Raw genomic sequence first — 45,053 nt, 5'->3', positions numbered from 1 at the left:
GAACGGCTTGTCGAGCGGACGAACCGGCGTCGGGATGTAGGCATCGACCGCAGCCATCAGTTCGCGGATGGCGTCCTCGCCGATCCTCTTGTCGCTGTCTTCAAGGGCGGCAAGCGCCGAACCCTTGACGATCGGAATGTCGTCGCCGGGGAACTCGTTCTTGGTCAGAAGCTCACGCACCTCGAGCTCGACCAGCTCGAGCAGCTCGGCGTCGTCGACCTGGTCGACCTTGTTCAAGAACACCACGATCGAGGGCACGCCGACCTGACGGGCCAAAAGGATGTGCTCGCGGGTCTGCGGCATCGGGCCGTCGGCGGCCGACACCACCAGGATCGCGCCGTCCATCTGCGCGGCACCGGTGATCATGTTCTTCACGTAGTCGGCGTGGCCGGGGCAGTCGACATGGGCATAGTGGCGGTTGGCGGTCTCGTATTCGACGTGCGCCGTCGAAATGGTGATGCCGCGCGCCTTCTCTTCGGGCGCCGCATCGATCTGGTCGTAGCGCTTGTATTCGCCAAAATACTTGGTGATCGCCGCCGTCAGCGACGTCTTGCCATGGTCGACGTGACCAATCGTGCCAATGTTCACATGAGGCTTAGTGCGCTCGAATTTACCTTTTGCCATAGTCTCTTTCCTTGGACGGCCTGGGGACGGCCTGGACCTTCAGTTCAGTCGAATGCGGGGCGATTAGCGACTAAGGCCGAAAAACACAAGTGCCTTGTCGCCGAGCGCGCTCGCCCGCCCGAACGCGTGATCCGGTTTCGGAGAATGTGGCGCGGATATAGGAACGAACAAGGGCAATTGGAATGGTTGTGGCGGCGGCTGACGGCTTTGACGGATTTACAGCCGGATCTGGCCCATTGCCGCCCTGGCGCCGGTCTGATTTCGTGGGCCTATGCATTTCATCCCGACTGCCATACGAGGCCCGCTGTTCATGGTCGTTTCGACCGGGTCCTACATCGTCAACGACACGATGATGAAGCTCGCAACCGCGGGACTGCCGCCCTATGAGGTGCTGTTCCTGCGCGGCGCTGCGGCAACATTGTGGGGCATTCCGCTGCTGTTCATGCTGGGCTACGGCAAGCAGATCCCGCTGATCCTCGACGCCAAGGTTTTGCGCAGGAACCTGCTCGAACTGGGTGCGATCCTTTGCTACGTGGTGGCGCTCGCCAACATGCAGATCGCCGATTCGACCGCGCTTGGGCAGATCACGCCCTTGCTGATGCTGGTCGGCTCCTCGATGCTGTTTGGCGAACGGATCGGCGGGGTACGCCTGGCGCTGATCGGGCTCGGCTTTGTCGGCGCGGTGATGGTGGCACAACCTACAATGCAGGGGATTTCGGTCTATGCCCTGCTGGCGCTAGGCAATGCCGCCCTGTCCGCGGCGCGCGATCTGGCCGGACGCAAGGTCGCCGCCGACGTGCCGGGGATGATCGTCGCTATTTCCGCGGTGATTGTGGTGCTCGCCGGCGCCGGCGTTGCGCATCTGGTTTCCGAGCAGTGGGTGGTGCCTGAAATCCGTCACCTGCTGCTGATGGGCGGCGCCGGACTGTTCCTGATCTTCGGCCACTTCTTCATCTTCATGGCCTATCGCGTCGGGCCGACCAGCGTGGTAGCGCCGTTCTACTATTGCTTTACCGTCTGGGCGGTGATTTCAGGCCTGGTGGTATTCCGGCAGCTCCCGAATGCGCTGGCCGTCTGCGGCATCCTGCTGGTGGTGGCCAGCGGGTTGACCATCGTCTCGCTCGACGAGCGCAAGCGCCGGTTGACCGTCGTCGCTTGAAACTGAAATCGGCCTGCATAATGGGAGGAGCGCGTGGCAACCCCGGATGACAACCAGAATTCACGCAACCGCAGGCTTATCGGAAAGTGCCTGTGCGGCGCCGTTCAGTACACGGTGGCGGACGCGTTCGTCTATGCCGCGAACTGCCACTGCTCGAACTGCCGGCGCACCACCGGCTCGGCCTTCAAGCCATTCGCCGGCATCGAGCGCGACAGGCTGAGCCTGACCGGGGGCGAGGACAATCTCATGATCTTCGGCGACGAAACCGGCCATGACGCGCACTGCAAGACCTGCGGCTCGTTGCTCTATTCGGTGGTCCGCGACGGTGCCTTCGTGCATGTCGCCATGGGAACCCTGGTCGACGAGCCGACCATCCGCCCGACGCAGCACATCTTCGTCGGCTCCAAGGCGAAGTGGTTCACGATCACCGACGATCTGCCGCAATACAGAGAACACGCGGTCGCCGGAGATGCCGGCGAATAGCTGACCGTTAGAAAACGCTCAACCAAATTATCGTTTCGTTTTCGCGTCCGCCGCCAAGGAAACTATACTGTGCTCCGTCACTGAACTTATGTCGCGGGGATTTCTGTGGCATTGCCGCCCGACTGGTTGCCCAATGTTGCGATGAGGCGCGTCATTTGCCACTGGACGGCCGGCTCGCATTCGGCCGGCGATACCGACAGGGATGCGTATCACATACTGGTCGAGGGGAATGGCCGCCTGGTCAGGGGCCGGCCTTCGATCGCGCTCAATTCAGGCCGGGTAAAACCGGGATATGCCGCGCACACGCTCAACTGCAACGGCGGCTCGATCGGGGTTTCGCTCTGCTGCATGGCCGGGGCGGAGGAAAGGCCGTTCGATGCCGGCCGCTATCCGATGACCAGGGCGCAGTGGGGCGCGATGGCCGCCGTCGTCGCCGAACTCTGCAAATACTACCGCATCAAGGTCACGCCCAAAACGGTGCTGTCGCATGCCGAAGTCGAGAGCAATCTCGGCATCGAGCAGCGCGGAAAATGGGATTTCACCCGGCTGCCCTTCGATCCGACGATCAGCGGCGCAAGCGCCTGTGGCGAGCGGCTGCGCCGCGACGTGACGGCGGCAATGGGCGCGATGCCAAATCTGCCGGTGAGGATTGGGCGCGATGCGGTATGGCAGCGATTGCTCGAGGAATTATGGCCGATCATGGGTGAGAGGGCTGGAAGCCGGCCTCAACACGCTGATCCGCGAAATCCTCAAAAGGATGAGATAGGCGGTCGGCATTCACCTGAATGCCGACGCAACTGCCAGACGGCTTCTAGAGTGCCCTCTTGCCGCTGAACTGATGATAGGCCCACAGGACAACCACGGCACCGACCACGGCGACGATCAGGCTATAGATGTTGAGCCCGGTAACGCCCGACGCGCCAAAGGCGCTGAAGATGAGCCCGCCGACGATGGCGCCGACAATCCCGAGCACGATGTCGAGCACCAGGCCTTGCCCGCTTTTATTGACGATCTTGCTGCCTATGAAGCCGGCGATGACGCCGAGAATAATCCAGCTTAATATTGACATTTTTCCTCTCCGTTCCCCGCACCCGATTACTTCCACATTATTAAGCAAAGCTCAAGCCAACTTGAAAATCATGATTACGGAAAGCTCAAACCGGCTTGAAATTCGCCATGGATGCGTCATTGTTGGAGACGGACGGGCAATTTGACATGGAGATCCACAATGGGACTGTTTGACAATGCCGTTCCCGGCGGCAACGTCGCCAAGCCGCTGATGATCGCGCTCGGCGCACTTTTGGTGGGAAAAATGCTGAGCGGTGGAAGTTCCGCCCAGCCGGAGGCGGCGCAGAGCCCTGCCCCCGTCCCGCCTGATACAACCGCATCCGCCGATGGCGGACTGCTCGGCGGTCTAGGCGGACTGCTCGACAAACTGAAGGACGCCGGCCACGGCAACGTTGCCAATTCGTGGGTCGGCACCGGTCAGAACCAGCCGATCAACCCCAGCGATCTGGGCAGTGCCCTCGGCCCGCAGATCATTCAGGAGATCGCGCAAAGGACGGGCCTGAACCAACAGGACCTGCTCAAGCAACTGTCGGCGGCCTTGCCAGGGCTTGTCGACCAGCTGACGCCGAACGGGCAAGTGCCGCAGCAGAACCAACTCGCGTCCATATTCAGCAAATTCGCGAGCTGACGCCTGTCGCCCCACACCGCCTGCGGTTCGGGACAACGATAACACAGATTAAGGTGCGCGTCCGTCTGGACGCGCAACGAATACTTTGAACTATCGGCAAAACGCTTCGCTTGGCGGTGCCTGCTTCGGAATCGTGCGCGAGGTGCGCCGCGGCTTGGGGGAAATCTGGAGCGGGTAGCGGGAATCGAACCCGCATATTCAGCTTGGAAGGCTGCTGCTCTACCACTGAGCTATACCCGCGCCTTTCAGTCAAGCATCGGATCCGCTCCGACGCTCGCTCTGCGTTTCAGGGCTTCCGGGCCGGCAGTGGTGGAGAGGGTTGGATTTGAACCAACGTAGGCATAGCCAACGGATTTACAGTCCGTCCCCTTTAACCACTCGGGCACCTCTCCAGTCTGCCGCCGGAGCCATGCAACGAGGCATCGACGCGTCGCGGCTGCCAAAGCAGCCCTTCCGCGAAGCGCCTTATGGCGGCAGCGCCCAAAACTGTCAACCGCAACCGTCCGGCAAAAAGCGCTGAATCTCACGCCTCGCCCGACAAGCAGCTTATGCAGCTGTATCCATGGCCGGACGACACGGCTATAGAAGCCGGCCATGAGCAACGACAACAAATCCAAGACCCCTAAAGACACCCACTACGCCAAGCTGCGCCGCGCGCATCGCGACGAGAAGAGCGGCGGCGCGCCGGCGTTCAGGCCGCGCCAGCCGGTGCCGCCCGGCGAGAACCCGGCGGATGGGCTGGTGCGGCTCTACGGGCTGCACACGGTGCGGGCCGCACTCGACAATCCGCGCCGCAAAATCAGGAAGATGCTGGTGACGCGCAACGCTGCCGAGCGGCTGGCAATCGCCGACCTTGGCGCTTTGCCCTTCAACGCGGAGTTGGTCGAACCCAGGGACATCGACAAGATCACCGGCTCGGATGCCGTGCACCAGGGCGTGCTGATCGAGGCCGAGCCGCTGAAACCGAAATGCCTCGATGCGCTCGGCGACACCAGGCTGGTGCTGGTGCTCGACCAGATCACCGATCCGCACAATGTCGGTGCGATCCTGCGCTCGGCGGTGGCTTTCGGCGCCGGTGCATTGATCACCACGGCGCGCCACAGCCCGCAGGAATCCGGCGTGCTGGCGAAATCGGCCTCCGGCGCGCTCGAGCATATTGATCAGATCGAGGTGAAGAACCTCGCCGATGCGCTGGAGCAGCTGCACGAGGCCGGATTCCAGACGATCGGGCTGGATTCGGACGGGCCGGCGGAGCTCGAAACGAGCTTTGCCGGAGACAAGATCGCATTGGTGCTGGGCGCCGAGGGCAAAGGCCTGCGCCAGAAGACACGCGAGACGGTGACGACGCTCGCCCGGCTCGACATGCCCGGCGCCATCCGTTCGCTCAACGTGTCGAATGCCGCGGCGGTGGCGCTTTATGCGGCGAGGCGGTGGTTCGCGCGCGGCAAATAGGGCGCAATGCATGTCATTGGATTTTGCCGTTCTCAATCCAGATGGGCATATCGATCGATGCGTATCGGTAGGTCCCTCTGCGCATCATGAAATCGTGTCAATCGCAAACCAAAACGCGTTTGAACTCATACTGAAATTCGAAGATTTCTATGAGGACGTCACTCTTCCGATCGAATCCCTACCTTCCTTGACCAAGCAAGTTGAGGCACTTGTGCGAACTGAAGGAATGTCGGAGGAATCCAAAGATTTTCTGAAACGTTTTGCCGATCTCATACGCTATGCGGTCGAAAGAAGTCGGCCCATCGAAGGTATTGCAGACTAATTCACCTCACTCTCACCCAACCTCGTGGCCAGCCATCCGCTCCAGCGCCCTGACCAGTGCCGAATGGTCTTCCTTTGCTCCACCGTTCGCCACGCAAGAGTTGAACAATTGCTGCGTCATCGAGGTGTTGGGTAGTGCTACGCCCAGCGCCTTTGCCCCTTCCAGCGCCAGGTTAAGATCCTTCTGGTGGAGTTCGATGCGGAAGCCGGGCGCGAAAGTGCGCTTGATCATGCGCTCGCCATGCACTTCCAGGATGCGCGAGTTTGCGAGCCCGCCCAGCAGCGCCTGCCTGACCTTGGCCGGGTTGGCGCCGGCTTTCGATGCAAAAACAAGCGCTTCGGCGACGGCCTCGATGGTCAGCGCAACGACGATCTGGTTGGCAACCTTGGTGATCTGGCCGACGCCGTTGGGTCCGACCAGAGTGATGTTCTTGCCTATCTTCTCGAAGATAGGCCTGGCGCGTTCGTAGGCATTTTTTTCGCCGCCGACCATGATGGTCAGCGATGCCGCTTTGGCCCCGACCTCGCCGCCCGACACCGGCGCATCGAGATAGTCGCAGCCGACATCGTTGATCTTTTTTGCGAATTCCTTGGTCTCGATCGGCGAGATCGAGCTCATGTCGATGACCAGCTTGCCTTTAGTGAGGCCTGACGCGACGCCATTCTCAGCGAACAGCACATCGGCCACCTGCGGCGTATCCGGAACCATGGTGATGACGATGTCGGCCGCGCGGGCAACGGCATCATGGCCGGTGACGGCCTTCAGGCCCTTGGCGACGAGATCGGCCGGCGGCTTCGAGCGGTGGTCGCTGGCGACGACCTGATAACCGGCGTCTAGCAGATGCCCCGCCATCGGCGCGCCCATGATGCCGAGGCCGATGAAGCCGATGGTTTCCATGTCCTTCTCCGTTTCTTGTTAAGGGGGCGCGCAGGAACGCGACGTGCGACACGTTGCGTCTATGCCGCCGCACTCCCCTGCCCGGCCGCGTCCCGAAACCAGCCAAGCCCGGCATCCGTCCCCGCCTTCGGCTTGTACTCCGCCCCCACCCAGCCGGAATAGCCGATGCGGTCGATGTGGTTGTACAGGAAGGGAAAATTGATCTCGCCCGTCCCCGGCTCATGACGGCCGGGATTATCCGCAAGCTGGATATGCGCGATGCGGTTGAGGTTTGCCTCAATGGTACGGGCGAGATCCCCCTCCATGATCTGCATGTGGTAGATGTCGTATTGCAGGAACAGGTTCTTCGAGCCGACGCGGTCGATCAGGGCCAGAGCCTGGTCCGAGTAATTCAGGAAGAAGCCCGGAATGTCGCGGGTGTTGATCGGCTCGATCAGCAGCCTGATGCCGGCCTGCTCCAGCTTTTCGGCCGCGAAAGCCAGATTTTCGGCGAAGACGTCTTCCAGCACGGAGCGGTCGACGCCTTGCGGCACGATGCCGGCGAGGCAGTTGACCTGCTCGCAGCCCAATGCGTGCGCATAGGTGACGACCTTGGCAATGCCTTGCCGGAACTCCGGCACGCGGTCGGGCAGGATCGCGATGCCGCGCTCGCCCTTGGCCCAGTCGCCGGCAGGCAGGTTGAACAGGACCTGCGTCAGCCCGTTCTTCTTCAACCTGGCTGCGACGACATCCGGCGCATGGTCATAGGGGCCGATATACTCGACGCCCTTGAAGCCGGCGCGGGCGGCGGCATCGAAGCGGTCGAGGAAGTCATGCTCGCCAAAGAGCATCGAAAGATTGGCTGAAAACCGTGGCATGGCAGTAGTTCCTCATATGCGGCTTAGTCGAGCATGACGATCGCCGTGGGGGCATCTTCATGGCGTTCGGCAAGCTCCTCGAATTCGGTGATCTTGTCGATTTCCGTGCCCATCGAAACGTTGGTGACGCGCTCGAGGATGAATTCGAGCACCACCGGAACCTGGTGCTCGTCCATCAGGCGCATTGCCTCTTCGAAGGCACCGGCGAATTCCTCCGGCCGGCGCACCCGGACCGCCTTGCAGCCCATCGCCTCGGCAACGGCGACGTGGTCGACGCCGTAGCCCGCCTCAGGCTCGTCTTTCCGGTTGACGTTCTCGAAGGCCAGGCTGACTTCGAAATCCATCGAAAAGCCGCGCTGCGCCTGGCGGATCAGCCCGAGATAGGCGTTGTTCACGACGACATGGATGTAGGGCAATTTGTGCTGTGCGCCGGCCGCCAGTTCCTCGATCATGAACTGGAAATCATAATCGCCGGACAATGCCACAATTGTGCGGTCCGGATCGGCGGCGCGAACACCGAGGGCCGCCGGCAATGTCCAGCCGAGCGGGCCGGCCTGGCCGCAATTGATCCAGTTGCGTGGCTTGTAGACGTGCAGGAACTGCGCCCCGGCGATCTGGGACAGGCCGATCGTGGTGACATAGGTGGTGTCGCGGCCGAACGCCTTGTTCATCTCCTCGTAGACGCGCTGCGGCTTCAGCGGCACCTGGTCGAAATGCGTCTTGCGCTTCATTGTCTTCTTGCGCTGCCGGCATTCGCCGGCCCAGCCCGACCAGTCGCGCAATTTTCCGGCCGTCCTCCACTCCGTGGCGACGTCGAGCAGCATTTTCAGCGCCGCACCGGCGTCCGAGACGACGCCGAGGTCCGGCGCGAAGACGCGGCCGATCTGCGTCGGCTCGATGTCGACGTGGATGAACGTCTTGCCCTTGGTGTAGACGTCGACCGAACCGGTGTGGCGGTTGGCCCAGCGGTTGCCGATGCCGAAAACGAAATCGGCTTCGAGCATCGTGGCATTGCCATAGCGGTGCGAGGTCTGCAGCCCGCACATGCCGGCCATCAGGCGGTGGTCGTCGGGGATCGCACCCCAGCCCATCAGTGTCGGAATGACAGGCACGCCGGTGACCTCGGCGAACTCGATCAGCAGATCGGACGCATCGGCGTTGATGATGCCGCCGCCGGCGACGATGACAGGCTTTTCCGCCGCGTTCAGCATCGTCAACGCCTTCTCGGCCTGCGCGCGCGACATTGCCGGCTTGAACGGCACCAGCGGCTCGTAGGCATCGATGTCGAACTCGATCTCGGTCAGTTGCACATCGACAGGCAAATCGATCAGCACCGGCCCCGGCCGCGACGAGCGCATCAGATGGAACGCTTTCTGCAGCGCCATCGGCACCAGATAGGGTTCCATGACGGTGACCGCCCATTTGGCGACGGGTGCGGCGATCGCCGCAATGTCGACGGCCTGAAAATCCTCCTTGTTGAGACGCGCGCGCGGCGCCTGCCCGGTGATGCAGAGGATGGGAATTGAATCGGCAGCGGCCGAATAGAGGCCGGTGATCATGTCGGTGCCGGCGGGACCCGAAGTGCCGATGCACAGACCAATATTGCCCGATCTGGCGCGGGTAAACCCTTCGGCCATATGCGAGGCCGCCTCGACGTGACGCGCAAGGATGTGGCGGATACTGCCCCTCACCTTCAGTGCCGAATAGAGCGGGTTGATCGCAGCACCCGGCACGCCGAAGGCACAGGAGATGCCTTCCTTTTCGAGAACGAGAACCGCTGCGTCGACTGCGCGCATCCTGGCCATGTCAGCCTCCACGGAATTGTTGATAGCCGATGATGCCAGCGCACCAACGATTTTTCAATTTTTTCAGAATATTTTTCCATTTCTAGAAAACAGCTCTTGTCAATTGAATTGATTGGCCTTTTTGTTTTCCATGAATTCGCTTCGTAAATCACTGGAAAACTTTTTCATTGCCTGTTGGGCGAACAGGGGAAGAATGGCCCGATGGAAACCACCGAAAAACGCCAGCGCGGCCGGCCGCGCGCCTTCAACGGGCCGTCCGAGGCCGCCTCGGTGCAGTCGCTGGACCGGGCGCTGCGCATCCTGGCAATCGTTGCCGATGGCAGCGGCCTGTCGCTGAGCGAGATCGCCGCCAGTTCCGGTCTGCCGGCATCCACCGCCTACCGCATGCTGACGACGCTGGAGAACCACGGCATGGTCGAGTTCGACGGTACCGACCAGCTGTGGTCGATCGGCGTCGAGACCTATCGCATGGGCGCGGCGTTCCTGCGCCGCCGCAAGCTGGTCGACCGCGCCCGTATCGTCATGCAGGAATTGATGGAGAAGACCGGCGAGACCGCCAATCTCGGCGTCGCCGAGGACGATTGCGTCGTCTTTGTCAGCCAGGTCGAGACGCATCAGGCGATCCGCGCCTTTTTCCGGCCGGGCACGCGCAGCTCCTTCCATGCCTCGGGAATCGGCAAGGCGGTGCTGGCGCATCTCGAGCCGGAACGCGTCGCCACCATCCTGCGCCGGGCCGGGCTGGAGCGCTTCACCGAAAACACGCTGTCCGATATCTCGGCGCTCGCCCGCGACCTGGTGACGATCAAGCTGCGCGGCTGGTCGGTAGACGACGAGGAGCGGCATCCGGGCATGCGCTGCGTTGCCGCCGCCATCTTCAATGAGTTCGGCGAGCCGATCGGCGGCGTTTCGGTTTCCGGGCCGACGGTGCGGGTAACGCCGGAACGGTTGGCCGAGATCGGCCCGCTTGTGCACGATGCGGCGGCGGAGGTGACAAGGATGATCGGCGGGCTGCCGACCCCTCCCGGCGTTCGCAGCGAACCGAGCGCATGGCAGCGCTGACCAGCGTCGAATGGTGCGACATCTGCCAGGATGGCCAAAGCTAGGCCCCGGGCACCGCGCTCTTGGTCGATAGGTCATAGAAATCAAGCAGCATCGCCAGCCCAACTCCGCAGGCGGTGAAGATGAGGCCGGCAATGAAGATACGATTGGCGCGTTCATAAACGCGCCGTTGTAGAGACGTTATGTCGAGCAGCAACCGCAGCGCTCGTATCTGCAGGGCAATGCCGATCAAAATCGGCGCGACGGCGGCCAGGTGATAGATTTCCCATGGTATCGGGTTGGCGGCCCAATGCGTGATGAAGCCCAGCGAGAACGCCAGCAGGATGCCGACGGTGGTGATCGTGCCGTTGCGGAAAATTGTCTCGATCGGCTCTTCGTTCGGATCTTGCTCGCCCAAGCGCCCTCTCCCTGTTTCGCTATCGGTGCAGACTAGGCTGTTGGGAAATCGCTGTATACTGCCGGGTTCCTGGTGAAATCAGAGACAAATGATAGCTAAATTGCTTGGAGACTGAAGCTGGCGCTGCCCCTCATTGGCCTACCGGGCATTTCTCCCCGCATAGTGACGGGGAGAAAGAAGCTGACCGGGACCTTGGCGCCCTCTTGCAGCGCTGGAGACTGCCGAAGTCATCGCCGAGAGCGTCCCTTCTCCCCGTCACTATACGGGGAGAAGATGCTGGCAGGCAGATGAGGGGCAGCGCCGACACTGATAGTCAGTCGATTTCGACAAGAAGCCTATCGCCGAACAACAGAAAAAGAGCCAGTGGGGCGCCCTTCTTCCGGTTGCATGAAACGGTCACCTCCTCCCAAGCTGGCATCGTGGCCCTCAAAGCCAGCAGCGATGGCGATAGCCGTCGTAGCCGACATAGGTGTCCGAGTACGGGTCGTAGCTCTGGTAGCGATTGAGGCAGCGCCGGACGTGCCACGAGCCGCCGCCTTCCTCGATATAGACAGTGCGCGGCTGGGCCAGCGCGCTGCCGAGCAGGAAGCCGCCGACACCTGCGGCAATGCCGATGCCGAGGTGCTTGTGCTTGTGATGGGCGGCCGACGGCTGAACGGTGCCGACCAGCATGGCGGCGGCGACAGTGGTGGCGACGAGGCCGGCAACGATGGTGCGCTTGAACATGACGATCTCCTTGTTGTGGGAGGCGATCCAACCGCCTCTTGACCATCAGTCGTCGCAACAAGGAAAAAGGTTCGAAGGTCTTTTTGGATTTTTTCTCGGCGGGAGAAATCGCGGGGTCTGATGCGCGAACACGAACGGTCGCGCCGTCGACAGTTCACCGAAACAGTCGGCAGGCCTCATCCCATGCCGGTGATATGCCGCAGCCAGAAGGCGAGCGCGATGAAACCGATGATGGTGGTGACGCCGGTCCAGTCGATATTGGCGCGCTTCAGGTCCTTGATGAGCTTCACCAGGAGAACCCAGGCCACGACGACGAGCGGGAGAATGATGACAAACCTGATCATGCGACTGCCTCGCTGATGCGATTGCACCTTCGATCAATATAGGAAGCGAATTGGCCGTTTTCAGGACGCCTTGGCGGCAGAACCGGCGCGTTCGCCGGGAACCGAAAAACGGAGTTTTGTCTTTACTGGCGCAGCAGATATGGTAACCGGAGCGCCGTGCCCTTGTAGCTCAGCTGGTAGAGCAGCGGTTTTGTAAACCGAAGGTCGGCGGTTCGATTCCGTCCGGGGGCACCAGTACGGGCTTCTTGAGACCTCCGGGGCGCTTGATATCTGCTCATCCCCGATATCCACAGGCCGGGGCCGTCAGGATCGGTAGCACATCAGCTTCAACGCATATATTCCCTAGCGGAAACCATAGTTCCCTAGCGGAAAACCTAGGAGTCTTCGTTGGAGCAGAAACGCACGACCGCCCCCTTCATCAACGGCATATTTGGCGGATTTATCGTCTTCGCCTTCGCGTTCGGTTTCCGTTTCCTGCTAAGTCCCGATCCCGATCCAACATCAAGAGCAACGACAAGCCTTTCAGTACTGGCCTTTGCCATTTGTTTCGGCGCAGCCTTCCTCCGCGAGCACCGGCGCCAGATTGCCGCCGCCAGAGAATATATAAGCCGCCCAAGATCGTATTAGGGGCGTACGTGTCGGGACCGTCCTCGTCGGGTCACCAGAAACTTCCGTGAAATTGCTGGCACAATCTGTCGCCAGACAACGAGTTAGCATCTCATATCTAGAGACGCTGAGCCCGGGCGTGACTTCGCCGTTGCAGAGCCGTCATTTCGGCCCTCTCTCCCGACCTCGGCCATCTCGTACCATTCGATTAAATTGCTCCTGTGTATATTAGCACTCGCTCAATTAAGCGCGCCGACAATGTCGGTGCGGCGGGCCAAAAACCAAAGGGTGTTGTCATGCGAAGTGATTTCGCCGCGGCGCGCGAGCTTTTGGAGTGCGCACAAAACCGCCTCTGCGGTGCGGATGAAACGAGCCGACGCGTCAACGAGGCCCTCGACGCGCTGATTGAAGAAATAGCCATCGCGGAATTCCGCAAGGCGCCACTGACGGTCGTGCCGTTTCCGCGAGCGCGGCCGCCTAAGCATGTTCGGTAGAGCGCTGATCGCCCGCGTTGACGAAGAGCCGGCAACTGGTGTTTCCGCAATCGCCCGTTGGAGCGTCGTTGAACGACCAAGCCTTTGACGATAGAGTTGCCGGGCATTGGTGCTCTGAAACTCCGGAGCCGATCCATGTCACGCTGTGGAGATGTCTACGAGAACAAGGTGACCGGCGAATATGCGGTCATCCTGCGTGGCACCGAAGACCGCGGCCAGGGACCTGGCATCGCTCATCTGACCGCCCGGCCGGGAGCCGCAGTGGTGGGCGAGCACTTCCACCCGAACCTGACGGAACGGTTTACCGTCCTCCGTGGCCGTCTCGACGCTTGCATCGCCGGGAAGACTTTGTCCCTGGAGCCTGGCCAATCCGCCACGGTCGAAGCAGGCGTCGCACATGATTGGTGGAACAGCAGCAAAACCGAAGAAGCGCATGTCCTGGTCGAAGTCGACCGGGCGCCAGGTGCGGACAATGTCGACCCGAACCGTTTCGAGCTGCTGATCGGCATGCTCTTCGGCCTGGCCAATGCCGGCAAGGTAGACAGAAAAGGTAGACCTTCGCCGCTTCAGGCAGCAGTCATCGCCAGGGAATTTGCCGACGTGATCGTCTTCACGCACCCGCCACCTGCGATTCAGCGAGTGGCGCTGGCGATCCTGGCGCCACTCGGCCATCTGCTCGGCTATCGCGCGATCGACCCGGACTACTGCAAGCCGCACGGGCATGTCACGCCGGCTCCTGAAATCCTTGCTCGAGCAGGCCTAGTAGCCGGATGATCGGGGTCCATATTGGGCGCCCGGCATTTTTGTCGGCAGGATGCTGCCATGTCGCGAACTCTGATCGTCGTTGGTCTCAGCATAGTCGCCATAGGCCTGCTGTGGCCTTGGTTGGCCCGGACCGGCCTTGGCAGGCTGCCCGGCGATATCGTGATCGAGCGTGAGAACTTCAGGCTTTATGTCCCTATCACGACGGGGATACTGGTCAGCATCGTGCTCTCGGCCATTCTATGGCTGATCAACCGGTAGGCGATGCTCCGGCTGCGGCGATTTGTGTTGCAGGCCCAACTCGCCCTTGATCTTCTTACACTCCGATCGCCGCCACCAATATCCTGTTCTGCCTGCGTATCGCCGTGCGCAGTTCGGCAATCCTCGCCTCCTCGCGCTTCACGAATTCGATGAACATCATGTTCATGTTGTTGAAGATGAGTTCGCCGAGTGCCGGCCCGTCGATGTCGCGACGCACCAGGCCGAGCGCCTGCAGGCGGACGATCAGCGCGCGGATCTGCTCGGTCAGGGCGCGGTCCAGCCCCGTATAGGCCTGGCCGAACGGGCTGTCGGGCAGTTGCGTCGAGATCGCCATCGCCTGCCGCCACATCTCCTTGCTGAGATAATGCAGCGAGTGCTCGATATAGATGCCGAGCAGCGTATCGAGAGCGTCGCCGACATTGGCCGGTGGGTTGGCGACGACGCCGCGCCCGGCATTCAGCACCTCGTTGACCTCCATCGAGACGATGGCGCCGAGGATATCACCCTTGTTCTGGTAGTAATTGTAGATGGTACCGACCGAGACTTCGGCCTGCGCCGCGATGGTCTCGATCTTGGCGCCTTCATAACCGGCATCGCGGAAAAGCGCCGCCGCCGCCTCGATGATGCGGCGGTGCCGATCCGCCTTCTGCCTTGCCCGCAATCCGCTCATAACGGCTGTTTGCCACAAAAACAGAATTGACTCAATTTTAGAATTGGTTCAATTTTTCCTACAAGCCAAAAAGGCAAGGGAGAACACTCGATGTCCGTCAATCCAAAGACCCCCAATCCAACCGTCAGGAATCCGCTTTCCGTTCTGAAGAGCCATCTCCAAGGCGCGTGTGCCGCGGCAGCACTGCTGCTGGCGGCGGGCAGCCTCGCTCAGGCGCAGGATCTCAACGCGCTGATCTGGTGCGATCACGCCGATCCGGTGCTGCTGCAGCCGTTCGAGGAAGCGAACGGCGTCAAGGTCAATGTCAAGGAGTTTGAAGGCACGGGCGCCGGCCTGGCCATCGTCGAACAATCGCAGCCCGGCGACTGGGACGTGATGGTGATCGACAGCATCGACATACCGCGCGGCGTCGAAAAAGGCCTGTTCGAGCCGCTGCCGGAAGACAAGCTGCCGCTGGCCGATCTGTTTCCGCAGGTGAAGATGGACAGCTCCACCGTCGTTGACGGCAAGCGTTACGGCATCACCGAAAAGTTCGGCTACAACACGATCGGCTACAACAAGACTAAGGTCGACCCGGCCGACATGCAGACGATGGCGGCGCTGACCGGCGACAAATACAAGGGCAAGATCGCCATCTACGATTATTACCTGCCGGTCATCGGCATGGCCGCACTGGCGATCGGCAAAAAGACCGCCGACCTGACCGAAGCCGACCTTCCCGCCATCAAGGAAGAGTTGCTCAAAATGAAGGCCAACGCCAAGCTGGTCGGCGAAGTGACCGCCAGCCAGACGGCGCTGGCGACCGGCGAGGTCGACATTCTGGTCGGCGGCGGCGAATGGGTGACGGCGGGGCTGGCCAAGGAAAACCCTGCCCTGGACTTCTCTATCCCGAAAGAAGGCGCCGTGCTGTGGTCGCAGTCGCTGGCAATGTTCAAGGATTCCAAGAACAAGGAGCTGGCGCTTAAATTCATCCAGTACATTATGAGCCCCGAAGGCCAGGCGCGGCTCGCCACCTCGTCCTGCTATTGGGGCATGCCGGCCAACAGCAAGGCGGCGTTGAGCGACGAGCAGAAGAAGATCCTGCGCTTTGACGAGCAGCCGGAATTCCTCGCCCGCGCCCAGTCCTATCCTGCGCCGAACGCCGACCTCGACAAGAAGATGCAGGACGTCTGGACCGAAATGCTGCAGGCGCAATGACCGGATGCCGGTCGTGAACGCCGTCAACAGTGGGCGTGCCCTGCCCTGGGCGCTGGTCACGCCGGCGCTCGGCTGGACGCTGCTGTTTTTTGTGCTGCCCTTCGTCGCCATGGCGGTATCCAGCCTGACGGCACATGAAGGCGGCGGCTTCACGCTGTCCAACTACAGCCAGTTCTTTGCCAATCCGTCCTACTGGCAGGCGATGGTGAACTCGCTGCAGGTCACAGCGATCGTCACCGTGATCTCCGTGCTGCTCGCCTATCCTTTTGCCTGGATCCTGGCCGAACAGGTGCCGGAGCGCTGGCAGCGGCTGGCGCTGATGCTGGCGGTGCTGCCGTTCTGGACCTCCTATGTCGTGCGCTCCTATTCGTGGCTGCTGGTGCTGGCGCAAAACGGCGTCGTCAACCGCGCACTGACAGGCTCTGGCCTGTCCAGCGAACCGCTGCAGCTCGCCAATACGCGGCTGGCCACCATCACCGGCTTCGTGCATTTCTTCGTCATGCTGTTGACGCTGACGATCTTCGCCAATCTGAAGCAGCTCAGCCCCAGCTACCGCAAGGCCGCCGCCGACCTCGGCGCCGGGCCGGTTCGGACTTTCCTGCATGTCGTTCTGCCGCTGACGCTCCCCGGTATCATGGTCGGCGCCTTCCTCACCTTCGTGCTGTGCATCGGCGACTACATCACGCCGCAGATCCTCGGCGGCAACAACGAGCTGTTGATGCCGCAGCTCGTCATGATGCAGATCGGCCGGCGCGGCGACTTTCCGCTCGCCTCGGCGCTGTCGATCATCCTGATGGCGGTGGTCACCATCGCCTACCTCGCCTGCTCCCGCTGGCTGAAGATCGAGCGGGCCTGACCATGCGCGCTCATCCGCCTCGTCTCCAGCCTTTATGCCATCGCAATTTACGGCTTCATCTTTCTGCCGGTCATCGTTCTGGTGCTGTTTTCGCTGCAGGCGACGTCGTTTCCGATCCCGCCCTTCACCGGGCCGTCGCTGCGCTGGTACGAGGCCGTGCTCGCCGACACGCGGCTGACCTCGGCTCTGGTCAATTCGCTGCTGGTGGCGGTCGTCTCCTCGGCTGCCGCCGTCACGTTGGGCTTTCTCTCGGCCTGGGGTTTTGCGCGCTTCGCTTTGCCGGGCTCGGGGCTGATGCGCGGGCTGATCACCTTGCCCTTGACCGTCAGCTATCTCATCATCGGCATGGGGCTGCTGGTGCTGTTCAACTGGGCCGGCGTGCCGAAGTCGCTCATTGCCGCCGGCATCGGCCACGTCGTGATCAACCTGCCGCTCTGCTTTGCCATCGTCTACAGCCAGATGGGCGACCACCAGATCAACATCGAGCGCGCCGCGCGCGACCTCGGCGCGCCCGAATGGAAGGTGCTGCTGCTGATCACCGTGCCTGTCATGGCACCGGCGATCTTCGCCGGTTTCTTTCTGTCGATGACCTTCTCCTGGGACGAATTCGTCATCTCGTTCCTGTTGACGCGCTTCGATACGACGCTGCCGGTCGAGATCTGGAACCTGCTGCGCTCCGGCCTCAATCCCAAGACCAACGCCGTCGGCTCGCTGGTCTTCGCCGTCTCCATCGTGCTGGTGGTATTGTTCGAGCTGATGCTGTTGCGGAGGAAGCCGGCATGAGTGCGCCACTGGTCGATATAAGCTCCGTCTCGCATCGCTTCGGCCAGCATACCGTGCTGAAGAACGTCTCGCTGACGATCGAGCCTGGCAGCTACACGATCCTGCTCGGGCCGTCCGGGTCCGGCAAGACGACGCTTCTGTCCATCCTCGGCGGCTTCGTCACGCCGAGCGAAGGCAAGGTGCTGATCCGCGGCGAGGACTGCACTGCCGTGCCACCGGCGAAGCGGCCGACGACGACCGTGTTCCAGGACTACGCGCTGTTTCCGCATATGAGCGTCGGCAGCAATGTCGGCTTCGGCCTGCGCATGCGGGGTGTCGATGCCGCAACCCGGGCAGCAAGGGCGCGCGAGGCGCTGGCGCTGGTTGGGCTGGCCACTGCCTTCGACAAGAAGCCGCACCAGCTTTCCGGCGGTCAGCGGCAGCGCGTGGCACTGGCGCGCGCCTTGGTGGTCGAGCCGGCGGTGCTGTTGCTCGACGAGCCGCTCGGCGCGCTCGACCTGAAATTGCGCCGGCAGATGCAGGACGAGTTGAAGGCGATCCAGAAACGCGTCGGCACCGCCTTCATCCACGTCACTCACGATCAGGAAGAGGCGATGGCGCTGGCCGATCATTGCGTGGTGATGAATGACGGGCGCATCGAGGACGAAGGACCGCCCGAGCGCGTTTATGCACGGCCAGCGACGCGCTTTTCCGCGACTTTCATGGGCGAAAGCACGCTGATATCGGGAACGGTGACCGAGGCGAAGGGCGGCAAAGTCGCCGTCACCACGAAGCTTGGGTCGCTCTCTTTGCCCGGCACATTGCCGGCCGGCTCGACCGTTGCGCTGGCCGTCCGGCCGGAGCATCTTGTTCTCGGCGCTGCCGGCGGTGCTGTGGCGCTCGGTACGGCCAAGGTCAGCGACGTCGTCTTCCAGGGCAGCTTCAAGCGTGTGCTGGGGACCTCCACGACCGACCCGGCGCTGCACTTCATCGCCAAGGTCGCGGCAGCATCGGCCGTCCAGCCGGGCGACGTTGTCGCGGTATCGTGCGATGCTGGCGACATCATCCTGCTTGCGGACTGAACATGAGCACGCTTCCAATCATCGACGCTCCTGACTGGTACGAAACTATCCGCATGGGCGATGGCGTGACGCTGATCCACGAGCCGTGGATCAAGCCGTTCTTCCGCTGCAACATCTGGCATGTGCGCGGCCGCGACCGCGATCTTCTGTTCGATACCGGCCTCGGCCATTTCAGCCTGCGCCGCCACGTGCCGCTGGTCACGGAGCGCAAGCTCACCTGCGTGGCCAGTCACACCCATTTCGATCATATCGGCTGCCATCACGAATTTCCCGACCGCTGCGTGCACCCGGCCGAGGCCGAAATCCTCGCCGATCCACGCAACGAATGGACGGTTGCCGACCGCTATGCCACCGACGAGATGTTCGACGGCATGCCGCAAGGCTGGGACACGAAGCGCTACCGGATCCTGCCCGCACCAGCCGGCCGGTTGCTCGAGCAAGGCGACATCGTCGATCTCGGCGACCGTGCCTTCGAGGTCATCCACACGCTCGGCCATTCACCCGGCGGCATTGCGCTCTACGAAAACAGGACGGGCATCCTGTTTTCCGGCGACATCATCTATGACGGCCCGCTGATCGACGACGTCTATCACTCCGATATCGACGATTATGTCGAAACGCTGCTGCGCATGCGCGATCTCGATGTCTCGGTCGTGCACGGCGGCCATTTCCCGAGCTTCGGCAAAGTCCGCTATCGCCAGCTTGTCGACGAGTATCTCGCGCAAAAGCGCCAGGCCGGCTGCCATCTGTTGCAAGCCCGATAAGCACTGGCGCTGTGGCGTCAAAGCGCCCTTTGCGGACAGGGTGTCCCCGCCGCGTCGCCGCAGCGCGAGGCCGTGGGCTCGGGTCTAAAGCTCTTTTCCTCCGCCTGGCGCACCAGTTCCGCGAAAGCCAGGGCAAAACTTGCCAGCATCAGGAAGACAATAATCAAGCGTGCCAGCGGCAATAGATCGGCCTCGACTGGTTAGCCCCCACGCCGCCCGTCCGCTGCCGGCTAACATGATCGATATGGCTTTACGAGAGTTTAAGGCGAGTCTTAACCATCACATCATTTTGTCCTCCGACATGATGCGCGAGTGCGGCTTGTTTGGTCGCCATCTCCAGGCACCTCCCTCCCTTTGCAGAAATGCCCACCCATGCTAACCCGGCGCTGGCGCGGCCCAGCAACCGGTCGCCGCCAATCGGTCGCCAGACGGTCGTCGCCAATCGGTTGTCGTTGAGAGCCATGAGCAAAACCGCCAGCCGTTTCGCCTTCGTCTCATCCGGTACAGCCGACGCCAATGCAGCGCTGGAAAGCCTCTCTGCGCGTTACGGCCAGGCCTCCGTCGAAGAAGCCGGGATCGTCGTGGCGCTCGGCGGCGACGGCTTTCTGCTGCAGACCCTGCGTGAGACGATGAGCACGGGAAAGAAGGTCTACGGCATGAACCGTGGCACCATCGGTTTTCTGATGAACGAATACCGCGCCAGCGGCTTGACCGGGCGCATCGCGGCGGCCGTTGCCGAAACGATCCGTCCGCTGGAGATGCAGGCGGTGACGGCCGAAGGCGAGACGATTTCGGCGCTCGCGATCAACGAGGTCGCGCTTTGGCGCCAGTCGTACCAGACGGCCAAGATCCGCATCACCGTGGATGGGCAAGAGCGGCTGGAGGAATTGCACTGCGACGGCGTGATGATTGCGACGCCGGCCGGCTCGACCGCATATAATCTGTCGGCGCACGGGCCGATCCTGCCGCTCGACGCTCCGCTGCTGGCGCTGACCCCGGTCAGCCCGTTTCGTCCGCGCCGCTGGCGCGGCGCGCTGCTCTCCAACAAGGCGATCGTGCGTTTCGACATTCTGGAGCCGGAAAAGCGGCCGGTGAATGCCGCCGCCGACCACACCGAGGTCAAGGCGGTGACGACGGTCACGGTGAGGGAATCGCCGACGGCAACGGCGACGCTGCTGTTCGATCCCAACCATTCGTGGAACGAGCGCATTCTCGCCGAACAGTTCAGGTATTGAACAGACCGTGCAAATAAAAACCCGGCACGAGGCCGGGTTCCTATTTGACAACACAAGTGTTGCGGCGGCCGATCGTTGCGATCAGAACTTGTAATTCAAGCCGATGACTCCGGTGTGTATGCGGACCTTTGCTTCGACATTCAGGCCGGTGTCGACTGTATAATCGCTCTTGCCCAGATCGAAATATTTGTATTCGCCCTTAAGCGACCAGTGATCGGTAAAGGCATATTCCAGGCCCGCGCCCAGGGTCCAGCCTGCTCTGGTTTTCGAGGTGCCGTTGGTCCCGATCGGACCGCTTGTGCTAATCTCAACCCTGCCGAAGCCGAGACCGCCGGTACCGTAGATCAGCAGCCTATCCATCGCATAGCCAATTCGGCCACGCAGCGATCCGAGCATCTTTACATCGGAATCGCAAGAGAAGGTGGGGTTCGGACAGTCCGTGCCGCCATCGATATGGGCGGCCGAGATGTCCGCCTCGACGCCATAGACTATATTTCCGCTCTGGAAATTGTAACCGGCCTGGACGCCGCCCAGGGCGCCGCTGCCATCATGATCAGCCGTCCCGCCACCAGTATATTCCCAGTCTACTTTGCTGCTGCCACCGCCGACATGTGCGCCTAGATAGAGGCCCGTCCAGTTATACGTTGATGCGACCGGCAACTCCACGACATCGGCCGCGATCGCCGGAGTCAAGGCCGCTGCCAGAAACGCAGCGGAGAGAAAAGCTTTCTTCATAATGTGGCCCCCCTAGCCAAGAAAATGGATGAATCGTTTGTGGCTAGTTTTCTGAGTTATTTCAAATCTCAAATGATACTTTGGCGTGTAGTCAGAATGAATGCACCCTGGCGTTGCTGATCTGCAACACCTGCGCTGATGCGAGAATGTCGCCTTGCTGAACAGCGGGCCATCGACGAGCGGTAACCATCGCGATTAAGCTTACGGCTTCACAATCGCACCAATGCCGCCCGTTTGTGTTGACAAATCGTGGGCTTGCGCCTACCTGCAATACCAATCTTGCAGGCGCGCGGCGCTTGCCGCGACTGCATATGTTGCGCCCCCGAACCAGCCAAAGACAGCCAAACTTGTCCTCAGACACCCAGATCGCTCAAGAAGCGTTGACCTTCGCAGACCTCGGCCTGTCGCCGAAGGTCCTTTCCGCAGTTACCGATGCCGGCTACACCGAGCCGACGCCGATTCAGGCTGGTGCTATCCCGCACGCCTTGCTCGGCAAGGACGTGCTGGGCATTGCCCAGACCGGCACCGGCAAGACGGCGTCCTTCGTCCTGCCGATGCTCACCCGGCTGGAAAAGGGCCGCGCCCGCGCGCGCATGCCGCGCACGCTGATCCTCGAGCCGACGCGCGAGCTCGCCGCGCAGGTCGAGGAAAACTTCGTCAAATACGGCAAGAACCACAAGCTCAACATCGCACTGCTGATCGGCGGCGTGTCCTTCGACGAGCAGGACAAGAAGCTCGAGCGCGGCGCCGATGTGCTGATCGCGACCCCCGGCCGCCTGCTCGACCATCGCGAGCGCGGCAAGCTCCTGCTCAACGGCGTCGAGATCCTCGTCATCGACGAGGCCGACCGCATGCTCGACATGGGCTTCATCCCCGACATCGAGCGTATCTGCGAGATGATTCCGTTCACCAGGCAGACGCTGTTCTTCTCGGCGACGATGCCACCGGAAATCACCAAGCTCACCGAGAAATTCCTGCACGCACCGGTGCGCGTCGAAGTGTCGAAGGCAGCATCGGCCGCCACCAACATCACCCAGCGGCTGGTGAAATCCGGCCCGAAACCCTGGGACAAGCGCGAGACGCTGCGCAATCTGATGAAAGCCGAGGATGCCGAGCTGAAGAACGCCATCATCTTCTGCAACCGCAAGATCGAGGTATCGGAGCTGTTCCGCTCGCTGCTGAAATATGACTTCGACGCCGGCGCCCTGCACGGCGACATGGACCAGCGCGCGCGCATGCAGATGCTGGCCAATTTCCGTGACGGCAAGCTGCGCTACCTCGTTGCTTCGGATGTCGCGGCGCGCGGCCTCGACATTCCCGATGTCAGCCATGTCTTCAATTACGACGTGCCGATCCACGCGGAGGATTACGTCCACCGCATCGGCCGTACCGGCCGCGCCGGGCGCTCGGGCAAATCCTTCACCATCGCGACCAAGTCGGACACCAAATACATCGACGCCATCGAGCGGCTGATCGGCACGAAGATCGAGTGGCATGACGGCGATTTGTCGACGGTCGTTGCCAGCGAAGGCGGCGAGGATGAGGCCCCGCGCCGTGGCCGCGGTGCGCCACGCCGTGCCGGTCGCAAGGATGACGCCAAGGACAGGGGCGAGCGCAAACCGCGTGAACGCCACGCCAGGCGCAGCGAAGAAGCAGCGCCGGAAGCAGTTAGCGAAGAACAGCCGGTCGTGGCCGAAGCCACCGTCGCCGACATCGACGAGCGGCGTACCCGCAAAGAGGCGATCCGCTCGGAAAACAGCGAGCGCCAGGCTTCACCTGAACGCAAGGCTTCGCCCGATCGCAACGAACGGCGCGCGCCGGAACGGGGCGACACCAGGCCGCAGCGCGAGCGCCCTGCCCGCCAGCGCCAGGAAGACAATGACGCGACCGTCGGCTTCGGCGACGACATGCCGGCCTTCATGCGGATCGTCGCCAAGGTCTGACACAGCTCGCGCGCGGCCCCGCCGACGCGCGAAGCACCCTCTTTTGAGAAGTACTGCTCTCGGTAATCTTGTGGCGTTGCTGCGAGGCGGTCGATTTTGGTGCTGCCGGCGATCCGTATGCCGCTAGGCTCGCTATGTAGCTAAAGATCCCTGAGCTCCAGGCGGGATGCCAGCAGGTCCAGAAAAGCGCGAACTTTGGCTGAGGACGACCTGCCTTCCGGCCACACGGCGTGTATCGGCACCGGCACCGGCTCGAATTCGGTTAGAACCAGTTCCAGGCGGCCATCGTCCACCAGGTGCTTTACCTGCCAAAGCGGCGAGTAGCCCAGACCCAATCCGTGAATCGCGGCCGCATAGATCGATATCATCAAATTCGACCGGAAGGTACCCGCGACCTTCACCGGCCGGGGCTTGCCTTCAATCTGAAACATCCATTCGCCTGGGCGGCCGTCGACGGTTCGTACGATGCATTGATGCTCACGCAATTCGAGCGGATGGGCCGGTCGGCCGTGTTGCTGGAAGTAGGCAGGTGCGCCGAACACCACGCGCCGCAGCGCGCCCAGGCGCTTCGCACGTAAATTGGAATCCGGCAAATTGCCGATTCGGACAGCCAAATCGAGGCGCTCGGCATCGAGATCGACAAATTCATCGGAAAGCTGGAGGTCAACCTCGACCCGGGGATATGTCCGCATATAATCGGCGATGACCGGCACGAGGAAGTCCGGGCCGAACAGAACCGGGGCACTGACACGCAGGATGCCCCATGGCTCCGACCGTCGATTGGCCGCCTGAAGCCTGGCTTCGTTAATTTCCTCGACGGCGGGTTTGATGCGCTGGAAAAAGGCCGCTCCGGCTTCGCTCGGCGTCGAGCGGCGTGTCGTCCTGTGCAGAAGCTCGACCCCGATTGATTCCTCCAATGTCGCCAGGGACCGGCTGACCGACTGCAGTGAGCGGTTCAGCCGGCGTGCGGCAGCCGTCAGACTGCCATGCTCGACAATGGCAATGAAGGCTTCGAAATCATCTATCCGGCTCATCGCTCATCGCTCCTTTCTACCGAAAATCGGGAGAACCTATCGCAAAATCGATCAATTGTAACGAAGTTCGCTAGATTTTATCTTCCCTGCACAGGCCGAAAGGCAGACTCGAAGGAAGGAGATCGTCATGCGAACACCCAGTCCAACGGTCCTGGTCGTAGGCGCCGCAGGCCGCGTTGCCGGTTTGGTGGTGCCTGAACTCGTCCGCCGCAATGCCAGGGTTCGAGCGCTTGTTCGTGACGCCGCGAGTGCCGAAAAAGCCCGGAAAGGCGGCGCATCCGAGATCGCGATCGGAGATCTGCGCAACCATCGGAGCCTTGAGCAGGCCGTGAAAGGTGTCGACGGTGTCTTTCACATCGGACCGGCCTTTGCTCCCGACGAAGCCGCCATGGGGGTTGCCATGGTTGAGGCGGCGGCGCGAGCAGGCGTTCGAAAGTTCGTCTTTTCGTCGGTGATCCAGCCGACCAATACGAGGCTGGAAAACCATGCAAGCAAGGTACCCGTTGAAGCTGCCCTCTATTCGACGAACATGGAGTACACCATTCTGCACCCGGCCAATTTCATGCAAAATATCGCGCCGGCCTGGCCGTCCGTCGTCGAGCATGGCGTTTTCGCCGAGCCGTTTCCAAGGACGGCGAAGCTCGCCCGCGTCGACTATCGCGATGTGGCTGAAGTGGCGGCAATCGCACTGACCGAAGCGCGTTTGTCCTATGCGACCCTCGAGCTGTGCGCCGACGGTATGCACAGCCGCGAAGAGGTCGTCGCCATGATGAGCGAAGCGCTTGGCCGGCCGGTTTCGGCGGGCGAGCCGACATTTCAGGACTGGGCGGCGAAGGCCCGCCTTCCCTATGCCGACCGGCAGTTGCAGATGCTGGCCAAAGTACACAGCCACTACGCCAAATACGGCCTCGGCGGAAACAGCCTGACGTTGCGTGCCGTGCTTGGCCGCGAGCCGCGTTCGCTACGAAGCTTCATTCAGGAATTGGCGCTGCAGACGGCATATGCCGCCTGATCGTCCTCACAATAACGCCTACGCAAATTTTTTTGATTAGGAAGATTTCGATGCAAGCATCACCGGACCGAGCCTTCAAATTGAGAAAGCTGCCGCCCTCCTACGGCGCGGTGGTGATGCCGTTGGTTCTTTCGATTCTGATGTCCTCGATTGTCTCGGCGGTTTCGACGGCAATCGGCGCAGGCTGGACGAACGGGTTTATAGCGGCCTGGAGCTATGCATGGGGCGCTTCATGGCTTGTCGCGTTTCCCAGTCTGCTGATTGTGCTTCCGATCGTGCGCCGGATCGTTGCCGCGATTGTCGATCAGCCGGCCCGGTCCTGACATCACGAACGAAGGATGCCGGCGGACGGAGGGCCGACATAGCCATTAGAGCGGCCCCTTGCGGGGCCGCGGCCGGTTCGTGCGCTTGCCTCAGGTAAGCGGCGACAGCTGGATCTCGACGCGGCGGTTCTGAGCCCGGCCGGCAGCGGTCGCGTTGGAGGCGATCGGACGTGTCTTGCCGAAGCCGGTGACGGCGAAGCGGCGGGAATCGACGCCCTGTCCGGACAGATAGTTGGCGACCGCCAAAGCACGGCGCTGCGACAGGTCGAAATTGTGCTCGTCGCTGCCGGTCGAGTCGGTGTGGCCGAACACGTCGACGGTGGTCTGGCGGAACTTTTTCAGCACAAGGGCCACCGAATTCAGCACCGGATAGAAACCGGCCTTCACCGCGTCCTGGTCGACGTTGAAGGTGATGTCGGACGGCATATTGAGGATGATCTGATCGCCGGTGCGGGTGACGCTGACGCCTGTGCCCTGAAGCTGTCGGCGCAGTTCGGCCTCGTTCTGGTCCATGGTGGCACCGATGGCACCGCCGGCAAGCGCGCCGATGCCCGCGCCGATCAGCGCGTTGCGGCGGTCGTTACCGCCGGCAAGCATGCCGAGCCCGGCACCCGCCAAAGCACCGAGACCGGCGCCGGCAGCGGTGTTGGAAACCTTCTGTTCCCCGGTGTAGGGATCGGTGGTGCATGCGCTCACGAGCACAGCCGTCGCCACGACGGCGAGCACAATCTTTTTCATATGGTGGTCCCTCTCCATTCCACGGCCGCGCAACGGCGCACCGCATCAGCCCTTCCAGCGACTTGTAACATGAAATGCGGCGAAAAGCGGACCAGCAAAAGCCGCTGCCGCGGCTTTCCCCGGCTCAATTCCACACGCCTGCAGCGGCTCGCGCGACCACCGCAATTCGACCGGCTACCAGAGATTCTTGCCGTCGATGACCACCACTTCGACCTTGTCGAGATCGAAATCGTCGAACAGCCGCGAGTTCACGCTGATCTTCGGATTGTCGAAATTCGGCTCGCCTGTCGACCAGTCCGGCGTCTCGGTGAAGGTCCCACAGCCGCAGCTGGCGCAAAAACCGTGTTTTATGGTTTTCGATCCCCACTGGTAGAACGAAACATTCTCCGGCGGGCTGGTGAGCCTGAATTGGGATGGGGTGTAATAGGCCCACAACGAACCGCGTTTTGAACAGAAGGAACAGGTGCATCGCGTCACTGTCTGCGGTGCTTGCGAGACCTCGAACGTCGTCGCCTTGCAGTGGCAGCTTGCCTTGATCGTCATGGATTGGTCCCTCACAATGCCGCCCGTAAGCAAAGGCAGCATAAAGAAACGCTCCTGACAACTGCCTGTCAGCGACCTGTGAGCCTGCGATGCACAGGTTAAAAGTGCTGGAGTGCCGACCGAAGGCTCATCGATCCAAAGCCGCCGCACACCCCCGGGTCAGCCCGTCGGCAAGCTTTCGGGCGTCATGCGCTAATAGGACGATGGCGGCACGAACAGGCAGATGGTCTTTCCGTCATTGGCACCGGCAACGGAGCACCAATGATATTCGCCGTCGGGCGAATTCTTGATCCGCTTGTCGCTATAGGCCACGACTTCCCCGGTTCCTTTGATGACATAGCCCTCGGGACGTTCGCTGATCGATGTCTGAGAGACCTCGCGGCAATCATAGCCCGAGCAGCAGGAGAAGGGATAGCTCCAGCCTTGCGGCATGGCCGCGGTCGGCTTGGCATCATGCGCCAGAGCAGGCGCCGCAAATGGAATGGCGGCAGCTATCAAAACCACTGCCGCGACAAGTGAATTCAGGAGTCGGCGCGCCGTGCGGGCGACTGGGGCCGGTCTGGTTGTGAGAGCAGGCATGAGCGCAGTTCCTATCAACGGTTGTCAAGCATTTCGCTTGCCCGTTCCCGGAACGTGTCTTCCCAGTGGCCGGATCGTCAGGTCGCAGATACGCCGCGTCCGGCCATAAATGCTTTTTTCCTCCCCAGCGCATGAATGCTGGGCTGATTCCTTGGTCGGCGCAAGCAATTGCTGTCGCAACCGAACGCCGACCTCTGCGGCCGGAACCAACCTGCCGTCCTGATTGACGAAACCTGGTCAACCCCGGCAGCGGGATCGCCAATAACGGGATTTGGCTCGCGCTGGTTCCAGGCTTGGCATCGGCGGCCCGCGGCATCCGCGTCAAAAAGCGGAAATCGATTTTGAAAAATCCGATGAAAAACAAAGTTGTAGAACGACAGGTAAGTGCAAATTGAGAGCTCGTCACTCTCGCGCGATGGCCGTAACTCTCGCGTGATGAACCCACATTCCTGCCGGATTGGTGCCCGGCGGCCTCAGTCGATATCGGCCACCGTTTCGCCGGCGCCACCTTCGATCCGCTGCGACAGCGAGGCTTCCATGAAATCGTCGAGGTCGCCGTCGAGCACGCTCGACGGGCTGGTGCTCTCGACACCGGTGCGCAGATCTTTCACCAGCTGATAGGGCTGCAGCACGTAGGACCGTATCTGGTGGCCCCAGCCAATATCGCTCTTCGACGCTTCGGTGGCGTTTGCCACCGCTTCGCGCTTCTTCAGCTCTTCCTCGTAAAGCCGCGAGCGCAGCATTTCCCAGGCCTTGGCCTTGTTCTTGTGCTGGGAGCGCTCGGCCTGGCAGGCAACCGCGATACCGGTGGCGAGATGGGTTATGCGCACCGCCGAATCGGTGGTGTTGACGTGCTGGCCGCCCGATCCCGACGACCGATACGTGTCGATACGGACGTCGGATTCGGAAACGTCGATGTCGATCGTATCGTCGATGACGGGATAGACCCAGACGCTGGCGAAGGAGGTGTGGCGGCGCGCATTGCTGTCATAGGGCGAAATCCGCACGAGACGATGCACGCCCGATTCCGTCTTCAGCCAGCCATAGGCGTTGTGGCCCTTGATCAGCAGCGTGGCGGACTTGATGCCGGCTTCTTCGCCGTCATGCACTTCAAGCACCTCGACCTTGAAGCGCCGGCGCTCGGCCCAACGCGTATACATGCGCAGAAGCATCGAGGCCCAGTCCTGGCTTTCGGTGCCGCCGGCGCCGGCATGGACTTCCAGATAACTATCGTTGGCGTCAGCCTCGCCCGACAGCAGCGTTTCGATCTGGCGCGCCTTGGCCTCGCCGCGCATCGAGCGGATCGCCGCTTCGGCCTCCGCGATGACGCCCTCGTCGCCCTCTTCCTCGCCAAGCTCAATCAACCCGATATTGTCTTCCAGGGCCTGGGTGAGGCCTTTGACCGCGGCAATGCCTTCCTCGAGGCCCTGACGCTCGCGCATCAGCTTTTGCGCTTCCAGCGGCTCGTTCCAGAGGCTCGAATCCTCGGCACGGACGTTCAGGTACTCAAGCCGCTTTATGGCTTGGTCCCAGTCAAAGATGCCTCCTCAGCAGGGTGATCGCCTGCCTGATCTCGTCGACAATGTTTTGCGTTTCCGCGCGCATGGCTGGCTGTTCTGTCCTGTTGCTGGATGGCGGTTTGGTGGCGCGATACATAGGGACGGCACGGTCTCCTGTAAAGCGCCGGCCCCTGTAATGTACCGGCCCCTGTAAAACGGAATGGACCGGCTCGACCATCATCGTCAAGCCGGCCCGACCCGATGTAGCGATTGTCAGTAGAGCCCGCCGCCGCCCGACTGGATGGCCTGGTTGGCCTGCGGCGACAGCGCCCCGCCGGTGGCGTTGGAGCCGTCCGCACCCATGCCGATCACCCAGTAGCTGTCGGCGGGACCGGTACCCGGCTTGAAGGCTTCGATGATGGTTCCGGCGTCGCCCGCGTTGGCTCGCATGCCGGTCTTGCGATTGATCGCAATCAGCTTCATGCCGTCCGGAACCTTGAAGTCGACATTGGGCGTGCCGTCCAGTGCCACGCGCATGAAATCCTTGAAGATCGGCGCGGCAAGGCCGCCGCCGGTCGCGCCCTTGCCAAGGCCTTTCGGCTGATCGTAGCCCATATAAAGGCCGACAACGAGGTTCGGCGTATAGCCGATGAACCAGGCATCCTTTTCGTCGTTGGTCGTTCCGGTCTTGCCGGCGATGTGACGGCCGAGCTCGTTGATGGTGGCGCCGGTGCCGCGTTGCACGACGCCCTCCATCATCGATGTGATCTGGTAGGCGGTCATCGGATCGAGCACCTGCTCGGAGTTGTCGACCAGCTCCGGCTCTGGCTGGTTCTGCCACTCGGCGGCGTTGCAGTTCGAGCAGCCGCGTTCGTCCTGCCTGAAGACGGTCTTGCCGTAGCGGTCCTGGATGCGGTCGATCAGCGACGGCTTGATCGACTTGCCGCCATTGGCCATGATCGAATAGGCCGACACCATGCGCATCACCGTCGTCTCGCCGGATCCCAGTGCCATCGGCAGATACGGCGCCAGGTGGTCGTAGACACCGAAACGCTCGGCATATTCCACGACCAGCTTCATGCCCATGTCGTTGGCAAGCCGCACCGTCATCAGGTTGCGCGATTTCTCGATGCCGGACCGCAAGGTCGCCGGGCCGGCCACCGTTCCGTCGTAGTTCTTGGGCGTCCAGGTCGTGTTACCGCTCTGGATGGTGATCGGCCCGTCCATGATCACGGAGGCGGGCGTATAGCCATTGTCGAGGGCGGCCGAATAGACGATCGGCTTGAACGACGACCCCGGCTGGCGCATGGCCTGCGTCGCCCGGTTGAACTCCGACTGCGCGTAGGAGAAACCGCCGACCATGGCCAGGACGCGTCCGGTATGCGGGTCCATGGCGATCAGGCCGCCTTCCACTTCGGGAACCTGGCGCAAGCTGTAGCTGTTGTCCGAGCCGTCGTTCTTCTGCACGAAAATCACGTCGCCCGGCTTCAGCACGTCGGCGGGCGACTTCGCCTTGACGGTCCTGCCGTCGACGACGTGGCGCATGGCGAAGCTCATGTCTTCCTTGCTGACGGTGCCTTCGACGCGGTCCTTGACGATTTCGCCGGAGATCTGGCGCGTCGGCTGCAGGCCGATGGACAGGCCGGTGGCCGAGCTGTCGAGCACGACGGCGAGCGACCATTCCGGCACGTCCTCCAACCGCTTGACGTTGCCCAGCGGCACACCCCAGTCGCCGGCAACGTCGATGCTCGTGACCGGCCCGCGGTAGCCGCGCAGCGTGTCGAACTTCATAAGTCCGTTCTGCATGGCCTTGCGGGCAATCAGCTGCATCTTCGGATCGAGCGTCGTGCGGACGGAAAGGCCGCCTTCGTAGAGCGCATTCTCGCCGTAGCGCGCGATGATCTGGCGACGCACTTCCTCGGTGAAATACTCCCCGGCGAAGAGATAGTTGCCGGTGCGGCGCGGCGTGACGCCGAGCGGCTCGGCCTTGGCCTTCTCGCCTTCTTCATGCGTGACGTAGCCGTTCTCGACCATCTGGTCGATCACCCAGTTGCGGCGCTCCAAGGCGCGATCGGCATGCTTGAAGGGATGGTAGTTGTTCGGCCCCTTCGGCAGGGAGGCGAGATAGGCGGCTTCGGCCACGGTGAGCTCGTTCACCGATTTGTCGAAATAGGTGAGTGCAGCACCGGCGACGCCATAGGCGCCGAAGCCGAAGAAAATCTCGTTGAGATAGAGCTCGAGAATGCGATCCTTCGAGTAGGCCTGCTCGATGCGGAAGGCGAGGATCATCTCCTTGATCTTGCGCTCGTAGGTCTGGTCTGAAGACAACAGGAAGTTCTTCGCCACCTGCTGGGTAATCGTCGAGGCGCCGACCTGGCGCTTTCCCGAACCAACATTCTGCAGGTTGACGACAATGGCCCGGCCAAGGCCGGTCACGTCGATGCCGGGGTGATTGTAAAAATTCTTGTCCTCGGCCGACAGGAAGGCCGCCTTGACACGATCCGGGATCGCCTGAATCGGCAGATAAAGCCGCCGCTCACGCGCATATTCGGCCATCAGCGCGCCATCCGACGCGTGGATGCGGGTGGTCACCGGCGGCTCGTATTTGGCCAGCACCTCGTAATCGGGCAGGTCCTTCGACAAATGGCCGATATAGATCGCCACGCCCGCCGCGACCAAAAGGGCCAGCGTCGTGCCGATGCCGAAGAAATAGCCAATGAGACGAATCATACCCGCTCCAGTCCTTGGTTCGGGAATTTCCTAAACGAAGCCGCCCTTCACGCAAGCTTTCGGGACGATCCCAAACCGTAATCGCAAAATCCATGTCGCGACCATGTGGGCAAAATACGGCGGCGTGGAATTTCGATTTCGAATGCCGGAAATAAAAGCACAGGGTGTTGTCGCCGTGCAACGCTGCTTCAGGTTGTGGGCGCCGGCGGACATTTCAGCCTCCGGCCCCCGTTCCGCTCTTGGCCGAAGCAAACAGGGCAACGGCGTTGGTTATGCTCTGGGTCGCCTTGTTGCGCCAATCGGCGCTGAGCAACTGCGCTTCGTCCTTGGCGTTCGACAGATAGCCGAGTTCGACCAGCACGGATGGAACGTCCGGCGCCTTCAGCACCTTGAAGCCGGCAGAACGCTGCGGGTTGTTGATCAGACCGACGCTGGTGGAAAGCTGGCCGACGAGAGTATGGGCGAAGCTCATCGAAAAATTATGCGTCTCGCGGCGGATCAGGTCGATCAGGATATCGGTCACTTCCTTGCTGTCGTCCTTGATCTCCATGCCGGCGAACTGGTCGGAAAGATTTTCACGGTCGGCAAGCGCCTGCGCCTCGGGATCGGAAGCCTTGTCGGACACGGTGTAGACGGTTGCGCCGCGAATGCCCTTGAGGCTGATCGTGTCCGCATGGATCGAGATGAGCAGGTCGGCCTCATGCTGTCGGGCAATGCGCACGCGGTCGTCGAGCCGCAGGAACTCGTCCGTTTCGCGCGTCAGGAACACGTCGTATTTGCCGCTGGCGGCGAGCTTGTCGCGCAGTTCCATGGCAAAGGCGAGCGTCACGTTCTTTTCGACCGTACCGTTCAGGCCCTCGGCACCGCCGTCGATGCCGCCATGGCCGGGATCGACGACGACGGTGAAACGATGGCCCGGATTGGAGACCGGCCCGGTACCGACCCTGCCGGCCTTGTCGGCGGAGACCGTCGAACCGGTGGTCAGCGCCTGATTGGCGAGCGCTGCGTCGAATTCCCGCTGCGAGGCCGCCGACATGTCGATGGCGATCCGGTAGCCGTTGCCGTCACCGTTCTTGAGCACGTCGAGATTGTCGACGGCGAACGGTCCCTTGCCGGTGAGAATCAGCCGCGATTTCCCCTCGCCGAGCTCGCCGTAACGCACCGTGCGGACAAGGCCGCGCGGCTTTACATCCCTGGCATTGAGGGCAAATCTGGTGGCCGGCAGATCGATGACCAGGCGATTGGGGCCGCGCAGCAGGAACCATTTGATGTCGGGTTCGCGGTCGAAATTGATGACGATGCGCATCTTGGTGGCATCGCCGGCCATCTTGTAGCTTGTGGCGCCGAGCGGTACGTCGGCAGCACGCGAAAGCGGCGAAAAGACCAGGCAAGCCAGGATCAGCGACAGCAGGCAGGCGGTGCGGAACAACCAGCCTCCATGATGACGGCCCTTGTCTGCGAAGCCTGCCAGTCCCATCTTTCTACCAATCGCTCCCGTTGGCGTCATGCCCGATCGCTTGTCGAAGTGCCCTATTGCTTGTCAAAGTGCTGGCAGGCCGCGAACTCGATTAACGATTGGTATCCAGAGAAGGTTAACCAAGCCTTTTCATGGAAGGCTTGGAACCTGGGCTTCCGCTGCGGAACGGCTTTTTGCCGGCATCGGGAATCGGGGTTGCCTTCCAACCCGCCAAATCATAAAAGCGATGGTGGATCACTGCAATCCTGGAACCGTCCTCCTCCGCAGCTTCCTGCTACAGGTCAGACGCAAGACGGCTCCTTTCGCTTCAGGCGAAGAAGGCATCGGTGATCGCGACGATTTTCGCAGGCGTGCTCCCGTGGCGGGGGAATCGCCTGCGTGAGCAAAACGGCCGGGATTGTCCCGTTCCGGCTCTGTATGAGCAAACAAGCTGGTCCGGTTTTTTCCGGGCTTTGGTTCAAAAGGTTCTGCTGGTGACGATGGCTTCAAGCGCAATCATGGAAAGGTCCGCAACAAACCGCGCCACTACGGCTGCGGGCGGCACCGCCATGGCGCTCAGGCAGCGGCCGGCGGACGTTCAATTGTCCGGCACCCATGTTCCAGGTCCACGGCAGCGGGCATTGCCTCGCAAGCTGCGGCCGACGGCTGCCGGGAGGAAACGAAATAATGCCCAACAAAATGCTGATAGACGCCTCCCACCCGGAGGAAACACGCGTTGTCGTCGTTCGCGGTAACCGTATTGAAGAATTCGACTTTGAATCCCAGGACAAGAAGCAGCTCAAAGGAAACATCTATCTCGCCCGCGTAACGCGCGTCGAACCTTCTCTTCAGGCAGCCTTTGTCGAATATGGCGGCAACCGTCACGGTTTCCTCGCCTTCAGTGAAATACACCCCGACTACTACCAGATTCCGGTCGCCGACCGTCAGGCGCTGCTGCGTGCGGAAGCACAGGAAGCCCAGGACGAAGAGGACGAGGAAGCCGCCGAAGGCGAGGACCGCCAGAGCCGCGACCGTGGCAAGCGCGGACGCCGGCGCGGCGGCAAGAGCCGCGACCGCGGCGAGCACAGGCGCGAGGCAGGCGCGGCCGACGGCGAGAATGGCGAGAACGGCGAAGATGCCGTCGCAGAAAAGCTGGATGCCGTTGACGACAACACCATGTCCGACATTGCCGGACAGAGCGAGGGTGCCGCCGGGCAGAGCGATGAAGCCGCCGATCGCGGTGAGACCGAGCCGTCCGAAGGCGGTTCGAGTTCCATCGCTGCCAACGTCGATGCCGACGTAATCTCGGAAGCCGTCCCGCAAGTCGAGGTAAGCGGGCCCGAGACAAGCGGGGCCGAGACAAGCGGCGAAGCAACCTCCGAAGACAATGATCGCGGCATGCTGGAAGAGGTGCAATCCTCGCATCCGGACGATCACGAGGTCGAATCGGTCGGCGCCGAGGACGCGCTGGAAGAAGTGCGCAACCGCCGCAAGCCGGTCCGTCGCCAGTACAAGATCCAGGAAGTGATCAAGCGCCGGCAGATCCTGCTGGTGCAGGTCGTCAAGGAAGAGCGCGGCAACAAGGGTGCAGCGCTGACCACCTACCTGTCGTTGGCCGGCCGCTATTCGGTGCTGATGCCGAACACGGCCCGCGGCGGCGGTATTTCGCGCAAGATCACCAATGCGCAGGACCGCAAGCGGCTGAAGGAAGTGGTCGCCGATCTCGAAGTGCCGCAAGGCATGGGTGTCATCCTGCGTACGGCAGGCGAAAGCCGCACCAAGGCAGAGATCAAGCGCGACTACGAATATTTGATGCGGCTTTGGGAAAACGTCCGCAATCTGACGCTGCAATCCACGGCCCCTGCCCTGGTTTACGAGGAAGGCAGCCTGATCAAGCGCTCGGTGCGCGACCTTTACAACAAGGATATCGACGAGATCCTGGTTTCCGGCGAAGAAGGCTACCGCGAGGCCAAGGACTTCATGCGCATGCTGATGCCGAGCCACGCCAAGGTGGTTCAGCCGTTCCGCGACACGACGCCGATCTTTGTGCGCAACGGCATCGAAGCGCAGCTCGACCGCATGCTGCAGCCGCAGGTGACGCTGAAGAGCGGCGGCTACATCATCATCAACCAGACGGAAGCGCTGGTCGCCATCGACGTCAATTCGGGCCGTTCCACCAAGGAGCACTCGATCGAGGACACCGCACTTCACACCAATCTGGAAGCCGCCGAGGAAGTCGCCCGGCAATTGAGGCTGCGCGATCTCGCCGGCCTCATCGTCATCGACTTCATCGATATGGAGGAGAACCGCAACAACCGCTCCGTCGAGAAGCGGCTGAAGGATCACCTCAAGAACGATCGTGCCCGCATCCAGGTCGGCCGCATCTCGCATTTCGGCCTGATGGAGATGTCGCGCCAGCGCATCCGCGCCAGCGTGCTGGAATCGACCATGAAGCCTTGCCCGCATTGCGGCGGCACCGGCCATGTGCGCTCCGATTCGTCGGTCGCGCTGATGGTGGTGCGGGCAATCGAGGAATTCCTGCTCAAGGATTCGCGCAGCCACATCACGGTGCGGACGCCGGCGGCGACCGCGCTCTATGTGCTCAATCACAAGCGCGGCACGCTGGTGGAATTCGAGCACCGCTTCGGCGTGACCATCACCATCGAAGCCGATGACGCGGTCGGTGCACAACACTATGCCATCTTCCGCGGCGCGCTGGCCGAAAAGCCGGAAGGCTTTGTCGAGGCGCGCACGTTCCCGGCCTATGTCGAGCCGGAAGAACCCGAGGACGAGATCGTCATCGAAGAGGAAGACGAGGCACCGGTGCAGGCCGAGCAGCCACGCCCTGCCCAGCAGCCGCAGCAGCCAAGGTCCGGCGAGGACGGCGAAGGCCGCGATCGCAAGCGCCGCAAGCGCCGCAGACGGCGCGGCGGCAAGGATCGTGAACATGGGGATCGTGAACACGGGGATCGTGAGCACGGGGAACGCGAACATGGCGATCGCGAGCATGGCGCTGCTGTGGAAGGTGCTTCCGTTTCGGCGCCGATAGACGATGCCTTCGTCGCCGCCGGCGATCAAGCTGCCGAAGCGGAACGTGAAGCGCCGGCCGGTGTTGCCGAAACGGCGGAAGCGGCGGACGACGGTCACGGCAAGAAGCGCCGGCGCGGCAAGCGCGGCGGCAAGCGCAATCGCCGCGAAGAGGGCGAAGGCGAGATCGAAGCCAGCGCCGGCGAGCCGGCCGCCATGACGGAAGGTGCGGTGTCGGAAGCACAGCCCGTGACCGGCGAGCCGGAAGGTGCGCCGCCGGCCGAAGAGCTTGCGGTGCGTGCTCCGGCGAACGACGACACGCCGAGCGCCGAAAAGCCGAAGAAGCCGCGCCGCGCCGCCAAGCCGAAGAAGGTTGCGGCGGAAGCAGTTGCCGAGATTGCGGGCGCCGAGACATCGGCTGCCGAGGCCGCCTCCGTGGCTTCCGGCGAGACCCCCGCACCGGTGTCGCAGGAGACCGAAGTGGCGGCTGCCGGGGAAACGCCGAAGGTCCGGCCGTCGCGGCGCAAGCCCGTACCGGTGGATGCTCCGGTCGTGCCGGTCGTCTCCTCGATCGTCCCGGACGAGGCAAAGGCCGACGAGGCAAAGACCGAGGAGGCAAAGGCCGAGGACAAGCCGAAGCGTGCCGGCTGGTGGCAGCGGAAGGGCTTTTTCTAAGCTTTTCCGCGCATTAGCCAGACTTTCTGATTAAAAAAAATCCCGCGCTGCGGATCGGCTGCGCGGGATTTTTTGCTCCAATTCAGGCGACAGGCACCAGAGCGGAATGCATTCAATTGAATGGGGCATTCCGCTCTAACTGTTTGTTTTGCTGCATTTGTGCGGACGCCAAATGATTCCATTTGGCTGCAAAATGCTTATGGTGCGAAGATCGACCAGTTCATCGTCTTCGCCAGTTTTTCCAACGCGATCGAGCCCAGCCTGGAATTGCCGTTGGCATTGAGGCCAGGGGACCAGACGGCAAGCGAGGCGACGCCCGGCACGATCCCCAATATGCCGCCGCCAACGCCGCTCTTGCCGGGAATGCCTACGCGGAAAGCGAAGTCGCCGGAGCCGTCATAGTGGCCGCAGGTCAGCATCATCGCGCCGATGCGGCGGGCGCGCTCTGCCGAGACGACGGAATGCCCGGTCGCCGGGTTCTTGCCGCCATTGGCAAGGAAGCGGCCAGCCAGGGCCAGTTGCCGGCAGCTCATGGCGATAGCGCAATGGTGGAAATAGACGCCCAGCGCCAGTTCCGGCGCATGGTGAAGATTGCCGAACGATTTCATGTAATTGGCAAGCGCGAAATTGCGAAAGCCGGTGGCGCGTTCGGACGCCGCGACCTCGCGGTCGATGACGATGGTGTCGTCATCGGCCAGGAACTGGATGAAGCGCAGGATCTCGCCGATCGCCTCGCGCGGCTGATGGCCGGCAAGCAGGATGTCGGAGACGACGATGGCGCCGGCATTGATGAATGGATTGCGCGGAATGCCGTTCTCGTGCTCGAGCTGGACGATCGAGTTGAACGGATTGCCCGAAGGTTCGCGCCCAACCCGCTGCCACAGCGCGTCGCCGACATTGCCGAGCGCCAGCGTCAGCGTGAACACCTTTGAGATGCTCTGGATCGAAAACGCCTCGTCGGCGTCGCCCGCGGTCAGCATGCGGCCGTCATTGGTCACCGCGGCAATGCCGAATTTTTTCGGATCGATCTTGCCGAGCTGGGGGATATAGCTGGCGACGTCGCCGCGATCGGTACGCTCCGCCATTTCGGCAGCGACCTCGCGCAACGCCTGTTCAAGCTGGGGCGCCTGTTCAAGCTCCGGCATCGTCGCCCCCGCTACTTCAGCCAGCGTTCGATACGCGCCATCGCCTCGACCATGTCGTCGTGGCTGCCGGCATAGGAAAAGCGCATCGTGCGATGGCCTTGCAGCGGGTCGAAATCGCGGCCCGGCGTCGCCGCCACATGCGCCTCGGCAAGCATCCTGCGCGCAAACGCCATGCTGTCATTGGTGTGCCTGGTGACGTCGCAGAAGGCGTAGAACGCGCCGTCCATGGGCGCGGCCAAAGCAAAGCCGAGCTCCGGCAGGCGTTGTATCAGGAGCTCGCGGTTCCAGGCATAGCGCGCCTTCACCGCTTCCAGCTCTGGCGTCGCCTTGAATGCCTCGATCGCGGCAATCTGGGACAGTTCGGGCGGCGAGATGTAGAGGCTCTGGGCGATGCGCTCGACTGGCCGCACCAGTTCCTGCGGCAGCACCATCCAGCCGATGCGCCAGCCGGTCATGCAATAATATTTCGAGAAGGAATTGATCACCGTCACATCCGCGCCGAAAGCAAGCGCCGTCGTGTCGGGCGCCGCATAGGCCAGCCGGTGATAGATTTCGTCCGAGATGACGGCGATGCCGAGCTCTTGCGCCGTTTTGACCAGCGCCTCGAGATCGCCGGCGGGAATGACCGCGCCGGTCGGGTTGGCCGGGCTGGCGAACAGCACGCCCTTCAGCGGTTTTTCGCGATGCGCGGCTTGCAGGTGCTCGGCATGCAGATAGGCGGCGCCGTCCAACTCGATCTCGACGATGTCGATGCCGAGCGCGGCCATGATGTTGCGATAGGCAGGATAGCCGGGCGCAGCGATGGCGACGCGGTCGCCTGGATCGAACATTGCCAGGAAAGCGAGGTTGAAGGCAGCCGACGATCCGGTGGTGACGGCTATCCGCTCGGGCGAAACGTCAAGCCCGTAGTGCTCGCCATAATGCGTCGCGATCGCCTTGCGTAGACCGGCGAGGCCCAGCGCGTCGGTATAGCCGATGCGGCCTGCTTTCAAGGCATTGGCCGCCGCTTCGCGAACCCCGGCCGGCGCCGGATCGGAAGGTTGGCCGACGGCCATAGAAACGACCGGCAGGCCCTTGGCTTTCAGCCGATTCGCCTCGGCCAGGATGTCCATGGCATGGAACGGTTCGACCGCGCCGCGGCGCGAAAGCGAAACAACCATTTTTCAATCCACCACACTTGTCCACACGTGCCGGCCATGCTGGCCGCGCCGCACAAATGCCCGATTGGTGTGGGGATCACAAGTTCGGTAAGTTTAGGCTGCCGACTTTTCATCCTTCGCCCACTCGTCTACCAGTGGACCTGCCATGTTGAGCCGACCCAAATCGACGATCGCCAGGACAGCGCGCGCCCTCGCGACGCTGTCGCTTGCTGCGGTGGTCGCCATGGCCGGCTCGGTCAATGCCTTTGCGCAGAATGTGCCGGTTGTGCGCGATGCCGAGATCGAGGCGCTGGTGCGCGATTACGCGCGGCCGATCTTCAAGGCGGCGGGCTTGTCGGGCGACGCCATCAACATCGTGCTGGTCAACGACCAGAGCTTCAACGCCTTTGTTGCCGGCCGCCGGCTGTTCATCAACACCGGCGCGCTGATGACGGCCGAAACGCCCAACGAGATCATTGGCGTCATTGCCCACGAGGCCGGCCATATCGCCGGCGGACACCAGCAGAAATTGCGAGAACAGCTCGAGCGCGCCAAGACGATGGCGATCCTGGCGACGCTGCTTGGCGCCGGCGCCATGGTGGCCGGCGCCACCAGCAACAGCCGCGGTCTCGCCGGCGCCGGCATGGGCGTGGTGGCCGGCGGCGGCGAGATGGCGCAACGCAGCATCCTCGCTTATCAGCGCACCGAAGAGATGACCGCCGACCGTTCGGCGATCACCTATCTCAATGCAACCGGCCAGTCCGGCATGGGCATGCTGAAGACGTTTGGCCGCTTCCAGAACGCATTGTCGCTCTCGGGCGCGCAAGTCGATCCCTACAGGATCAGCCATCCGATGCCGCAGGAGCGTATCGCCAATCTCGAAGTGCTGGTGAAGCAGAGCCCTTACGTCGACAAGGTCGACCCGCCGGCACTGCAGCAGCGCCATGACATGATGCGCATCAAGATCGCCGCCTACATGCAGGGCCAGGCGGCGGCGTCGCGATTGATGCGAAAGAACCCCGGCAGCCTCGCCTCACGCTATGGCGACGCGCAGATGACCTATCTGTTCGGCAATCTGGCGTCGGCGCTCGCCAAGACCAACGCGTTGATCAAGGAACAGCCGAAAAATCCCTATTTCCAGGAATTGCGCGGCGACATCCTGATGAAGGCGAACCGGCCGAAGGATGCGGCGGACGCCTATGCCAAGTCGGTCAGCCTCGATCCGGCGCGATCGGGGCTGCTGCCGGTCTCTTACGGCCAGGCGCTGATGGCGATCGGCACGCAGGATTCGCTGAAGAAGGCGGTGGCGCAGATCAACACCGGCCTCGGACGGGATCGCGAAAACGCCGCCGGATACCGCTATCTGGCACAGGCTTACGGGGAACTCGGCAACATCCCGGCCGCCGAGCTTGCAACCGCCGAAGGGCATTTCTATTCCGGCGACTACAAGAATGCGAAAATCTTCGCCATGCGGGCGCAGCAGAGCATGAAGCGGGGCGAGCCGGGCTGGCTTCGCGCGCAGGACATTATAAACTACGCACCATCAGGTAAGAAGAAGTGAACCTTTCGGACGCAGGCTGCGACACAGCCAAACCGGGCGGACCCGAACACAGGCAAGAGGATCGAGGATCATGACAAAGGCAATTCTGCTGGGCACTACCGGAGTGGCAGCGGCTCTCGCGATGCTGGCGTTCGGCTTCGTCGCCGGCAATCCGCAGACGGCGAAGGCCGGCACGGCACAGCTTGCCCAGACGACGTCCTCAGGTACCAAGCTCGACCGTGCCGAAGTCGAAGGCATCGTCCGCGACTATCTGCTGAAGAACCCGGAAGTGCTTCTGGAAGCCCAGCAGGCACTCGAGGCCAAGCAGAAGGAAGAACAGCGCGTCGCCAGTCTCGGCGTCATCAAAGACGCCAAGGACCAGATCTTCAATTCCTCATTCGACGGTGTTGTCGGCAATCCGAACGGCAAGGTCACGATCGTCGAATTCTATGATTATAATTGCGGCTACTGCAAACGCGCCATCGACGACATGCGCGCGCTGACCAAGGCCGATCCGGACCTGCGCTTCGTACTCAAGGAGTTCCCGATCCTCGGCCCGGATTCGCAGAAGGCGAGCGTCGTCTCGATGGCCTTCCATTTGATGAAGCCGGAGAAATACGGCGAATTCCATAATGCGCTACTCGGCGGCCAGGGGCGCGCCACCGAGGCGGCGGCAATCAAGGTGGCGCTGTCGCTCGGCGCCGACGAGGCGGCGCTGCGCGAAAAGATGAAGGACCCGAGCATCACCGAGGCCTTCTCCAAGACCTATGATCTCGCCACCAAGCTCGCCATCACCGGAACGCCGTCCTATGTCGTCGGCAACGAGGTGGTGTTCGGCGCGCTTGGCCAGGAAGTGCTGGCCGAAAAGATCGAGGCGGCGAAGGCCGCGCTCTGATCAGCATTCGGGTTTCGATTAGGCTGCGGGTTTCCGGCACGGGCCGTTTTCCGGCTGTTGTGGACGGCGAAAGAACGCACTTGCGCTCTTTTCGCCAGCGTCTATGCCCATTATAGAGGGTCCGGCGCGCCGGCTTAGCCGCGCCGGGAAAGGTCGGCATTTTTTGAAAACGGTTTTCGTCCTGAACGGCCCCAATCTCAACGCGCTCGGCAAGCGCGAGCCGGGCATCTATGGCGGCAAGACGCTTGCCGCGATCGCCGACGACTGCAAGCAGGCAGGTGCCGCACTTGGGCTGGAGATCGATTTCCGCCAGTCGAACCATGAGGGCGACCTCGTCGACTGGATCCACGAGGCCGCCGACAAGGCCGCCGCAATCGTCATCAATCCGGGCGCCTACGGCCATACCTCGATCGCCATTCACGATGCCATCCGCGCCGTCGCGCCGCTGCCGGTGGCTGAGGTGCATCTCTCCAACATCCACGCGCGGGAACCATTCCGCCACGTCTCCATGGTCGCGCCGGTCGCCGTCGGCATGATCTGCGGGTTCGGGCCGCTCGGCTACACGCTGGCGCTGCAGGCGCTGGCTGCACGCCTATGACCGGCCAACAAACAGAAGGCTCGAAAATGTCGATAAAGAAGAACGGTGTTGACCAGCAGCTGATCCGCGATCTGGCGGGCATACTGAACGACACCAACCTGACCGAGATCGAGGTCGAGCTGGGCGATCTGAAGGTGCGCGTCTCGCGGCAGGCGCCGGCCGTCCATGCGGTCGCCGCAACTCAGCCGGCCTATGCCCCGGCAGCCGCGCAGCCCGCGGCAGCGGCCGCCCCGGCGACGCCCGAAGTGTCGAAGAACGCCGTCGCCTCGCCAATGGTCGGCACCGCCTATCTGGCACCGTCGCCGGACGCCAGGCCGTTCATCGAAATCGGCCAGAAGGTCAAGGAAGGCCAGACGCTGCTGATCATCGAAGCAATGAAGACGATGAACCAGATCCCCTCGCCGCGCGCCGGCACGGTGACGGCGATCCTGTTCGAAGATGCGCAGCCGGTCGAATATGGCATGCCGCTCGTCGTGATCGAGTAGAGCCGGGAACAGGCGAAAGATGTTCCAGAAAATCCTCATCGCCAATCGCGGCGAAATCGCCCTCAGGGTGCTGCGCGCCTGCAAGGAGCTCGGCATCCAGACGGTGGTGGTGCATTCGACCGCCGACGCCGACGCCATGCATGTGCGTCTCGCCGACGAGAGCGTCTGCATCGGCCCGCCGCCGTCGCGCGACAGCTATCTCAACATCCACCAGATCGTCGCCGCCTGCGAGATCACCGGCGCCGACGCGGTGCATCCCGGCTACGGTTTTCTGTCGGAGAACGCCAAGTTCGCCGACATCCTCGCCGCGCACAACATCACCTTCATCGGCCCGACCGGCGACCATATCCGCATCATGGGTGACAAGATCGAGGCCAAGCGTACCGCAAAACGCCTCGGCATTCCCGTGGTGCCCGGCTCCGACGGCGCGGTCACCGAGGACAAGGAAGCCAAGCGCATTGCCGCCGCGATCGGCTACCCCGTGATCATCAAGGCATCGGCCGGCGGCGGCGGGCGCGGCATGAAAGTGGCGCGTAGCGAGGCCGATCTCGAGGTGGCGCTGCAGACGGCACGCTCGGAGGCGGGTGCGGCCTTCGGCGACGACGCAGTCTATATCGAGAAATATCTGCAGAAGCCGCGCCATATCGAAGTGCAGGTGTTCGGCGACGGCGCCGGGCGCGGCGTGCATTTCGGCGAGCGCGACTGCTCGCTGCAGCGCCGCCACCAGAAGGTCTGGGAGGAAGCGCCCTCGCCGGCGCTCAATGCCGAGGAGCGCGCGCATATTGGCGGCGTCTGCGCCAGGGCGATCGCCGATCTCGGCTATTCCGGCGCCGGCACCATCGAATTCCTCTATGAGGACGGCGAGTTCTATTTCATCGAGATGAACACGCGCCTGCAGGTCGAACATCCGGTGACCGAGGCGATCACCGGCATCGACCTCGTGCACGAGCAGATCCGCGTCGCCTCGGGCGGCGGGCTTTCGGTGCGCCAGGAGGATATCCGCTTCCACGGCCATGCCATCGAATGCCGCATCAATGCCGAGGATCCGCGCACCTTCACGCCCTCGCCGGGCACCATCACCCATTTCCACACGCCGGGCGGGCTCGGCATCCGCGTCGATTCCGGCGTCTATTCGGGCTACAAGATCCCGCCCTACTACGACAGCCTGATCGGCAAGCTGATCGTGCATGGCCGCAACCGCGTCGAATGCATGATGCGGCTGCGGCGCGCGCTCGACGAATTCGTCGTCGACGGCATCAAGACGACGCTGCCACTGTTTCGCGACCTCGTTGGCAACGCCGACATCGCCAATGGCGACTACGACATCCATTGGCTGGAAAAATACCTGGCCGAAGGCGAGTGATACAGGGCGAAGCGATGACCCGTCCCTACGCACCCGGTTATCGCATCCCGACCGATCTTTTGCTCAAAGCCTATGCCTCCGGCGTCTTCCCGATGGCCGAAAGCGCCAATGACCCCGAAGTATTCTGGGTGCGGCCGGAGACGCGCGGCATCATTCCGCTCGACGGGTTCCACATACCGAAAAGCCTGAGAAAGACGATCCGCAAGAACCTGTTCGAGTTCCGCATCGATTTCGACTTCGAGGCAACGATCGAGGCCTGCGCTGAAAGGCGCGAGGAACGTCGGTCGACCTGGATCAACGCGCCGATCCGCGAAGCCTATATCGAGCTGCATCGGATGGGCCATTGCCATTCGGTCGAGGCCTGGCACAACGACCGACTGGTCGGGGGGCTCTACGGCGTATCGCTCGGCCGCGTGTTCTTCGGCGAGAGCATGTTCGCCAGGGAGACCGACGCGTCAAAGGCCTGCCTGGTTCACCTCGTCGAACGCCTGAAGGCGCGTGGCTTTGCACTGCTCGATACGCAGTTCACCACCGAGCATCTCAAACGCTTCGGTGCAATCGACGTGCCGCGCGGCAAGTACGAGAAGATGCTGGCCGAGGCGCTGAAGGGCGAGGCCGTGTTTTTTCCATAACCTGGAATGGCTCATCGTTTCACGGAAACGCAATTCCGGACGGAAAGCCGTTCACACTTCCTGGAATTGCTTGTCTTATGACTTTCGCTGCCGAATGGGTCAGAAAGGAACGCTGAGAGAGGGTAGCCGCCCTCCCTCAGCGGCGAGGGTCGGATCGGTGGAATTGCTGACCGTTTGACGGGTCGAGCTAGAGTCGGATCGCCCTCGTCTTTCCCTTGAGGCCTGAACGGATACCCGGAGTTCGGCTCCGAATGACAAGCACAGGACAAGTGAAAGATGACCAACGATACCATCGGGATCGACATATCGAAAGACCATCTCGACGCCCACAGGCTGAGCGACGGCGCGAGCCGGCGTTTTGCCAACCACAGCCGCGGCCACAAGGCGTTCATGAGCTGGTTGAGCCCGAGCCGGTTGGACCCGCCCGGCGTACGCATCGTCTATGAGCCGAC

At 62.2% G+C, this 45,053-nt stretch carries 46 protein-coding genes and 3 tRNA genes; 28 read left to right on the top strand and 21 right to left on the bottom strand.

Annotated elements, in window-relative coordinates; all coding sequences use genetic code 11:
- Positions 1 to 624, bottom strand: a 624-nt coding sequence (locus NKH59_RS27720; protein ID WP_353023662.1) for a GTP-binding protein, incomplete at its 3' end; no start/stop codon positions are given.
- Between the two features lie 271 nt (positions 625 to 895).
- Between NKH59_RS27720 and NKH59_RS27715 the strand changes: the two genes are divergently transcribed.
- The 3 genes from NKH59_RS27715 to NKH59_RS27705 all read left to right on the top strand — a co-directional run bounded on the left by NKH59_RS27715 (position 896) and on the right by NKH59_RS27705 (position 3,100).
- Positions 896 to 1,783, top strand: a complete 888-nt coding sequence (locus NKH59_RS27715; protein ID WP_353023660.1) for a DMT family transporter — start codon at positions 896 to 898, stop codon at positions 1,781 to 1,783.
- Between the two features lie 33 nt (positions 1,784 to 1,816).
- Positions 1,817 to 2,266, top strand: coding sequence for a GFA family protein (locus tag NKH59_RS27710; protein WP_353023658.1), 450 nt, complete (start codon positions 1,817 to 1,819; stop codon positions 2,264 to 2,266).
- A gap of 105 nt (positions 2,267 to 2,371) precedes the next feature.
- Positions 2,372 to 3,100: a peptidoglycan recognition protein family protein gene (locus tag NKH59_RS27705; protein WP_353023656.1), complete on the top strand. Its 729-nt coding sequence runs from the start codon at positions 2,372 to 2,374 to the stop codon at positions 3,098 to 3,100.
- Here the strand turns inward: NKH59_RS27705 and NKH59_RS27700 are convergent.
- Positions 3,078 to 3,335 (bottom strand): GlsB/YeaQ/YmgE family stress response membrane protein, encoded by a 258-nt coding sequence (locus NKH59_RS27700; protein WP_023717513.1) that lies wholly within the window; start codon positions 3,333 to 3,335, stop codon positions 3,078 to 3,080. The genes NKH59_RS27705 and NKH59_RS27700 overlap by 23 nt on opposite strands.
- A gap of 159 nt (positions 3,336 to 3,494) precedes the next feature.
- On the opposite strand from NKH59_RS27700, the gene NKH59_RS27695 reads away from it, so the two are divergent.
- A complete protein-coding gene (locus NKH59_RS27695) occupies positions 3,495 to 3,962 on the top strand; it encodes a YidB family protein (RefSeq protein ID WP_023680430.1) in 468 nt (155 codons plus the stop codon).
- 166 nt (positions 3,963 to 4,128) lie between these two features.
- Here the strand turns inward: NKH59_RS27695 and NKH59_RS27690 are convergent.
- Both NKH59_RS27690 and NKH59_RS27685 read right to left on the bottom strand, forming a co-directional pair.
- Positions 4,129 to 4,202 (bottom strand) — tRNA-Gly (locus NKH59_RS27690).
- A 67-nt stretch (positions 4,203 to 4,269) separates the two neighbouring features.
- Positions 4,270 to 4,354, bottom strand: a tRNA-Tyr gene (locus NKH59_RS27685).
- Between the two features lie 202 nt (positions 4,355 to 4,556).
- Here NKH59_RS27685 and NKH59_RS27680 point away from each other — a divergent pair.
- Positions 4,557 to 5,414 carry a TrmH family RNA methyltransferase gene (locus NKH59_RS27680; protein WP_353023654.1) on the top strand — a complete coding sequence of 286 codons (858 nt, stop codon included), beginning with the start codon at positions 4,557 to 4,559 and terminating at the stop codon, positions 5,412 to 5,414.
- 10 nt (positions 5,415 to 5,424) lie between these two features.
- On the top strand, positions 5,425 to 5,736 hold the full coding sequence (locus NKH59_RS27675; protein WP_352570930.1) for a hypothetical protein: 312 nt from the start codon (positions 5,425 to 5,427) through the stop codon (positions 5,734 to 5,736).
- Between the two features lie 12 nt (positions 5,737 to 5,748).
- Here NKH59_RS27675 and NKH59_RS27670 read toward each other — a convergent pair whose 3' ends face one another.
- The 3 genes from NKH59_RS27670 to gcl are packed head-to-tail and all read right to left on the bottom strand — an operon-like array spanning position 5,749 to position 9,295.
- Positions 5,749 to 6,633 (bottom strand): 2-hydroxy-3-oxopropionate reductase, encoded by an 885-nt coding sequence (locus NKH59_RS27670; RefSeq protein ID WP_352975171.1) that lies wholly within the window; start codon positions 6,631 to 6,633, stop codon positions 5,749 to 5,751.
- Between the two features lie 59 nt (positions 6,634 to 6,692).
- Entirely contained in the window at positions 6,693 to 7,490 is a 798-nt protein-coding gene (gene hyi / locus NKH59_RS27665; protein ID WP_353023651.1) for a hydroxypyruvate isomerase, read from the bottom strand.
- Positions 7,491 to 7,513: 23 nt separating this feature from the next.
- Positions 7,514 to 9,295, bottom strand: a complete 1,782-nt coding sequence (gene gcl, locus NKH59_RS27660) for a glyoxylate carboligase (protein ID WP_353023649.1) — start codon at positions 9,293 to 9,295, stop codon at positions 7,514 to 7,516.
- 201 nt (positions 9,296 to 9,496) lie between these two features.
- Here gcl and bhcR point away from each other — a divergent pair, with 201 nt between their 5' ends.
- Entirely contained in the window at positions 9,497 to 10,354 is an 858-nt protein-coding gene (gene bhcR, locus NKH59_RS27655) for an HTH-type transcriptional regulator BhcR (RefSeq protein ID WP_353023647.1), read from the top strand.
- Positions 10,355 to 10,394: 40 nt separating this feature from the next.
- Here the strand turns inward: bhcR and NKH59_RS27650 are convergent, their stop codons facing one another.
- The 3 genes from NKH59_RS27650 to NKH59_RS27640 all read right to left on the bottom strand — a co-directional run bounded on the left by NKH59_RS27650 (position 10,395) and on the right by NKH59_RS27640 (position 11,821).
- On the bottom strand, positions 10,395 to 10,751 hold the full coding sequence (locus NKH59_RS27650; protein WP_352593845.1) for a hypothetical protein: 357 nt from the start codon (positions 10,749 to 10,751) through the stop codon (positions 10,395 to 10,397).
- Positions 10,752 to 11,177: 426 nt separating this feature from the next.
- Positions 11,178 to 11,477 carry a BA14K family protein gene (locus NKH59_RS27645; protein ID WP_352746790.1) on the bottom strand — a complete coding sequence of 100 codons (300 nt, stop codon included), beginning with the start codon at positions 11,475 to 11,477 and terminating at the stop codon, positions 11,178 to 11,180.
- Between the two features lie 176 nt (positions 11,478 to 11,653).
- A complete protein-coding gene (locus NKH59_RS27640) occupies positions 11,654 to 11,821 on the bottom strand; it encodes a hypothetical protein (RefSeq protein WP_352492505.1) in 168 nt (55 codons plus the stop codon).
- Between the two features lie 158 nt (positions 11,822 to 11,979).
- On the opposite strand from NKH59_RS27640, the gene NKH59_RS27635 reads away from it, so the two are divergent.
- From NKH59_RS27635 to NKH59_RS27615, 5 genes are all read left to right on the top strand, one after another.
- Positions 11,980 to 12,055 (top strand) — tRNA-Thr (locus NKH59_RS27635).
- A 153-nt stretch (positions 12,056 to 12,208) separates the two neighbouring features.
- On the top strand, positions 12,209 to 12,448 hold the full coding sequence (locus NKH59_RS27630; protein WP_156937488.1) for a hypothetical protein: 240 nt from the start codon (positions 12,209 to 12,211) through the stop codon (positions 12,446 to 12,448).
- A 275-nt stretch (positions 12,449 to 12,723) separates the two neighbouring features.
- On the top strand, positions 12,724 to 12,921 hold the full coding sequence (locus NKH59_RS27625; protein WP_084641813.1) for a hypothetical protein: 198 nt from the start codon (positions 12,724 to 12,726) through the stop codon (positions 12,919 to 12,921).
- Positions 12,922 to 13,056: 135 nt separating this feature from the next.
- Positions 13,057 to 13,695, top strand: a complete 639-nt coding sequence (locus NKH59_RS27620) for a cupin domain-containing protein (RefSeq protein ID WP_352978089.1) — start codon at positions 13,057 to 13,059, stop codon at positions 13,693 to 13,695.
- A 48-nt stretch (positions 13,696 to 13,743) separates the two neighbouring features.
- Complete coding sequence (locus NKH59_RS27615) at positions 13,744 to 13,944, top strand: DUF2905 domain-containing protein (RefSeq protein ID WP_023679908.1); 201 nt, start codon at positions 13,744 to 13,746, stop codon at positions 13,942 to 13,944.
- Between the two features lie 55 nt (positions 13,945 to 13,999).
- On the opposite strand, the gene NKH59_RS27610 is transcribed toward NKH59_RS27615, so the two are convergent.
- The gene (locus NKH59_RS27610) at positions 14,000 to 14,614 is read right to left on the bottom strand and encodes a TetR/AcrR family transcriptional regulator (RefSeq protein ID WP_352472778.1); all 615 of its coding nucleotides are present in this window, start codon (positions 14,612 to 14,614) and stop codon (positions 14,000 to 14,002) included.
- A gap of 90 nt (positions 14,615 to 14,704) precedes the next feature.
- Between NKH59_RS27610 and NKH59_RS27605 the strand changes: the two genes are divergently transcribed.
- The 6 genes from NKH59_RS27605 (at position 14,705) to NKH59_RS27580 (ending at position 20,510) form a co-directional block, all read left to right on the top strand.
- Complete coding sequence (locus NKH59_RS27605; protein ID WP_353023645.1) at positions 14,705 to 15,811, top strand: polyamine ABC transporter substrate-binding protein; 1,107 nt, start codon at positions 14,705 to 14,707, stop codon at positions 15,809 to 15,811.
- Between the two features lie 4 nt (positions 15,812 to 15,815).
- A complete protein-coding gene (locus NKH59_RS27600; protein ID WP_353023643.1) occupies positions 15,816 to 16,667 on the top strand; it encodes an ABC transporter permease in 852 nt (283 codons plus the stop codon).
- A 12-nt stretch (positions 16,668 to 16,679) separates the two neighbouring features.
- Positions 16,680 to 17,450 carry an ABC transporter permease gene (locus NKH59_RS27595; protein WP_353023663.1) on the top strand — a complete coding sequence of 257 codons (771 nt, stop codon included), beginning with the start codon at positions 16,680 to 16,682 and terminating at the stop codon, positions 17,448 to 17,450.
- Positions 17,447 to 18,511 (top strand): ABC transporter ATP-binding protein, encoded by a 1,065-nt coding sequence (locus NKH59_RS27590; protein ID WP_353023641.1) that lies wholly within the window; start codon positions 17,447 to 17,449, stop codon positions 18,509 to 18,511. The genes NKH59_RS27595 and NKH59_RS27590 overlap by 4 nt, the downstream gene beginning before the upstream one ends.
- Before the next feature lie 2 nt (positions 18,512 to 18,513).
- On the top strand, positions 18,514 to 19,275 hold the full coding sequence (locus tag NKH59_RS27585; protein WP_353023639.1) for an MBL fold metallo-hydrolase: 762 nt from the start codon (positions 18,514 to 18,516) through the stop codon (positions 19,273 to 19,275).
- 461 nt (positions 19,276 to 19,736) lie between these two features.
- On the top strand, positions 19,737 to 20,510 hold the full coding sequence (locus NKH59_RS27580) for an NAD kinase (protein WP_023679915.1): 774 nt from the start codon (positions 19,737 to 19,739) through the stop codon (positions 20,508 to 20,510).
- Positions 20,511 to 20,591: 81 nt separating this feature from the next.
- Here the strand turns inward: NKH59_RS27580 and NKH59_RS27575 are convergent, their stop codons facing one another.
- Entirely contained in the window at positions 20,592 to 21,245 is a 654-nt protein-coding gene (locus NKH59_RS27575) for an outer membrane protein (protein ID WP_352451078.1), read from the bottom strand.
- A 347-nt stretch (positions 21,246 to 21,592) separates the two neighbouring features.
- Between NKH59_RS27575 and NKH59_RS27570 the strand changes: the two genes are divergently transcribed.
- On the top strand, positions 21,593 to 23,188 hold the full coding sequence (locus NKH59_RS27570; RefSeq protein WP_352970542.1) for a DEAD/DEAH box helicase: 1,596 nt from the start codon (positions 21,593 to 21,595) through the stop codon (positions 23,186 to 23,188).
- Positions 23,189 to 23,328: 140 nt separating this feature from the next.
- Here NKH59_RS27570 and NKH59_RS27565 read toward each other — a convergent pair whose 3' ends face one another.
- Positions 23,329 to 24,222: a LysR family transcriptional regulator gene (locus NKH59_RS27565; RefSeq protein WP_353023637.1), complete on the bottom strand. Its 894-nt coding sequence runs from the start codon at positions 24,220 to 24,222 to the stop codon at positions 23,329 to 23,331.
- Between the two features lie 127 nt (positions 24,223 to 24,349).
- Between NKH59_RS27565 and NKH59_RS27560 the strand changes: the two genes are divergently transcribed.
- Positions 24,350 to 25,234 carry an NmrA/HSCARG family protein gene (locus NKH59_RS27560; protein ID WP_353023635.1) on the top strand — a complete coding sequence of 295 codons (885 nt, stop codon included), beginning with the start codon at positions 24,350 to 24,352 and terminating at the stop codon, positions 25,232 to 25,234.
- A gap of 50 nt (positions 25,235 to 25,284) precedes the next feature.
- Positions 25,285 to 25,557, top strand: a complete 273-nt coding sequence (locus NKH59_RS27555; RefSeq protein WP_023679921.1) for a DUF2798 domain-containing protein — start codon at positions 25,285 to 25,287, stop codon at positions 25,555 to 25,557.
- Between the two features lie 90 nt (positions 25,558 to 25,647).
- Here NKH59_RS27555 and NKH59_RS27550 read toward each other — a convergent pair whose 3' ends face one another.
- The 6 genes from NKH59_RS27550 to NKH59_RS27525 form a co-directional block, all read right to left on the bottom strand.
- Positions 25,648 to 26,295 (bottom strand): YiaD family glycine zipper/OmpA-like lipoprotein, encoded by a 648-nt coding sequence (locus NKH59_RS27550; protein ID WP_254817106.1) that lies wholly within the window; start codon positions 26,293 to 26,295, stop codon positions 25,648 to 25,650.
- 174 nt (positions 26,296 to 26,469) lie between these two features.
- Positions 26,470 to 26,838 carry a GFA family protein gene (locus NKH59_RS27545; RefSeq protein WP_352874039.1) on the bottom strand — a complete coding sequence of 123 codons (369 nt, stop codon included), beginning with the start codon at positions 26,836 to 26,838 and terminating at the stop codon, positions 26,470 to 26,472.
- A gap of 192 nt (positions 26,839 to 27,030) precedes the next feature.
- Positions 27,031 to 27,417, bottom strand: coding sequence for a hypothetical protein (locus NKH59_RS27540; protein ID WP_031212810.1), 387 nt, complete (start codon positions 27,415 to 27,417; stop codon positions 27,031 to 27,033).
- A gap of 473 nt (positions 27,418 to 27,890) precedes the next feature.
- Positions 27,891 to 29,022 (bottom strand): peptide chain release factor 2 gene (gene prfB / locus NKH59_RS27535; protein WP_352451084.1). Its coding sequence is split into 2 segments (ribosomal slippage): positions 27,891 to 28,955 and positions 28,957 to 29,022, totalling 1,131 coding nucleotides; the frame shifts between segments, so codons are not numbered across the junction.
- A gap of 167 nt (positions 29,023 to 29,189) precedes the next feature.
- Positions 29,190 to 31,646 carry a penicillin-binding protein 1A gene (locus NKH59_RS27530; RefSeq protein WP_352835946.1) on the bottom strand — a complete coding sequence of 819 codons (2,457 nt, stop codon included), beginning with the start codon at positions 31,644 to 31,646 and terminating at the stop codon, positions 29,190 to 29,192.
- A 214-nt stretch (positions 31,647 to 31,860) separates the two neighbouring features.
- The gene (locus tag NKH59_RS27525; RefSeq protein WP_352835949.1) at positions 31,861 to 33,123 is read right to left on the bottom strand and encodes an N-acetylmuramoyl-L-alanine amidase; all 1,263 of its coding nucleotides are present in this window, start codon (positions 33,121 to 33,123) and stop codon (positions 31,861 to 31,863) included.
- 666 nt (positions 33,124 to 33,789) lie between these two features.
- Between NKH59_RS27525 and NKH59_RS27520 the strand changes: the two genes are divergently transcribed.
- On the top strand, positions 33,790 to 36,804 hold the full coding sequence (locus NKH59_RS27520) for an Rne/Rng family ribonuclease (protein WP_353023632.1): 3,015 nt from the start codon (positions 33,790 to 33,792) through the stop codon (positions 36,802 to 36,804).
- Positions 36,805 to 37,001: 197 nt separating this feature from the next.
- Here NKH59_RS27520 and NKH59_RS27515 read toward each other — a convergent pair whose 3' ends face one another.
- Together NKH59_RS27515 and NKH59_RS27510 are read right to left on the bottom strand one after the other, a co-directional pair.
- Positions 37,002 to 37,949 (bottom strand): glutaminase, encoded by a 948-nt coding sequence (locus tag NKH59_RS27515; RefSeq protein ID WP_352501649.1) that lies wholly within the window; start codon positions 37,947 to 37,949, stop codon positions 37,002 to 37,004.
- An 11-nt stretch (positions 37,950 to 37,960) separates the two neighbouring features.
- Entirely contained in the window at positions 37,961 to 39,109 is a 1,149-nt protein-coding gene (locus NKH59_RS27510; RefSeq protein ID WP_352926540.1) for a pyridoxal phosphate-dependent aminotransferase, read from the bottom strand.
- A 145-nt stretch (positions 39,110 to 39,254) separates the two neighbouring features.
- On the opposite strand from NKH59_RS27510, the gene NKH59_RS27505 reads away from it, so the two are divergent.
- From NKH59_RS27505 to aat, 6 genes are all read left to right on the top strand, one after another.
- The gene (locus tag NKH59_RS27505; protein ID WP_352684843.1) at positions 39,255 to 40,649 is read left to right on the top strand and encodes a M48 family metalloprotease; all 1,395 of its coding nucleotides are present in this window, start codon (positions 39,255 to 39,257) and stop codon (positions 40,647 to 40,649) included.
- Positions 40,650 to 40,719: 70 nt separating this feature from the next.
- Positions 40,720 to 41,523: a DsbA family protein gene (locus tag NKH59_RS27500; RefSeq protein WP_352451092.1), complete on the top strand. Its 804-nt coding sequence runs from the start codon at positions 40,720 to 40,722 to the stop codon at positions 41,521 to 41,523.
- Positions 41,524 to 41,686: 163 nt separating this feature from the next.
- Entirely contained in the window at positions 41,687 to 42,121 is a 435-nt protein-coding gene (aroQ, locus tag NKH59_RS27495; RefSeq protein ID WP_023717478.1) for a type II 3-dehydroquinate dehydratase, read from the top strand.
- A gap of 26 nt (positions 42,122 to 42,147) precedes the next feature.
- Positions 42,148 to 42,606, top strand: a complete 459-nt coding sequence (accB, locus tag NKH59_RS27490; protein WP_352926534.1) for an acetyl-CoA carboxylase biotin carboxyl carrier protein — start codon at positions 42,148 to 42,150, stop codon at positions 42,604 to 42,606.
- A gap of 19 nt (positions 42,607 to 42,625) precedes the next feature.
- A complete protein-coding gene (accC, locus tag NKH59_RS27485) occupies positions 42,626 to 43,969 on the top strand; it encodes an acetyl-CoA carboxylase biotin carboxylase subunit (protein WP_023674822.1) in 1,344 nt (447 codons plus the stop codon).
- 14 nt (positions 43,970 to 43,983) lie between these two features.
- Positions 43,984 to 44,601 (top strand): leucyl/phenylalanyl-tRNA--protein transferase, encoded by a 618-nt coding sequence (aat, locus tag NKH59_RS27480; RefSeq protein ID WP_023674821.1) that lies wholly within the window; start codon positions 43,984 to 43,986, stop codon positions 44,599 to 44,601.
- Positions 44,602 to 45,053: the final 452 nt, after the last annotated feature.

This window comes from Mesorhizobium sp. M0998, assembly GCF_040318885.1.
Taxonomy (GTDB): domain Bacteria; phylum Pseudomonadota; class Alphaproteobacteria; order Rhizobiales; family Rhizobiaceae; genus Mesorhizobium.
The sequence above is the reverse complement of the archived record's forward strand: the minus strand, read 5'-3'. Positions and strand labels throughout refer to the sequence as shown.

Coding starts and splice junctions, on each gene's coding strand:
- NKH59_RS27575 (WP_352451078.1), bottom strand. CDS start 21,245: ATGAAGAAAGCTTTTCTCTCCGCTGCGTTTCTGGCAGCGGCCTTGACT.
- NKH59_RS27610 (WP_352472778.1), bottom strand. CDS start 14,614: ATGAGCGGATTGCGGGCAAGGCAGAAGGCGGATCGGCACCGCCGCATC.
- NKH59_RS27695 (WP_023680430.1), top strand. CDS start 3,495: ATGGGACTGTTTGACAATGCCGTTCCCGGCGGCAACGTCGCCAAGCCG.
- NKH59_RS27530 (WP_352835946.1), bottom strand. CDS start 31,646: ATGATTCGTCTCATTGGCTATTTCTTCGGCATCGGCACGACGCTGGCC.
- NKH59_RS27715 (WP_353023660.1), top strand. CDS start 896: ATGCATTTCATCCCGACTGCCATACGAGGCCCGCTGTTCATGGTCGTT.
- NKH59_RS27700 (WP_023717513.1), bottom strand. CDS start 3,335: ATGTCAATATTAAGCTGGATTATTCTCGGCGTCATCGCCGGCTTCATA.
- NKH59_RS27590 (WP_353023641.1), top strand. CDS start 17,447: ATGAGTGCGCCACTGGTCGATATAAGCTCCGTCTCGCATCGCTTCGGC.
- accC (WP_023674822.1), top strand. CDS start 42,626: ATGTTCCAGAAAATCCTCATCGCCAATCGCGGCGAAATCGCCCTCAGG.
- NKH59_RS27675 (WP_352570930.1), top strand. CDS start 5,425: ATGTCATTGGATTTTGCCGTTCTCAATCCAGATGGGCATATCGATCGA.
- bhcR (WP_353023647.1), top strand. CDS start 9,497: ATGGAAACCACCGAAAAACGCCAGCGCGGCCGGCCGCGCGCCTTCAAC.
- NKH59_RS27565 (WP_353023637.1), bottom strand. CDS start 24,222: ATGAGCCGGATAGATGATTTCGAAGCCTTCATTGCCATTGTCGAGCAT.
- NKH59_RS27680 (WP_353023654.1), top strand. CDS start 4,557: ATGAGCAACGACAACAAATCCAAGACCCCTAAAGACACCCACTACGCC.
- NKH59_RS27560 (WP_353023635.1), top strand. CDS start 24,350: ATGCGAACACCCAGTCCAACGGTCCTGGTCGTAGGCGCCGCAGGCCGC.
- NKH59_RS27520 (WP_353023632.1), top strand. CDS start 33,790: ATGCCCAACAAAATGCTGATAGACGCCTCCCACCCGGAGGAAACACGC.
- NKH59_RS27505 (WP_352684843.1), top strand. CDS start 39,255: ATGTTGAGCCGACCCAAATCGACGATCGCCAGGACAGCGCGCGCCCTC.
- accB (WP_352926534.1), top strand. CDS start 42,148: ATGTCGATAAAGAAGAACGGTGTTGACCAGCAGCTGATCCGCGATCTG.
- aat (WP_023674821.1), top strand. CDS start 43,984: ATGACCCGTCCCTACGCACCCGGTTATCGCATCCCGACCGATCTTTTG.
- NKH59_RS27615 (WP_023679908.1), top strand. CDS start 13,744: ATGTCGCGAACTCTGATCGTCGTTGGTCTCAGCATAGTCGCCATAGGC.
- NKH59_RS27585 (WP_353023639.1), top strand. CDS start 18,514: ATGAGCACGCTTCCAATCATCGACGCTCCTGACTGGTACGAAACTATC.
- NKH59_RS27540 (WP_031212810.1), bottom strand. CDS start 27,417: ATGCCTGCTCTCACAACCAGACCGGCCCCAGTCGCCCGCACGGCGCGC.
- gcl (WP_353023649.1), bottom strand. CDS start 9,295: ATGGCCAGGATGCGCGCAGTCGACGCAGCGGTTCTCGTTCTCGAAAAG.
- NKH59_RS27670 (WP_352975171.1), bottom strand. CDS start 6,633: ATGGAAACCATCGGCTTCATCGGCCTCGGCATCATGGGCGCGCCGATG.
- NKH59_RS27600 (WP_353023643.1), top strand. CDS start 15,816: ATGCCGGTCGTGAACGCCGTCAACAGTGGGCGTGCCCTGCCCTGGGCG.
- NKH59_RS27550 (WP_254817106.1), bottom strand. CDS start 26,295: ATGAAAAAGATTGTGCTCGCCGTCGTGGCGACGGCTGTGCTCGTGAGC.
- NKH59_RS27515 (WP_352501649.1), bottom strand. CDS start 37,949: ATGCCGGAGCTTGAACAGGCGCCCCAGCTTGAACAGGCGTTGCGCGAG.
- NKH59_RS27640 (WP_352492505.1), bottom strand. CDS start 11,821: ATGATCAGGTTTGTCATCATTCTCCCGCTCGTCGTCGTGGCCTGGGTT.
- NKH59_RS27500 (WP_352451092.1), top strand. CDS start 40,720: ATGACAAAGGCAATTCTGCTGGGCACTACCGGAGTGGCAGCGGCTCTC.
- hyi (WP_353023651.1), bottom strand. CDS start 7,490: ATGCCACGGTTTTCAGCCAATCTTTCGATGCTCTTTGGCGAGCATGAC.
- NKH59_RS27605 (WP_353023645.1), top strand. CDS start 14,705: ATGTCCGTCAATCCAAAGACCCCCAATCCAACCGTCAGGAATCCGCTT.
- NKH59_RS27525 (WP_352835949.1), bottom strand. CDS start 33,123: ATGGGACTGGCAGGCTTCGCAGACAAGGGCCGTCATCATGGAGGCTGG.
- NKH59_RS27545 (WP_352874039.1), bottom strand. CDS start 26,838: ATGACGATCAAGGCAAGCTGCCACTGCAAGGCGACGACGTTCGAGGTC.
- NKH59_RS27625 (WP_084641813.1), top strand. CDS start 12,724: ATGCGAAGTGATTTCGCCGCGGCGCGCGAGCTTTTGGAGTGCGCACAA.
- NKH59_RS27645 (WP_352746790.1), bottom strand. CDS start 11,477: ATGTTCAAGCGCACCATCGTTGCCGGCCTCGTCGCCACCACTGTCGCC.
- NKH59_RS27555 (WP_023679921.1), top strand. CDS start 25,285: ATGCAAGCATCACCGGACCGAGCCTTCAAATTGAGAAAGCTGCCGCCC.
- NKH59_RS27620 (WP_352978089.1), top strand. CDS start 13,057: ATGTCACGCTGTGGAGATGTCTACGAGAACAAGGTGACCGGCGAATAT.
- NKH59_RS27510 (WP_352926540.1), bottom strand. CDS start 39,109: ATGGTTGTTTCGCTTTCGCGCCGCGGCGCGGTCGAACCGTTCCATGCC.
- NKH59_RS27580 (WP_023679915.1), top strand. CDS start 19,737: ATGAGCAAAACCGCCAGCCGTTTCGCCTTCGTCTCATCCGGTACAGCC.